Consider the following 57,671-nt stretch of genomic DNA (forward strand, 5'->3'; position numbering starts at 1 on the left):
GCTAACATAGGGAATTTCAGACCACGCAGATCTTCGTGATCTCTTCTCCATGCCAGGTGTACAAATTCAGAGTCAGTAGAAGCACCGATCAGAACGGTATCTCTGTCAGAGAATTCACCATAAGCATTATTGAAAGAGGCAATTTCAGTAGGACACACGAAAGTGAAGTCTTTCGGCCACCAGAACATTACCATCCATTGACCGGATGCGGTGTGAACAGCATTAGAAATAGTTTCGAACTCTTTACCAGGTGCATCAGCGATCAGGGCATTAGCAGAAACGGCGATTTTCTTAAATTCAGGAAATTGGCTACCAACTGAGATTACTTTGTTCATTGTTTAAATACTTTTTATGATTAATTTTTTTCTGGTGCAAATGTCCGACAATATTTAGAATTTGGGATTTAATTTTAATTATTCACATATAGGGAATGTCAATTGGCCGGAAATAACGAATTTTTCTCATTTCTATTCCCAGTGAATAATGTAGTTTTGCACTGCGCTTTGTATGTTTAAAAAAATGTTCCATACATTTCTGGCATTTGTGCTGGGCCTGGTAGTCTGTTTTTACGCCAGCCTTCAGGAGTATGCCCATACGTTTGAGCACCATCACGAAACCATAGACCATATCCATAACGATGGGGACAACTGTGGTCGTGATGCTTCCGGTCTGGCATTTGAGCAGTATCACCATCACTGTGATTACCTGACCCAGATGCTGCCTCATTTCATCAAGGCAGAGACCAGTTACCATTTCGATATATGGGAAATAAAACGTTACGTCTCTTATCTGGAGCGTACTTATAACGTTTGGTTCGATAATGAACACTACTCCTTCCGTCTGAGGGGGCCTCCTGCCCTGGCCTGATTTTCGTGTACAGGCTTAGTATTCTGATCTGTTACAGATTGGAATGACCTGAGGTTATGATACCTCATGAAAGCTTATTTATTCAGACAATTTATTTTACAAGTATATGTTACGCATCAGCAGTAAACATATCAGCTTTGCTGTTATGTTGCTTCCTCTGTGCTTTACACCCAATACGGGTAATGCACAGAAGGTAAAGTGTAGCCTGGCAGTACCATTGGTGCTCCGGGATAAAAATACACAGGAACCCCTAATTGCCGCAGAGGTACGTACAGACAGGCAGGTCATACAATCTGACGAAAGCGGAGTGGCTATCCTGAACGGGATGTGTCCGCAAAGTAACGCACACCTTCACATTACCCTGGAGGGATATAAAGCGATAGACGAGACTATTGTAATCAGCAATGGCGATACCGTATATCTGAACATGTCTCCTGCAGCCAAAGACCTGAAAGAGGTACAGGTTGTAGGGCATAAGATGGAGGTGGCTACGCAGAATGCACAGTCTACCCTGTCTGGCACTGAGCTGCGCCGCCTCAAAGGCAATAATATTGCGGCCATGGCCAGTTCTGTGGCCGGGGTAACGATGTTACAGACAGGTGCATCTATTGCCAAGCCGGTGATAAACGGAATGAGTGGCAATCGTATCCTGATCCTTAATAACGGTGTGCGGCAGGAAGGCCAGCAATGGGGAGCAGAGCATGCTCCGGAAATTGATGGCATGAATGCAGGTAGTATTACCGTTGTCAAAGGTGCGGAAGCGGTACGTTACGGACGTGATGCGATAGGTGGTGTGTTGGTCGTTAACCCGGAACCATTGCCCTATCACTTTCCAGGGATTCATGGTACGGCCAATCTTATCGGTGTAAGTAACGGGCAGAGGGGAACCAGTGGGCTGATGCTTAACGGAGCGCTGGGCAATAGCCAAAACTGGGCCTGGCGTCTGCAATCCAGTGTATCGCAGGGAGGTAACTACAAGACCCCTGATTATTACCTGGATAATACCGGTACGAAGGAGCTGAATTACTCTGCTGCACTAGGCTATAGTGTACATAAATGGAGTATGGAGGGTTATTACAGCCATTACCGCAGCGAAATCGGAATATTCAAAGGTTCGCATATCGGCGATACGACCGATCTGAAAGCACGCATTGCCAATGGCAGGCCATTTGATGATGGCAGCTTTTATTATACCATAGATGCACCAAGACAAATAGTGCAGCATGACCTCGCTAAGCTGAAAGCCCATTACCATCTCAACGAACAATGGAGTATGGATGCACAGTATAGTCTGCAGTATGACCGCCGGCAGGAATATGATATCCGCCGCGGAGGCAGAACGGGCATACCTTCTGTGGACCTGCAATTATATTATCAGGAGCTGAACCTTGATGCGGCGTATACCAATGGTAAAAAGTGGAGGGGAAATGTAGGGCTGAATGGCAGCATGGCGGTGAATAATAATCAGCCAGACCTGTACACCGTGCCGCTGATCCCTAACTATGATACCCGTAACCTGGGTGCTTATGCACTGGCCCGCTACCTGGGCGAATCATTTACCCTGGAGGGAGGTCTGCGATATGACTACCAGTTATTGAATGCAGCCGGGTATGATGCCTCTAATCACCTCTATGGTGGAACCCATAATTATCAGAATATAAGTGCCTCAATAGGTGCCAGCTATATACCCGACAATCGCTGGAGACTGTCTACCAATGCAGCGACAGCCTGGCGTCCGCCTACGGTCAATGAGCTGTACAGTACCGGCCTGCATCATGGTGCAGCGCAATATGAACTGGGCGACAGCAGCCTGCGCGCAGAGCAGAGTGTAAAATGGATGAATACCATTGCCTTCCAGAATACCCGCAAAAACTTTTCTGTGGAGCTGGATGCTTATGTGCACTACTTCGATAATTATATATACCTCAACCCCTCGCTCACTTATTTTCAAAGTCTGAGAGGAGCCTTTCCGGTATTTAATTATAAAAGTACCAATGCACTCTTTACAGGACTGGATCTGACCGCGAAATACGACTTCAGTACACAATGGATTTATAGCCTGAAAGGAAGTACCATAAGAGCCAGGGATATCAGCAATGATCAGTACCTGCCTTTTATACCTTCTGACCGCATTACCCATAGTATTCGTTACGTTATACCGCATATGTCCAAACCTGGACCTGTATATGCAGAGCTGGAACATGTTGCTGTAGCGAGGCAGACGCGTTATGAAGCCAACAGTGATTATGAGGCACCCCCAAAAGGGTATCAGCTGATCAATCTGCGTGCCGGCCTGGAATGGCCTGTAGGCAAGCAAACACTTAGTGTGGATGTCAGTGTAAATAACCTGACCAATCAATTATACAAAGACTATATGAACCGCTTCCGCTACTATGCGCATGATCTGGGCAGAAGTGTGGAGCTGCGTGTGGCATATAAATTTTAAACCAATCATTCAAAAATCAAATTCAAAAATGAAAAATAATATTATAAAAATAGGAACCGCAATCGCTTTACTGGCCGTTATTACCTTCGCATCCTGTAAAAAGAATGATCCGAAACCAAATAACCAGAACGAGGAATATGATGCCATTAAAATCAGCTTTATCAAACTCGATACAAATGGTAGTGAAACCACAGATACAACCACTGTAGGATTCAATGCCAGCGGGGTAGCCAGTCCCTCCAACCTTGATCTGGAAAGCCATCAGCAATACAGAATGCTCATCAATCTTTTTGCAAGTGGAGAGAACATCAACCAGGAAATTATTGATGATGCTGCGGAACATAAATTCTTCTTCTTCGCCAACCCTTCTACCGGTGTCGGAAGCTATGTGTATAATGATGGCATAGGCCTGGATGGTAAGATTGAAATTGATGGCCATACCACATTTAACCTGCAGGTATTGCTGCGTCATGGTCTGGACAAAACACATCCTGATGCACAGGCATACAATAGCCCTAACTACCAGAATGCAGGTGGTAATAATGACCTGAATGTAAACTTCAACATCACTCCCGGTCATTAGTGGAATACGGAACCGGAGCACATAACAAGGGCCGCAATGCAATATTTGCGGTCCTTATTTTTTGAATAGCCTGTTAATTTCATATAATAAATTCATTCTTAGCATGCTAAACTCTATTTTTGCCAGTAAATAATATCTGTTTTATGAGAAAAATTGCATTTCTACTTACATCCCTTATTGCAGCAGCACCTGCCATACATGCACAGGAGGCCCCTTACCAGAGCTCCGGAGACTATGGTATCGATACCAAAAAGGTGCGCTTTGGTGCATATGTTGCCCCTACCATGGCATGGATGCGCGCAACATCAAAATCTGACGATAATAAAAACTACAATATTGCTAATGATGGCTCCAAGGTTGGTTTTACCTATGGCCTGATGGCAGAATACTACTTTGAAGATAACTATGCAATCGTAACCGGTCTGCAGATGACAAATGGTGGTGGTAAAATGTCTATGCAGCGTGTAAGCTCTGTTGCAGAAGCCAATACTATTCAGAAAGCCTCATTCCAGTACAATATGGCCTACATGGAGATTCCGGTGGGTATTAAGCTGAGAACCGATCCGGTGGGTAATATGCGTTTCTTCGGACAGGTAGGGCTGACATTGGGTATAAACGTAGCCAAAAAAGCATCTTACGACCTGGATTATTACGATTCAGACACTAAAATACAGGCTATTTCTAAAGAGAAAGATAAGCTGACCTCTTCTGCTACCTTCAGTACAGCAGTTGCTCCAGCAATGCTGTCTATGAATATCGGTATCGGTGCCGAAATTCCGTTTACCAATAAAGTAGCAGGTTATGTAGGACTCTTTTTCAACAACGGTTTCCTGCCGGACGCAACCAGTCCGCAGAATTATGAACTGTATGATAATGCGAACAATAAGATTAACGTAAACAGTACCTTTAAAGACGGTAACGTACGATTCAACAATTTCGCTTTACGTTTAGGCGTTTTCTTCTAAACAAAACAGACCATAAAAAATTATAAAGGGAGCAGATACGAAAGATCTGCTCCCTTTTCGTTTTAGTTATTAAGAAATATCTGATATATTCTATACCTTACCGGTAATTAATCACACTGTTTTATGAAAAAGGGGCTTATTTATATCTGTATAATGATGCTGTTGCAGCATACAAGCGTCTGGGCTAAAGAGCAGCGCATGGAAAAAATACTGCTTAGTACTGCACTGAAAGAGCAAAAGATAACCCTGAAAGGTATCAGTACTACTGAACCTTATAATGGCAAGGGCCTGCGCATTACCATTGAGAATATTACCCGGGAGAACCTCCTGCTGGTGATAGATTCCGCTATTATTATGCGACCCGAAAATGCAGAAAACCAGAACCTGATTATCGGGGGTACGGAACTGCTGGCCATAAATGCCGGCAAACCCCGCATCCTGGAGTTACAGACCTATTGCGGAGAAAGCGATGATCAGGCACCGGTGGCCGGTCATCCCTACCACTTCGAAAGTACAGGCAGCAGCAACATGGGTAAAGTACTGGCATTTGTAAAGGCCAATGCGGTGAGTAATGATATGGCCCAGCATGCTGTTTGGGTATTGACCAATAAGCACAGCCTGAGCGATGTCTATGATTACAATAATCCTGAATTATCACGTAAGCTGGTAGCGTATATGGGACAGCTGCTTGGCCTCGATGCACCGCAGTACTTTACCGTAAAAGAGATTAACGCCATTCAGGGAGCCGCAGTGCGGCCTGATAAAACATTGAAATTGGTAGCCAATCTCCAATGGACCTTAAGTGCGCCGGAAAAATTATCGTTGAGTATCTACAATGACAAAAACGAACGTGTCGCCTCTTATTTTACCGGAAAGGATTTTGTCAAAGGTCGCTACGACCTGAATGCTTCTTTTGAAACGATCGATTATCCTTCAGGAGATTATACCATACGCCTGCAGACGAATACGCAAGAAGTATTGAAGGAGATTAAAGTGCGATTAGAATAGATTATAAATGGTTGATTGTCAAAATATAATGACAATGCTCGCATGAGGTACGATTGGCTGGTTCATTGATTAATTTTGCAGCTCACCAATTTAAAAATTATAACAATGAACTTCAGATCTTTAGCCATTACGTTGCTTTTAGTGATCACGCAACTCTTTGCTCATGCACATACCATCTGGATAGAAGCATCTAATAAAGGACAGATAGGGAAAGAACAGCAGGTTAAAATATTCTTTGGTGAGTACAGCGATGGAAAACCTACTAAAACAGCAAAATGGTTTTCAGACCTGAAAGACTATAAACTGATGATGACCGCCCCGGATGGCAAAGTTACGGAGCTGAACAAAAATCAGGACTCTGCATTCTATTTTGCAAACTTCACACCGGATCAGGAAGGTGTATATACTTTCTGGCTGGATCATGAGGTGAAAGATGTATTTAAAGACATGAAAATCACCTATACTGCCGGTACCTATGTTTCGGTGAAAGGCAAGCAGCAGACCATTGTTGGAAAAGGCCGCTACCAGGTGATGTTGCCCAATGCTCAGAAAGGTAATGCCCTTATCGTTTTGAAAGATGGAAAGCCACATGCAGGAGCAACCGTAAACCTGGAGCAGGTGGGTAATAAAGACGGTATACAGGTACAAACCGATAAGGACGGTAAGCTGGTATTGCCTAAAGGACTGAAAGGAAACTACCTGCTGGAGCTGTCTACACCTACCAAAGTGGATAATGGTATGCATAACGGTAAAGAGTACAAAACGCATTACCTGAATTATACTTATTTATTGGAACTGTAGGGTAGAAAAATGCCGTTAAAAACCTTTATTTTTACGCAAATTTTATCTTAATGAAAGTTATCGTAGTCGGAACCGGATACGTAGGATTGGTGACTGGAGCCTGTTTGGCAGATGTGGGGGTAGAAGTGTGCTGCATTGATATAGATGTGCAAAAAACAGAAAATCTTAAGAAAGGCATATTGCCTATATATGAACCGGGGCTGGATGTTATTGTAAAAAATAATTTCGAGAGAGGAAGGCTAACCTTCAGTACAGACCTGTCTGCACATATCAAAGGTGCTGATGCGATCTTTATCTGTGTAGGAACCCCTCCGGGAGAGGATGGCAGTGCCGACATGAAATATGTATTGCAGGTAGCCTCAGACATCGGCAGCAGTATCGAAGATTATGTACTGGTAATTACCAAGAGTACCGTACCGGTTGGTTCTTCGCATAAAGTACGCAAAGCCATTTCGGACCAGCTTCAGGCAAGAGGTGCTCAGATCGATTTCGATGTAGCGTCCAATCCTGAATTTCTTAAAGAGGGCGCAGCGATAAAGGACTTTATGAGCCCCGATCGTATTGTGGTAGGTATAGACAGTGATCGTGCCAAAGAAGTGATCGATACGATCTACAAACCGTTCCTGTTAAACGGTTACCGTATCCTGTATATGGATATTCCATCTGCAGAGATGACCAAGTATGCTGCTAATGCTATGCTGGCCACCCGCATTTCTTTTATGAATGATGTGGCCAATCTCTGTGAGCTGGTGGGTGCCAATATTAATCATGTACGTAACGGAATCGGTACTGATCCGCGCATTGGCAAGAAGTTTCTGTATGCCGGTGTAGGTTATGGAGGTTCCTGTTTTCCGAAAGATGTAAAGGCATTGATCCAGATTGGACTGGAACATAATAAACCCATGCGTTTACTGGAATCGGTAGAAGCCATTAATGAAGACCAGAAAACGGTATTGTTTGAAAAAATATCCCGCTATTTTGATCATCAGCTGGCCGGAAGGACAATTGCCGTTTGGGGTTTAGCCTTCAAGCCGAATACTGATGATATGCGTGAAGCACCATCGCTGGTACTGATCGAAGCATTGACCCGGGCCGGAGCCAGGGTAAGGGCATTTGATCCGGTAGCTGTTGCAGAAGCCAAACATTTATTGGGAGACAATGATAAGGTACATTTCTGTGATGATGTGTATGAAACAGTTGAGGAGGCAGATGCTATAGCGCTCGTTACAGAATGGAACGAATTCCGACTGCCTAACTGGGACAAAATCAAAGAAACCCTGAAGACTGCAGTAATCTTCGACGGTCGTAATATCTATGATGATGTGCAGCTGGCTAAGGATGGATTCACCTATTTCGGAATCGGTAACAGGGGCTAGCTTTGGGTGTTTAAGCATATTTACGTAAATTTGTCACCGCATCGTTAAAAACAGTACATATATGTTCAATCTTATTCTCTTTGGTCCTCCCGGAAGCGGAAAAGGCACACAATCTACCAATCTGATCCAAACGTACGGTTTGCAGCACCTGTCTACCGGCGATCTGCTGAGAGACGAAATCAGCCGTGAAACAAACCTGGGTTTAGAGGCAAAGAAATTTATGGATGCAGGGCAGCTCGTTCCGGATGCAGTAGTGATCGGCATGATCGGTTCCAAACTGGACGAACACCCTAATACAAGAGGTTTCATTTTTGACGGATTCCCGCGTACAACTGCACAGGCAGAAGCATTAGATAACCTGCTGGCTCTGAAAAAGACAAATATCTCTGTATTATTGTCTCTGGAAGTACCTGAGGAAGAACTGAAGCAACGCCTGGTACTGAGAGGCGAGGTATCTGGCCGCAGCGACGATAATGAAGAAGTAATTCAGAAACGTATTGCAGAATATAAAGCCAAAACAGAACCGGTAGCGAACTACTATGAGACTCAGGGTAAACTGGAGCGTATCAAAGGTGTGGGTACTATCGAAGAGATCTTCGGTCTGTTACGCAACCAGGTAGAAAAGTTCATTTTACCGCAAGAATAAAGCAAGAATTACGGTAATATAACCGGGAATTAAAAATAATATAGCATCTTTGCAAAAAGAACTCAATAAAGCCTTCTGAGAAAGAAGGCTTTATTGTTGAAATTGGGTGATTATGGAAAAAGCGAATTTTGTTGATTACATCCGGATCTTTTGCCGTTCCGGAAAGGGAGGCGCCGGTAGTATGCACTTTATGCGTACTAAATTTAATGCGAAAGCCGGTCCTGACGGAGGTGACGGCGGTCGTGGTGCGCACATTATTCTGAGAGGGAACAGCCAGCTCTGGACATTGCTGCACCTGCGTTATTATAAAAATGTACTGGCAGAGAACGGTGAGAATGGTAGTGGTAATAACAGTAGCGGAAGACAAGGTAAAGACATTATCATAGAAGTGCCTTTAGGTACCATTGCAAAAGATGCAGAGACTGGTGAGATAGAAGCCGAGATACTGGAGCATGGTCAGGAAGTGATCTGGGTAAGAGGTGGTCGTGGAGGCCTGGGTAACTCTAACTTTAAGTCTGCAACCAACCAGACGCCGGAGTATGCACAACCGGGTGAGATGGGTGTAGAAGGATATAAATACCTTGAGTTGAAAGTACTGGCAGATGTAGGTCTGGTAGGGTTTCCCAATGCAGGGAAGTCTACTTTATTGTCGACAATCTCGGAAGCAAAACCTAAGGTAGCGAACTATGCCTTTACTACACTGACACCTAACCTGGGTATCGTTCCGTACAGAGATCACTTATCTTTCTGTATGGCCGATCTGCCGGGAATTATTGAAGGTGCTGCAGAAGGTAAAGGTCTGGGTCATCGATTCCTGCGCCATATCGAGCGCAACTCCGTATTATTGTTCCTGATACCGGCGGATAGTGACAATCATCGTAAAGAATTTGAAATCCTGTATAACGAACTGGAAAAATATAATCCGGAACTGTTGCACAAGAAGATGATCATCGCCATCAGTAAAAGCGATATGCTGGATGATGAACTGAAAAAAGAGATTGCTAAAGAGCTGCCGGAGCATATACCGCACTTATTCTTCTCTTCTGTAACCCAGCAAGGGGTAATGCAGTTAAAAGATGTGTTGTGGCAGGCCTTAAATGAAGCATAATAGTATAATCAATAATTAAAAATAGCGTACCAGCATGGTACGCTATTTTTAATTATGCTCTACCCAGATCAGGTCTTCGGTCATATAACCAATGCTTCTGGCCAGCTTAAGATATTGCTGTTTGATATTTTCAGGTATGGAAGGGGTGCGGGATAAGATCCAGAGATAATCCAGGTTCTCACCTGCAACCAGTGCATATTGATAGTCCTTGTCTAAGGCTATTACATTATAACCCGAATAGAAAGGGCCGAAGAATGATACTTTCAATGCTGCCGTTGTATCATCTTCACGGAACTTTGCTTTGCCGGTCGAGGACTTGAACTTGCCTGCAGTTGTATCATACCCGCGATTAAATACCCTTATTTTTCCATCATCACGAAGGCTGTACTCTGCAGTGACATTGTTCATGTTTTTTTCGAAACGGTAGTCAAAGCGGGCTATCTCATACCATTTACCCAGGTACTTTTCTTTATTGAAGTTAGTAATCGGTTGGGCTTTTGCAGGTTTTTGAGCCTTTACATTATTATAGAGCAGTAAGCCACCGACTACAGCCCCCAGGCCACCAATAAGCCAGATTTTGCGATTATTCATAACATTGGTTTTGGTCTTTTACGAAAGTAGACCATATTCTTAAATAACATGTTATAGGAAATCTTAAAATTTATGCTCTTCTTGTTCTGAGTCTTTTACGCCGGATAGAAAATTTATAGTTCCTGTTTTCCATTTTGAAGAGGCCCAGCGTATACCAAAATACAGACCCAGTAAGCCAGATAATGTTGCCGCAAAGAGGTTAAAACCCGCTGGTAGCTTGTAATAACAAATGGCCGCAGCAATTGCGCCCATAAGTATGGGAGATAGAGCAATACGGAGCCAGCCTATAACCTCAATGCACCATTCTGTAATACGGATCATAATTGTTTCGATGTAGCAGTAAAGACATAAATCTATATAAAAATAAAAAAGGATCGTCAATTGACGATCCTTTTAATGAGGTATTAACTGTTAAGCTTATTTAGCGATGTTGAATTTGCTAACTGCTTTTGCGTTGTCAGTGATCAGTTCGATAGTGTACATACCGTTGTTCAGGCTGCTCACATCTACTTTTAAAGATTGTTTACCTGCAGCTTGCTTACCGAAAGATTGAGTGTAAACTTGACGGCCAGTAACATCTAATACTCTTACAGATGCTTCAGTAGCAGCTTTGAAAGTATAGTCGAAGTTTACTTCGTTTACAGCAGGGTTAGGATATACGCTGATAACTTCTTTTGCCAATTGAGTTTCTTTGATTGAGTTTGGATTACCAAAAGTGATAGTGTAACCGATTACGTTGTTGCTACCAGTAGTGAATTCACCAGTAGTGTTATCGATACCATCATCATTGAATAAACCATTTTGATCAAATCCGTAGATGCTTACTACAACTGTATCTAAAGAGTTAGTATTCCATTTTACAATAACTTGCTCAGTAGAAGTGCTACCTGCAGCGCTACCTTGGATAACTGGGTAGATTAAAGTATCAGATGCGCCAGAAGCCAGAGTCAGATGCTCTTCAGCACTTAAAGTGTAGCTGTTACCAGTAGATGCGCCTGTGAAACATCCGTTCAGACCTACAACGATAGTGTCAGTTGGAACGATTGCATTAGGACCATTGTTAGTAACGATAGCAGCAATGTAGAAGGTATCACCTGCATTCAGATTTGCATAAGTAGCAGCTGGTTGAGGGAAATAAGGATTAATTTCCAGGTCTGCATTTTTTTGTGCGTTTGCGCCTGTAACGAATGCACCTAATAATGCAAGGCTTGTAAAGATTTTTTTCATGCTTTTTCTGTTTAAATAATTTTTTTGAGCCCCAAATATAGAAGCTTTTTCTGGAGTGGCAAAGGCTTTTATATACCGTGATTGTTAAAGTGCAATGAATAGTATGTTTTATTTATTTAAACAATTCTGCATCTGTGCGACAAGATTATTATCAGGGAAGCCGTAACTTTATGGCCTAAAAAAATCGAATAATGAATACTACTCAATTATTGGTATGCATCGCCGCAGCAGGAGCTGCAGCCGGTTGTAATACTGCTAAAAAGAGCCAGACGGCCGACTATAAAGCTATGAATAATCCGTTTTTTGCAAAGAGCCCATTACAATATCAGGCACCACAGTTTGATAAAATCAAAACAGAACATTTCAAACCTGCATTTGATCTGGGCATGAAGATACAGAATGAAGAAATCGCTAAAATAGCGGCTGATAAAGAAGCGCCAACTTTTAAAAATACGATACTCGCACTGGAATTAAGTGGAGCTGTATACAAGCGCGCGCTGAGTGTATTCTACAACTTTACCAGTGCCAATACCAGTCCTGAAATTCAGGCACTGGAGCAGGAATATGCACCGAAGTTTTCTGCACATAAAGATGGTATCTACCTGAACGAGGCTTTGTTTGCACGCATCAGCAAACTGTACGGCAACCGCTTCTCGCTGGGTCTGGATAATGAAGATAAAAAACTGCTGGAGTATTACTATGAGCAGTTCACTATGGCCGGTGCCAATCTTTCTGCTTCCGCTAAAGAGCAGATGAAAAAACTGAATGAGCAGGAAGCAGGTCTGATCGCCAGTTACACGTCAAAGCTTCTTGCGGCCCGTAAGGCCGGAGGTGTATTTTTTGACCAGGCATCAGAACTGGATGGCCTGAGTGCAGAAGAGCTGGAGGCAGCACATAATGATGCAAAAGCAGCGGGTAAAGAAGGTAAGTACTTATTGGCACTGCAGAACACAACACAGCAACCATTACTGCAAAATCTTAAAAACCGCGCTACCCGCGAAAAGCTTTATAAAGCTTCATGGACCCGTGCAGAGAAAGGTGATGCTAACGATACCCGCAGCCTGATCGAACAGATTGCAAAACTGCGTTTGCAGAAAGCAAAGCTGATGGGTAAACCAAACTATGCTGCCTGGAAACTACAGGATCAGATGGCAAAAACGCCAGAAGCTGCAGAAGAAATGCTGAAACAGATAGCCACTCCTGCAGTAACGAAAGCCCGTAAAGAAGCACAGGCATTGCAGGAACTGATCGATCAGCAGAAAGGCGGATTCAAACTGGAGCCATGGGACTGGAACTTCTATGCAGAACAATTGCGTAAAGCACATTATGACCTGGATGAAAGTGAGATCAAGCCTTACTTTGAAGTGACTACTGTTCTGGAGAAAGGGGTATTCTTTGCGGCTGAAAAATTGTATGGTGTTACCTTCAAGAAACGCTCCGATATTCCGGTATACCATCCTGATGTAGTGGCTTATGAAGTGTTTGACAGAGATGGTAAATCCATTGCGATTTATTACCTGGACTTCTACACCCGCGATAATAAATCCGGTGGCGCATGGATGAGCAATTATGTAGATCAGTCTTATGTGCTGGGGCAGAAACCGGTTATTGTAAATGTATTCAACTATCAGAAGCCGGCTCCCGGCCGTCCTTCTCTGATCAGTTATGATGATGTGACCACTATGTTCCATGAGTTCGGACACTCTATTCACGGACTGTTTGCCAGCCAGAAATATGTATCTCTGTCCGGAACTTCCGTTGCGAGAGACTTTGTAGAGTTCCCTTCTCAGATCAACGAACATTGGGCACTGGAGCCAAGTGTATTGAAAAATTATGCACTCCATTACCAAACCAAACAACCGATTCCGGAAGCCCTGGTTGCTAAAATGAAAAAAGCAGCTACGTTTAACCAGGGATATAATATGACCGAGCTGGCGGCAGCAGCAGCACTGGATCTGGAATGGCACAGCATTACTGATGAAAGCCAGGTAACCAGCGCCAATGACTTTGAACGTAAAGCACTGGAGCATGTAGGCCTGCTGGTGTCTGAAGTGCCTCCGCGCTACCATTCACCATATTTCCTGCATATCTGGGGTAATGGGTATTCTGCAGGTTACTACGCCTATATCTGGTCAGAGATCCTGGATAATGATGCTTACGATTGGTTTAAAGCCAATGGCGGACTAACCCGTGCTAACGGTGACCGCTTCCGTCAGTATATCTTATCTGTAGGTAATACCATAGACCTGAACGATGCCTTTAAAAATTTCACCGGGCATAAAGCAGATATCAAACCATTGTTACGTAACCGTGGATTTATCGATTAAGTCAAGTGATTATGCTTTAATAGTAAAGGGGTGCCTTGCCGGCACCCCTTTACTATTTTTTAAAAAACAGTTCATTAACGAATTATTATATCCGGCTGACTAAACTTGTTAATACAATACACGTCTATGTATCATAATTGATTTGCAAAAACTTGTATAAATACTAAACGATGAGAAACATACTTCAAAAATACAGAACACTGGCTTTAGGCACTGCCCTGGGAATGGCGGCTTTGATCGCAACCGGTACTAAAGCAAGCGCCCAGTATAACGACGACTATAATTATAACAACAATTATAATAACGGATATAATAATAACAATGGGTACAACAATGGTTATAACCAGGGTGGTTACCAGGACGATAATTATAATAACAATGGGTACAATAGTTATAACAATGACTATATGGCCTTCTATAATGACCTTGCCCCTCACGGACAGTGGTTCAGAGATCCGCAGTACGGTATGGTGTGGAGCCCGCGCGTAGGTCGTGATTTCTCCCCATATCAGACTAACGGTTATTGGGCTATGACTCAGTACGGTAATACCTGGATGAGTAATTACTCCTGGGGATGGGCCGCCTTCCACTATGGAAGATGGACGTATGATTCCTATTATGGCTGGATCTGGATTCCTGGGAATGAATGGGGGCCGGCATGGGTAAACTGGCGTAGCGGTGGCGGATATTATGGCTGGGCTCCTTTAGGTCCTGGCGTTTCTATCAGCATGTCATTCGGCTTCAATGCTCCTATGAACTGGTGGACATTCGTTCCGATGTCTAATATTTACTACACAGGAGGCTATAACCGTTATTATAACCGTGGTAATGTCTATAATATCTATAACAACACTACCGTTATCAACAACTATAACAACTACGGTGGCAGAAATTACATTGTAGGACCAAGCCGTGGTGATGTAGAACGTTCTGTACGCAGATCTGTTACAGTATACAACCTGTCTGATCGTAATGGCGGAGGCCGCAGTTATGTAAGAGGTGGAAATATCGAAATGTACCGTCCTAATGTAAATAATATTGTGCGCAGTACCAATGCAAGAAGCATTGACACCCGTAATGTTAAAACCATTAACAGAGGGGACCGAGCCAATCCCGGACAAGGAACACAAAATCCGGTAAGAAACAATAATAATAATGGTGTACGTACACCTGGCAATACAAATAGTTATGACCGAGGTAATCGTCCTGATCCACAGATGAATAATGGTGGCTATCAACGCAGAACAGATGCTCCGGCACCTAACCGTAGTGTAACACCTACTCCTGCACCGGCTCCGAACAGGATGATGGATAACAATAATAATCGTATAGATCGTTCAAGAGAGGTGCGTATGCAGCAACCACAACCGCAGCAGCAGGCGCCAAACAGAATGATGGACAATAATAATAATAACCGTATTGACCGTTCAAGAGAAGTGCGTATGCAACAGCAACAGCCGGCTCCGGCACCTCAGCGTATGAGTCAGCCTGCGCCATCAAGAAGCTATGACCGTGCTCCGCAGTCAATGCCACAACGCCAGCAAGCTGCACCGGCACCGCAACGTCAGGTAAGTCCTGCGCCACAGCGCCAGCAATTTGAATCAAGACCTGCTCCTTCTATGCAACGCTCGGCTCCGGAACGCTCATCCGGCAACAGCGCTCCTTCAAGAGGCGGTGGAAATATGGACAGAGGTTTCAGACGTTAAGAATAAGAGATGAAATAATCATTTGGAAAACACTGAAAAACGATAAATAATTTAGGTTATTTATCGTTTTTTTGTTCCATAATCATTAATATTGTGAGGCGTTGACAGAGCGTCTGTTGGCACAGTTGGGAATTTTAAAAAAAATTTAGAAAATATTAGCAAAGGCTTTGCATTTCTAAAAGAAAGTTATATTATTGTATCGCTTTTCGGTATATTTTTTATCGAAACAATGTAAAATAAACATTAATAACAGATGAAAAGAGCACTATTTGGTATTAGTTTGCTAAGTGTAGGTTTCGCTACAGTATTGACATCATGTTCTTCTAATAAAGGAAGAGGAGTTTCCGAAAAGACGGGCTGGAACTACAATGACTCTCGTTTGGGTGGTTTTTCTGCTGCGCAGAATTACAAGGGTATGCAAACCGGTCCCGGATTAGTATTTATCGAAGGTGGTAGCTTTGTAATGGGACAAACGGATGAAGATCTGTATTATACAAAAAACAACACTCCACGCAGGGTAACTGTTTCTTCTTTCTATATGGATGAAACCGAAGTAGCAAACGTACACTACCGTGAATATATTTACTGGTTACAACGTGCTTATGGTGCCGATTATCCGGATGTGGTAGATGCTGCTAAACCAGACGAAACAGTTTGGCGCTCTTCTTTATCATACAACGAGCCTTACGTTCAATACTACTTCAATCACGCTGCATACGATCAGTATCCTGTAGTAGGCGTTACCTGGGATCAGGCTAACGATTATGCTAAATGGCGTTCTGACAGGGTGAACGAGCAAATCCTGATGAAAAACGGATTGCTGAAGAAAAACCCTAACCAGGTGAATGAAGATGTATTTACTTCTGAAACATACGTAAACGGTCAGTACCTGGGTTCTCAGGGTCGTACCAAGCAAAGAGATCTGGATCCTACAGGTTCCGGTTCAAGACCAACCAACTATGCTGATGGTATGTTACTGCCTAACTACCGTCTGCCAACAGAAGCAGAGTGGGAATTTGCTGCACTGGGTGCAATCGCAAACAACCCTTCTCCTCGCAGCAAACGCAGCCGTGGTGAAGAAGCTTTTACAGATCGTCAATCCAACACATGGGGTGATATCCGTTCAGTAAGATACCAGGAGAAAAATGCTCAGAAAGGTGAAATGCTGGCTAACTTCAAACGCAAAAGCGGAGACTACGGTGGTGTTACCGGTGGTCTGAATGATAACTCTTTCGGTCCTGCTGATGTACATAAATACTTACCGAATGCTAACGGTTTATATAACATGGCGGGTAACGTAAACGAGTGGTGTATGGATGTTTACCGTGCAACTTCTTTACAAGACTTCAGCGATTATCGTCCTGTTGTAGGTGGTGAGAAATTCACTAAAAGAAAAATCGAAAGCGATTACACCATCACTGAAAAAGATAGCTTAGGTCGCGAAGTAAGAGTTGATATCGATTCTACAGACTTAGTTGGTCAATACAACAGAGATTACAAGAAAGCAGATAACAGAGATGTTCTGGAAAATGAAGGCCAATACCGTTACGATTATGGCAGACAAAGCCTGATCAACAATGATAGCCGTGTAATCAAAGGTGGTTCATGGAGCGACAACTACTACTGGTTAAGCCCTGGTACAAGACGTTTCCAACAAGCAAATCAACCAACTGCTACTACAGGTTTCCGTTGTATCATGGACAGATTAGGAAGCACTATCTTAGATGCTCCTTCTGGAAACTCTTTCAAAGCGTCAAAAAAACGTAGATAAGACCAAGATGGCAACATCTTTACCATATAAATACCCCTTCCGTTCAGGAAGGGGTATTCTTTTATATATAAACCCCTATACTCATGAAATGTATGACTTTATCAGCAGCATTCTTAATGGTAGCCCCATTGGTAGTCACAGCACAGGACTCCAGGCAGGAAAGTATACAGAAAGAGGCGCTTAATTGTGCACAGCAGTACAATTATAACACCAACATGCGCGCCTGGCAGGATTGCCTGGATAAGGGCCTTGCACAGGATAGTACGATTGCATATCTATGGCAGCAGAAAGCTATGCCTTATTTCAAATGCCGTAAATATGAGGTAGGTATGGGCTATCTTGATAAAGCAGTACATTATGACCGGGAGCGGTGGCTGCCTTACAGGGGTTTTATCAAGTGCATATTTCAGAAGAATTATGCCGGAGCCATTGCAGACCTGGAAGCCTGTATTGCTGACTATGGAAATGGCTATGTTATGGATCACACATATGCCTTTTATATAGCCATCAGTCAGCTGCAGCTAAATCGTTTTGCAGAGGCAGAAGTGTTGTTGCGTAACTATACGGAAGAGCAGGAAGCCAAGCGCGGTAAGGACCGGGTACACCACCTGGGCCTGTTTTACTGGGGTATTGCACAATTTGAATTGGGTAATATGGATGAGGCACTAAAACATTTTAATGAAGCCCTGCGCTTATATCCTAATTTTCCGGATGCGGCATACTACCGTGCGGTATGTCTTAATAGGCAAGGAGCCCCGGCAGAGGAGGTCGAGAAGCTCTACAACAAGGCGGTAGAAGATGCGAAGAATGGATATACGATAAATGAAGATAATGCTATTTATGAAACCTATCCTTACCAGGTTCGTTGGCCAAAATAAATAAGGGGACTCATATTGAGTCCCCTTATTTATTTTGGCCAGCTTTTTATGCTACTTTGATGGGCAGATTAGCCTTATGGCTTACGATCAGTAAGCCCAGGAAGGTAATCATGCCATTAATAATAATCAGTTCAACACCGATGGCGTAATGGCTATAAGCTGAAACAAGCGCATTGATGATATAAGTGAGCACAGGAGCCAGCAGCGTTACCGTTAGAATAGCATACTTGCGGTCGATCTGCCTTTTGGTAAATATACCGAAAGCAAATAAGCCCAGTAAGGGTCCGTAGGTATAGCCAGCAACCTCCATAATGAGGTATACAATCGACTTATTGTTGATGGCTTTAAAGATCATGATCAGTACAAAGAAGAGTACTGTGAAAATCAGGTGGATACGGATTCTTAGCTTCTTTTTCTGACTTTCTGTTTTAGCAGTATCTTCATTAAGCTTCAGCAGGTCTACACAGTAAGAGCTGGTTACCGCCGTTAAGGCACCATCTGCAGAAGGAAAGAGTGCCGAGATCAGCCCGATGATGAAAATAACCGAAATGATCATAGGGAAGTGCCCTTGCAGGGATAGTGCCGGGAACAGGTCATCTCCCATTACACTGGCGCCGCCGGAGCCCAATACAAATCCTTTGTCGATATAATGTCCGCCTTGCTGCTGCGCATATAAATACAGTAAACCACCCAGGAAGAGAAACGCAAGATTCACGATCAGCAAAATGCCGGCAAAACTGAGCATATTCTTCTTGGCATTACGCAGATTATTAACCGAGATGTTTTTTTGCATCATCTCCTGGTCCAGTCCGGTCATCGTAATGGTAATGAACATACCCCCCAGGATCGTTTTCAGGAAATAGGTTTTGGCGTTCATGTCCAGGTTCAGTACGCGGGTATAAGCCTTTTCCTGCAATTGACCGAAAGCCTCACCGGCAGATAGATCCAGGGAGTGCAGGATATAAATAATACAGGCAATAAGACTGATGATCATGAAAGAAGTCTGCAGGGTATCAGTAATAACAATAGTCTTCACCCCGCCTTCAAAGGTGTATAAAAGCACCATCAAAAGCAATACCAGTGAGGTGACCCAGAATGGCACGCCCAGGGGCTCCAGCAGGAAGATCTGCAGCACATTAACCACAAGGTACAGTCGCGCTGTTGCACCGATGCTACGGGATATAATGAAGAAAATAGAACCGATCTTGTGTGCTTCCACATTAAACCGCTTGCCGAGATAAGTGTAGATCGATGTCAGGTTCATCCGGTAATAAAGCGGGAGCAGTACTGCCGCTACGATAAAGTACCCGATGAAGAAACCGATCACCATCATATAGTACTCAAAACCACCATAGGGATACATGCCCGAAGTCATTTTGCCTACCGTGCCCGGTACCGAAATAAAAGTAACACCACTCAAGCTGGTACCGATCATACCGAAGGCAACCAGCATCCAGTTACTGTTGCGGTTACCGATAAAAAACGATTCATTATTAGAGTTGCGTGCTGTATAAAAGGAAACACCCAACAGCAGCGCAAAATAGGCCAGAATGATCAGCAGAAGTAAAGTTGCATTCATTTGTGTATAAACAAAAAAGTAAATGAAAAGCGTACCATATGTCTGGTACGCTTTTATATAGGTAAAATAAATTAGAAGCCGATACCAAACCCGATAACCGGTTGTATCGATCCGTAGTACGGACTGGCAACAGTACCCTGGTACCATCCGTTGGAAGAAGTTACCGTTTTAATCGTCTGGTTTTGCAGTACATCGTAGTACAATCCTATGTACATACTGATGCGCTCAGATACAGGCAATCTGTATCCGGCACCCACAAGCAGAGAAGGAAGATCATACCTGATGCTAACCTTTTCCTTGCCCGATCCGCCGGCTATCCGTGCAGCATCTGTCCAGCGGGTATTGGAGAAGTGATGCTCATATTGCACCTGCACAAAAAACTGATTAAAAATGTTATATCTGACCCAGGCTCCGGGAGATACCATAGATGACTGTAGTGCAGATATTTCGAAACGGTTGGTTGTGGTGTTGTAATACTCTTTGTACTTTCCGTCTCTGTAATAGAGATAGCCCAGGCTTACACCGGCCAGCAGATTATTGGTCAGTTTATAGCCTACCATAGGGGAAATGCCTGCCATAAAAGTGCTGTTGGCAAAGCCCAGAGATAAACCACCACCGATGACAATACGTTGCGGATCAAAACCCGAAGCATTATTTTTAGGTTTACTGTTATGGCCACCGCTGCTGTAGCGCTCCTGCGCCTGGCTGGCCGAAAGTCCGAGCAATAATCCTGCAAGAACAAATAGTATTTTCTTCATGGTTCTTAATTTATAACAGATCTTCTATACTTATCTAACGCCTTTTTCCTTCATTACCTGATTCAGCCACTTTAATAAAACAAATCCTATGGCTGCAGAGACCAGTAATAGTCCGCAGTTAACAATAAAGAAATTCGCTTTATTATCGTACTGGTACCAGGTATTGGCCAGGATACCGCTTAATTTATTACCGATTGAAGTGGAGAGGAAAAATCCTCCCATCATCAGGGCTGTAAGACGGGATGGGCTCAATTTAGATACCAAAGATAAGCCCATTGGACTTAAAAACAGCTCTCCGACCGTAATAACTCCATAACAGCCAATCAGCCATAATGCAGATACTTTCTCCATACCATTATTGCTGTAGTATACGGCAGCTACCATGACCAGCGCGGACAACGCGGAGATAAACATACCCCAGGCAATTTTGGCCGGCGTGGTCGGTTCCCGCTTCCTGCGGCGCAGCATTGAGAAGAAGGCTACGACAAGCGGCGTCAGCGAAACAACCCAGAACGGATTTATAGACTGGAACAGCTCCGTATTCATCACCGAGATCGGCTGACCATCGGTCGGGATACTTTCCGGACGTGCATTTTTGAAATATACATCATGATCTACTACCTTAATCACTTTGCCCAGCTCATCTTTCTGTGCACGGAACTGGTAATCGTACAGGGTTACCGTATCTTTTACAGAAGGTACTTTTTCTGCCAGGTATAATTTATTGGCCGCATCTTCCACACCGCCGGTTACCTGACGATCGGTATAGTATTTGGCCCAACGGGTCAGTACCGTACCATTTTGTTTAAACACCGCCCAGAACATAATGCTTACCGCAAATATGGCCAGCAGGGCAGCAATAGGTCTCTTATCACTACCGGTAGCGCGTGCATACAGGCTGATGAAGAAAATAATGACAGGGATACAGGCAAAAATGAAGGCATCCGAACTATCACTACCAAAGATATTATTCGGGATCATCCAGCCTAAAGCACCAACCACGATGGCCGGCAGGAATACGTACAGCAATACCTGGCTGATGCCCACGTCACCTTTTTCAGTAGGCTTCAGGATATTGGCATGACGATAATGCTTCAGTCCGATAGTGAATACCAACAGGCCCACAAACATACCTACACCTGCAGTAAGGAAAGCTGCACTCCATCCGTATTTGTTACGCATAAAGGCTGCGATGATATTACATACAAAAGCACCAATGTTGATACCCATGTAGAAAATGTTGAACCCCGCATCCTTCTTGTCTTTATACTGTTCTTCAGAATAAAGATTACCCAATAGTGTAGAGATACTGGGTTTGAAGAATCCGTTACCGATTACAATGAGGGCAATAGAGGTAAAAAATGCGCCCTCCTGGTGAATGCTCAGGCCCATATAACCCAGGCCCATCAGTACGCCACCAATATACACAGAATTAATATAGCCCAGTTTACGATCGGCCAGGAAGCCACCGAGGAATGGGGTCAGGTATGTAAATGCAATAAAAGTGCCGAAGATGTCTTCTGCTTTCACATCAGGGAACTGCCAGCCACCGCTTTTAGTATCGATCATGTACAGCAGGAATATACCCAGCATCAGGTAATATCCGAATCGTTCCCACATCTCTGTAAGGAAGAGGAAAGGTAAGCCCTTTGGGTGATTTTTGCCCTGGGTAGCCGGTCGGCCGCCGGAGGTATCATTTGTAGTCGCCATAGATAAAGTAAATGATTAGCTTGCTAAAATAATAAAATAACGCTAAAAAGCCCGAAATATACGGTCGGTTCAGGTACGATGATCTTTTTGCCAGCTTTTTTACCTAACTTTGTCGCTTGCTTTTTTTTGACCAATTTATATCATGTCCTTACCCGAAATACTGAAACATATTTATCACAATGCAACCGATGAAGTAATCCGAAGAGGAAAGAAAATATTTCATACTTCCGGGGTGCAAATGCTGGAAAACGATCCGTTGACCGAACAGGTGGCGTTTCGTGTGCGGAATGATGTGTATAACAATTTCTACAAGGTAACGATCAGTAACTACCTGCAACCGGGTAAATTATCTATGCGTTGTCAGTGTCCTTATAACATGGGACCTGTATGCCGCCACCAGGCCGCAGCCTTATTCCAGTTGAACGATCTGCTGCAAAGCGGATTTTTCGAACATGCCCATATTGATTATAACCAGGAGCATACTACTGTACGTATGCGCCAGATCACGGCCAACTTTTTAAAACTATTCTCTTCAGAATCCATTACTGCTATTGCAGAAGACTGGTATGCCGAGAATCGTATTAACATCATCGAAGCACAGGACGAAGCCGTAAGAGCAGAGGTGATTGATGATGAGTCCCGTAAATTTACGGTAATCATCAAGCAGAACGAGGAGCGCTATTTTGACACCTCCTGTAGCTGTGCCGAAAAGAACTACCCTTTATGTATCCATAAAGTGTCTGTCTTCCTGGAGATCCTGTATAAACATGGGGCTAATTACTTTAGTTCTCTGCGCAACTGGGATACGCAGAAAAATAAGCTTCTGGCGCTCTACGGATATACGGTTGATGATGACCTGACCGGGAAGTTTGAATTCTCCTATCACGAAGGCAAACCTTTCCTGCGTGTTCTGGATAAAACAATCAAGAAACTGGACTTTAATGCCGCAGGCAAACCTGTAGCGCCGGAGCCGGTTAAGGAAGCAACTTCTTCAATAAGAGAAGAGCGTAAGAAGCTGGGTGTGCTTATCCGCAACATCAGTGATTACTATCCATACACTTCTTTCGACCTGGTAGCCGGTGTGCCTACTGCCGAGGGAGATGCGTATGAGCGAAATATAGAGCCGGTACTGTATAATCAGTACATTGATCCTATCTTCCTTGATGACCGGGAGAAGATCCTCATTACGGCATTGCGTAAGCAAAGCCCCGACGAGCTGGTAAAATGGCTGAAGAAAAACTCGCCTTTCGGAGATTTCCTGGATGGTGTGGACAAAGATCTGCGCAATAATCCGAACAATGATCTGAAGCAACAGGTATGGGACTTTACCATTCCGCGCTATCAGCGACTGTTTGCACAGTATAAAGATTATCCGTTTATCTATTACGCCCGCAAAAAGGACAGCCTGAAACCGGCAGACCTGGTTAAGTGTGCCTTTAGTGAACAAGTGTTTACGGCGCATATTGATGTAAAACCATTTAAAACGGGTGTAAATGTCTCCCTGCAGATCTCTATCGCAGACCAGATATTGAATATAGATGAAGTAGAATTACTGAACGCAGGTCTGGTATTGTATAAAAATACTTTTCATACGATCGGTAATATAGATACTATTGATATCATCGCGAAGTTTGATAAATCCGGCGTGATGTATATTGGTAAAGCAGAATGGAGCAAGTTTCTTGAAGAAACACTGATGCCGCTTTCTGCAAAAACAACTATACACTTCCACGAGAAATTGCAGGAACGTGTGGTAGCCGAAGAGCCTAAATACAAACTGTACCTGAAAGAGTCTGACAAGATGATGGCCTTTAAACCGGCCTTCTCTTATGCCGGTATCGAAAAACACTGGCTGGATACTTCTTCGGCAGTAAGTGCCCGTAATGGTAAAGTAGTGGTGTATGAGCGTAACGAAGCCTCAGAGCAGACCTTCCTCAACCTGCTGCGTTACCTGCACCCTTCTATGCAGGAGAGTCGTAAATCTCAGTCCTTTCTGTTGCTGGCAACAGAAGCACTTAAAGGTAGCTGGTACTTCCATTTTATGGATACCCTTAAGGAGCAAAATGTAGAGATCATCGGTTACGAAAACCTGAAACAAATGCGCATCAATCCGCATAAGCCGATCACCAATCTGAATATGAAGAGCGGTATCGACTGGTTTGATGTAGAGCTGACGGTATCCTTTGGCGACCAGCAGGTGACCGTCAATGAGGTAAAGAAAGCTCTAAGCAAGAAGCAAACATACGTGCAGCTGAAAGATGGCAGTATGGGTTTATTCACCGATGAGTGGATGGACAAATATGCCCTGATGCTGAAGCTGGGACAGGTGAAGGACGGAAGTGTACGCCTGAAAAAATTCCACTTCTCTGCGCTGGAAGGCCTGCAGGAAGAACTGGGACCAAATGAAGAATTGCAGGATCTGTATGAGAAAAAAGAGCGCCTGATCAATTATGAATTTGATGAGACAACACCGGCAGAAATCCCGGATAATGTACATGCTACATTAAGACCATATCAGCAGGCTGCATTCAAATGGATGACCTTCCTGAATGAGACCGGTTGGGGTGGTATCCTGGCAGATGATATGGGTCTGGGTAAAACCCTGCAAACACTGACCTTCATGCAATCATACCAGAACAAACAACCGGATTCCAAATTCCTGGTTATTTGTCCTACGTCCCTGATGCATAACTGGTCCAGTGAGATTAAGAAATTTACCCCTGACCTGAAAAGCATGATGCACCATGGTTCGAAGAGAAACAGCAAAGTGTCTGACTTTGATCCGTTCCATGTAATCATTACCACATACGGTACATTGCGTAGCGATATCAAAATGCTGCAGCAGATCAACTTTGATTATGTGGTGATGGATGAATCGCAAGCGATTAAGAACCCGATATCACTCGTGGCCAAAGCGGCATTGCAACTGCAATCCAAAAACCGTCTGGCATTGAGTGGTACTCCGGTACAGAATAATACATTTGACCTGTATGCACAGATGAACTTCCTGAACCCGGGTATGTTCGGCTCTATCGACTTCTTCCGTAATGAATTTGCGACGCCGATTGATAAGAACCAGGAGGAAGAGGTGAAAGTGCAGCTGCGTAAAATGATCCATCCGTTCCTGTTGCGCCGTACCAAAGAGCAGGTAGCACCTGATCTTCCGGAAAAAGTAGAAACCGTACTCTTCTGTGAAATGGGTACCAAGCAAAGGAAAATATACGATGCATACCGTTCCGAATATCGCTCCAAGATCCTGGGTGAGATTGAGGCAAAAGGTATTGAGCGTGCACAGATGAGTATCCTGCATGGTCTGATGAAATTGCGTCAGATCTGTGACTCACCGGCTATCCTGAATGAAGCAGAGAAATTTGAAAACCACTCTGTGAAAATCGATGAACTGGTGCGTGAGATCAGTGAGAATACAGGTAACCACAAGGCCCTAATCTTCTCTCAGTTCCTGGGTATGCTGGGACTGATCCGTGATCAGCTGGAGAAACTGGGTATCCCTTATGTGTATTTCGATGGTGGTACTTCAATGACCGAAAGAGAGAAAGCCATCAACGAGTTCCAGAACAGTGACGATTGCCGTGTGTTCCTGATCTCCCTTAAAGCAGGTGGTGTGGGGCTGAACCTTACCGCAGCCGATTATGTATACATCGTAGACCCTTGGTGGAACCCTGCAGTAGAGCAGCAAGCCATTGACCGTACGCACCGTATCGGGCAGACCAAGAGCATCTTTGCCTATCGCCTGATCTGTAAGGATACGATCGAGGAAAAAATCATGATGTTACAGGAGCGTAAGCTGAACCTGGTAAAAGACCTGATTGCCGATGATAGTGGCTTCCTGAAAAAATTGACCAAAGAAGATATCTCTTACTTACTGAGTTAATATATTTTGATCTGAACCTTAAGGGAGTGCCGTCGGCACTCCCTTTTTTTACATGTACATTATCCCGGAAATGTTAAACATTGCCGGACAAGAATATAAATTTCAGAAAAGCCGTATTCCAGCCTTCGGTTTTAAGCTTTTCACCCTAAATTTGTACTATGAGCCAAATGCCCACACTTTTTGACGATGAGGAATACTTTATCCCTCAACCACAGAAAGAAGTAAAGAAAAATACACCCAAAAAAGGAAAGAAAGTAACAGAGCCGGAAGCACCTGCTGAACCGGAAGAAGAAGTCGTATCCGAAATTGTAGCTGAGATGGTATCGGAAGCAGAACCGGTTGAGGAAATCCCTGCGGCTACCATTGCGATAGAGACAGAAGCACCTGCGGTAGAGGAAACAACCGTAGCAGAAGAAATCTCTACAGAGGCAGACCCCGTAGCAGAGGAGCCTTCTATCGCGATACAAGAAGAGGAAGAAATAACCATAGAAGAAATCATTGCAATAGAAGAAGAGGTGCCTGCAGAGGAGCCGGAGCCTGTAGCGATCAGTGATGAAGAGTCTGCCCTAATCGAGGAGACAGCAGAGGAGGAATTAATCGCTATTGAAGCAGCTGATGATATGCCTGCCGAGGAAGTAACTGTATCGGAAACTGAGGAAGAAATTGTACCAGAACCGTCAGAACCTTTGACTGAAGAGGCCGCTGATGCAATAGAGGAAGAAGACCTGTCTGCGGAAGCAGAAATGACAGCACCTGATACTTTCGAAATAGAAGAGAAGATTACAGAAACGGAAACAGAAGAAGAAAGCGAAACGGAAGCGATTGGCTTGGAGGAAAAACCTGAGGAAACGGAAGCGATAACCGAACAAATCACTTTCGAAGTTCCGGAAATTGAAGAAGAGACTACACAACAGGAAATCTCTATTGCCCCGATAAAAGAAGAACCGGTCGACAACCTGGATAAACTGATGTTTACCGAGATGATCGCACTGGACTATACCGCTTATGCCGGGCTCAGCTTTGAGCCGGGAGCCGCCCCTGTGGTGGAATCCAAAGAGGCCGAGCAAGAAAGCAAACCGGAGCAGGATGTAACGGAAGAACCGATCATTGCTGAAGAGGACGGGCAGCCATGGAAAGAAAGCCTGGTCGCAACCGAACCGGAAGCAGAGGCGCAAACAACGGCCTTACCGGAATTCGATCTGGAGAATAAATATTACACCATTGGTGAAGTAGCGCAGATGTTTGGGGTTAATGTCTCTCATATCCGATTCTGGACTACAGAGTTCAGCCTGAAAGTACGTACTACGCGCAAAGGCGATCGTCTTTATAATCCGGAGAATATCGGGAAACTACGCCTGATTCATCACCTGGTAAAAGAAAATAAGCATACCATTAAAGGAGCCAAAGAGCAATTAAAAGCCCGTAAACAGGCCATTAATGCACAGGTAGACCTGAAAGATAAATTATCCTCACTGAAAGCACAACTGGAAAGGATTAAGCGAAATTTATAGTATGAAGTATTATAGTGCAGCGCACATTCATGATGGGAGAGACTGGGTCGCAGATCCGGAGCTGGTACTGGCATTTGATGAGGACAACATTTTTACCGGATATGTATCCCGCTCGGGACTGGAACCCGATCAGGTACAAGAGCTCGATGGAATTTTATGCCCGGGTTTTGTCAATGCACATTGCCACCTGGAGTTGTCCCACACCAAAGGTATGATTCCCGAACATACCGGATTGGTTACCTTCCTGGGCAAGGTAGTATTTAACCGTGCGGCTGACGAGCAAAGCAAACTTCATGCCATTGAAATAGCGATGGCGGCGCTGGAAGCATCCGGTTGTATTGCAGTTGGAGACATAGCCAATACGGAGGACCTGCTGCATTTACGCCTGCAGGGCAATATGCACGTGCATACGTTTGTAGAGACTATGGGCTTTATCCCGCAGACCGCAACACAACGTATGGCATTCCCGGAGCAGGTACACCGTAGCTATGCTGCACAGACAAGTCATCCCAAAGGATATGTACTGAGGCAGTCCATTGTACCGCATGCACCCTACTCCGTTTCGGATAAGTTATTTGAGCTCATCGATGATTTTGAACCGGGTAGCCTGCTGTCGATCCATAATGAAGAGACACCTGCGGAGAACCAGTATTTCATAGAGAAAACCGGGGAAATGAAGGAACTGTATAAAACACTGAATATTGACGATACTTACTTTCAGCCTTCAGGAAAAACATCCTTACAAACATATCTCCCATACATTAAGCAGCCACATGATCTGTTGCTGGTGCATAATACCTGTATAACAAACGAAGACCTGGCTTACCTGGATCAGTATAATGGAAATGTATCACTCTGTCTGTGCCCTAATGCCAACTGGTATATAGAGCGTGCCTTACCGGATATACCGGCAATGATGGCTTCGGGGCATAATATCTGTCTCGGAACCGATAGTCTCGCCTCCAATCATGACCTGAATATTTATGGGGAAATACAGAAGATAAAAGAACATTACCCGCAGATCGCACTGTCTGAGCTACTATCCTGGGCCACGATGGGTGGTGCCAGAGCTTTACAGCTGGATCATATTATCGGATCGTTCGAACCGGGTAAAAGACCCGGTCTGGTACAGATCCACGAAGAAGTATCTAAAAGAATTATGTAGCAGAAGACTCGTCTTCTGCTTTTTTGTTTTTGATGGCATCCATCAGTGCATCATGTCGCTCTTTGAGTCGCTCATGTCGTGCCGCCTTTCTTGCCGCACTCTTCTGACTCATGTAAGAGAAGACCCCGTATGCAAAAAGAATAGCCAGTAATATCAGCAGGTTCCAGCCCATAAAGCAGTATTAATGTTGTAATACATCTACCGGAAGACGTTTCGCAATCGCCTTGCCCAGCGTAATTTCATCTGTATACTCCAGTTCACCGCCAAAGGCTATACCACGGGCAATGCCAGAGATGAGTACATTAGTTCCCTTTAGTTGCTTGCCGATATAGTACACCGTAGTATCCCCTTCGATCGTAGGGCTTAAAGCCATAATGATTTCTTTCGGCTGATGTTGCTTTACCCGCTCCACCAGCTGACTGATGTATAGCTGATCGGGACCTATTCCTTCCAGGGGAGATAATAATCCGCCGAGAATATGATATACACCGCTGAACTGGCCCGTATTTTCAATAGTGATCAGGTCGCGGAAGTTCTCTACTACACAGATCAGTTCCTTGCTGCGGGAAGGGTTCTCGCAGATGCTGCATATATCTGTATCGGCAATATTGTTGCATTCTTTGCAGAAACGGATATCATCACGCATACGCTGTATCCGTTCCGTAAACATACTGGTCACCTCTGGTTGTTCTTTCAGCAAATGTAATACCATGCGCAGGGCCGTCTTTTTCCCGATGCCCGGCAGTTTACAAAAAGCTTCTACAGCATCTTCTATCAGTTTAGAGGTAAAAATCATTGGAGGTATCTAAAAATCGTAGTAAATATTCGTTTATATATAAATAGTACTGCAAAAATATTCAATTTAACAAGATCAAATACCAATATTTTCTGTCTGTACTGGATAAATAATGTAATTTGCCAATATTAAATAAATTTGTGATAGTGAATTGGGTTTTGACTCGTTTTAGCAAACCGATACTTTTCTTACTCGTATTTCTGTGTTCCTCCATACCTTATATGTCGGCACAAGATGCCAGACCGGTAAAGGTACTCTTCTTATTAGATGGTTCCAGCAGTATGCTGGATAACTGGCAGCCGAATATACCTCGTTTTACGGCCGCCAGCAGCATTATACTGCGCGTGGTAGACAGCATTCAGAAGGTCAATCCTTCTGTAGAATTTGCCGTAAGGGTATTTGGTCACCAGTATCCTTCTTTGGAAAAAAACTGTTACGATACGCGTTTGGAAGTGCCATTTTCTGCCCGAAATCTGGAGCAGATCAGGGCGAGACTGCGTTATATTTCTGCGCGTGGCGTATCGCCTATTGCCTGGTCATTGGAGCAGGCTGCAGCATCTGATTTTGTAAACAGTGATCGTTATGCATACAGCATTATCCTGGTCACCGATGGTGGCGAAAGTTGCGGCGGTAATGTTTGTGAAACCGTACAGAAGCTACTGAGCGACCGCATCACCTTCAAGCCTTATATCCTGAGCCTTGTTGACTATGCAGCGCTTAAAGGAGAATATGACTGTTTCGGAAAATTCCTGACTGTTGCCAATCCCAACCAGATCGGTCCGGCGGTAAGAACAATCGTCGAGGATAATAAATTAATGTTTGAGCGCAATGACGGTAACCTTGTAAAAACCCGACTGGAAACACCAGAAGATACGACCGGGAGAAATCATGCTCCTACAGAACTCGTAAATCCTGATGCTGCAAAGAGAGCCGCATTGGAGAAAATGCTCATTTATCTGAAAGTGCCTACGGGCTCGAGCCAGATCAGCCCTATTCCGAGCAAGTGGTTCAATAAGATGGCCATACAAAGTAAAGCCATAAAACCACCTGTAGCCAAAGCAAGAGACTATAAACCTACCTGGCCAAAGCTGAACCTGCCGGATGATGCACCTGTTCCGGTTGCAGTGAATCATTCCGTAATGCCGTTGATAGACATGAAGCGATTGAATCTGAAGCGCAGCAACACTAAGCTGGTTAAATCCAAAGCAGTCGCCAGCCGCGTAAAACCATTCTGGACAAAGATCAATTTTGCCGGAGAAGAAGAGCCTTTGCCGAAGGTAGCCCTGATCGGGATCAAGCCTTTGCCTAAAATCAAACGCATACCAAACCTGATCGTATTTCCGGAGGCTAAACCCACCCGCTTGATGGCGAAAATGGTTGCAATCAAATTTGCCCCGGAAGAGCCTCAGCCCGTAGTTGTCGTTCCTAAGCCACAACCGGTGCAGCAACAGCCGGCACCTCAGCCTAAAAAAGCTACACCACCTGCAGTGAAAGAAGATGCCCCCGTTACCGTTGTTAGTCAGAAATCTGAAGAAACAAAAGTACTGGTGTACTTCACCAATGGCAAAGGGAAGTTTTATAAAACAGAACCGAAGATTGACTTCTATGATGTGAATGCAAAGAAAGTGGTACAATCCAGTTTCCGTCTGGTTAATAAAGCGACTGGAGAACCGGAACCGATAAAGATTCAGCCGGGTACCTACCAGATTACCAAGCCTGGTACTTACTTTAAATCTTCTACAGTTAAGATCGAAGCCAATACAACGGACAAAATAATTGTAACCGTGAGCAGCGGCTCTATCAAATTCCAGTATAAAGGCAATAAAGATCGTCCGGTAAAAGAATACACTGCGCTGGTCAGCAACCGCTTTGAAGTAATGCCGGTGGTAAAGCAGTCCTGCGATGAGCTGCTGGAATATGAGCCTGGACGCTATCATGTAGAAATCAATACCCTGCCGATAACCATGGCCTATATACCAGAACTGAATTTTATGCAAATGCATATTATTGAAATTCCGGAGCCGGGCACCATGCAGATTGCCAATTCAGGCTTCAGAGGCAAAGTACAGTTTCATTACCTGCACGGTAATAGTTATGAACCCTTTTATGATATGGAACTTAATGGCAAACCCCAGGATCAGAAAGCAGACTTCCTGCCTGGTCTGTATCGGGTGTACTTCTTCAAAGACGGAGAAGAGCAGATGAAGGAGTTTCAGATTTTTACTAAAAAAACTACAAACATCGAATTATAATATCATATGATCCGGTTTGCGAAATTTATATATGTGTTCATTTTTTTGTACACCGTAGCAGCATTGCTGTTCTGGGGGCATAGCCTCAATGTACAGAGCCAGGTGATCTATGATCACGAGCGGCGTGAGCTGCGCAGTACTATTGATTCTGTGGTAAACCCCGTGCCGTACAAAATGGGCGAGACAGCCATTCTGGAGCGTTTTAATTCCAGGAGCCGTCAGTACCTGGGAGAGGGTATCACCTTCCTCGCTATTATCCTGATCGGCGCCGGAATCGTATATACTGCTTTAAGACGTACGCAGTTACTGTCCAAGCAGCAGCACAACTTTATGCTCTCGATTACCCATGAGCTGAAATCTCCTATTGCCGCTATTAAACTGAATTTGGAAACGATCAATAAGCGAAAACTTTCCGAAGAGCAGTTGCGTACTTTGCTGGGTCGCAGTGTAAAGGAAACCAACCGTTTGAACGATCTGTGTAATAACCTGCTGCTGGCCTCCCAACTGGAGAGCAGCCAGTTCAAATCAGCATCAGACCGCATCAATCTGACCGGCATTGTTAAAGAAGAACTGGAGCAATACATCGATCGCAATACACATTCCTTCCTGCTCGATATCAAACAGGATAGCTTTATTGTCGGTGACCGTATATTATGGAAGCTGGTGGTGAGCAACCTTATTGAGAATGCCTGTAAGTATAGCGAACCCGACTCCCTCATTACCGTACGCCTGAATCGCACCGACGATCAGTGGGTACTGCAGGTGGCAGACAGGGGCGCGGGTATAAAAGATGAAGAGAAAAGCAAGATCTTCCAGAAGTTTTATCGTGTCGGCAGTGAAGAATCACGCATTGCCAAAGGTACCGGACTGGGGCTGTACATCATTGCCCAGATCGTAGACCGTCATAAAGGTAATATTGTGGTGAGAGATAACGAGCCGGTCGGTAGTATATTCGAGATTACCATTAATGCCGCATAGCCCTTTAAAAGAACAACAGATTTGAAAAAAGCATTGATACAAATGCACCTCGCGGTGCTCTTATGGGGATTTACCGGTATTCTCGGACGGCTGATAACCCTTTCTGCACCGGTACTGGTCTGGTATCGTATGGGGCTTACCGCCTTGTTTATAGGTATCATACTCAGCTACCGCAAGCTATGGCAGAAAGTAAGTGCTGTGGATATGCGTAAAATCATCGGTATCGGTTTGCTCTTTGCAGTACACTGGGTCGCTTTTTATGCTTCGATCAAACTGGCCAATGCTTCGATAGCCCTGGTATGCCTTTCTACCGCCAGTGTGTTTACCGCAGTACTGGACCCCTTATTAAACCGTAAAAAAATTAATCCACTGGAGGTAGGCCTCAGCCTGATCGCCATACTGGGCGTATACTTCATTTATGCCATGTACCCGGCAGAGGAAAGCAACCCTGCAGCTGTGCATACTATGGAGAACTTTCCACTGGGCCTGGGTCTGGGCATCCTGGCATCGGTGATCAGTGCGATCTTTACCGTATTCAATAAACCGCTGACCAGTAAATATGAGCCCCGCTTACTTGTGTTTTATGAAATGCTCACCGGCTTTATCTTTCTGACATTGCTTGCTCCTTTGTATTTGTATCAGTATCCCGGAGAGAAGGTGCTTCCGATGGACTGGGATATAGTATGGATATTCTGCCTGGTATATTTCTGTACCGTAGTGGGTCAGTCGCTGGCTATGAGTGCGCTAAAGCATTTGTCTACCTTTACCGTAACCTTCTCCGTAAACCTCGAACCGGTATATGGCATCATTCTCGCCTTTATATTTTTTAAAGAACACGAGCAGCTGTCAGGAGGTTTTTATGTTGGTATGGGATTGATAGCCCTTTCTGTATTGCTGCAGGTAACCCTGCTGATCAGGAACAGCCGGAAACAGAAAATGCTGGCTGCGCAACCGAGGTAAGCGCCTTATATTTAGAAAAATAGTGCTTTCTTTGTGCTAATATTGTAATTGTATATTTTAAGAAAAGAAATAGATGAAAAGGAAACTAATCAGGTTTATGTGGACGATATTCGTTGTGGGTATTGTACTCTTTGCCGCTATCATCTTTGGAATTGAAAAAGGCTATATGGGTGAGATGCCTTCTATGGAAGAGCTGGAGAACCCTTCCGCTGCAACTGCATCGGAAATCTATGCTGATGATAAAAGCCTTATCGGTAAATACTATATCCTGAACCGTTCTAACTCTACCTACGATGAGATCTCTAAAAATGTTACCAATGCACTGATTGCGACGGAAGATTTCCGTTTCGAAGAGCATTCCGGTATCGATGGTGTTTCTGTACTGAGAGCGGTTTTATTATTAGGAAAGAAAGGTGGTGGTAGTACCATTACGCAACAATTAGCCAAGAACCTCTTCCCAAGAGAAAATCCTTCCTTCTTCCAGCTGCCGTTTGTAAAGCTGAAAGAGTGGGTTATGGCCGTAAAGCTTGAGCGTAACCTGACCAAGAAAGAGATCATTACCCTGTACCTGAATACAGTTCCGTTTGGTGATAATACTTATGGAATCAAAAATGCATCCCTCACCTTTTTTAATAAAAACCCGGATAAGCTTTCTGTAGAAGAAGCTGCTGTATTAGTAGGTATGCTGAAAGGCAATACCCTGTATAATCCACGCAGAAACCCGGATATCGCATTGGAGCGCCGCAATATCGTGATAGACCAGATGCAGAAGTATAACTACCTGACCGCGTCTGAAGCACAATCTTATAAAGCCAAACCACTGACACTGGATTATAACAAGCTGGTACAATCAGACGGACTGGCTCCTTATTTCCGCCAGATTGTAGAGCAGGAAGTGAAGAAATGGTGTAAAACCCATACCAAAGAAAACGGAGAGCCTTACAATATCTACAAAGACGGATTAAAGATCTATACAACCATTGATCCTCTGTTACAGCAATACGCAGAAGAAGCAGTCGATGAGCAGATGAAACAACTGCAACGATTATTTGCATCACAGGCACAGATCAGAAGCGGCTCTATCTGGAAACAGGAACAGCCTGCACGGGTACTGAAGCGCCATATGGAATCTTCGGACCGCTACAAAACAATGAAGGATAACGGATTTTCTGAAAAAGAAATCGAGAAAGCATTTAATACCAAAACCCGCATGACCGTGTTCACCTGGTCCAATAAAGACCATGAAAAGGATACGACCATGACCCCGATCGATTCGATCAAATACATGCGTTCATTCATGCAGGCAGGCTTCCTTGTAATGGATCCTATGACCGGAGAGATCAAAGCCTGGGTCGGAGGTATCAGTCATGAATTCTTTAAGTACGACCACGTAAACCTGGCTACAAAACGCCAGGTAGGTTCTACGATTAAGCCATTGCTGTATTGCCTGGCCGTAGACAATGGTTATTCGCCTTGCGATAATGTAAGCACTGCAGCACAGAAGTTTGCAGGGCAGGCTAAATTATACAATGCCGGTGGCAGTAAGAACGGAAGCATGTCTATGCAGTCTGCATTGGCAAAATCTGTCAACAATGCCTCTCTGTATTTGTTGAACCAGACGGGTATCCGTTCGTTTATTGAGTTTTCACAGCGATGCGGTATCAGCAGCACGATGCCGGAATTGCCATCTATCGCACTGGGTGCCTCAGAGATTTCTTTATACGAAATGTTATGGGCATACACCATGTTCCCTACAGGGGGTATCAATACGCAGCCGCGTTTCCTGGTGAAGATCGAAGATCGTAACGGGAATGTACTGGAAAACTTTGCACCGGTGCAGAAAGAGATCATCAACTCCAATACAGCATATAAAATGGTGAAAATGATGGAAGGGGTAGTAGATCATGGTACAGCGCATCGCCTGAAAGGTCGCTTTGGCCTGAGCGGAGATATCGGTGGTAAAACGGGTACAACCAACGGACAAGCCGATGCCTGGTTTATCGGGTATACACCAGAACTGCTGGCCGGAGCCTGGGTAGGTAATGATGACCGCTTCCTGCGCTTCAACAGTACCGCATTGGGTCAGGGTGCCGCAGCGGCATTGCCGGTATGGGGTTATTTCTTCCAGAAAGTATATAACGATCCTAGATCGAAATATAAAAACGGGCTGAAATTCACCGAACCGGAAGGCTTCAATTTCTGTGGAGACTCTTATGGCAGCAGTGCCGGCGGTGGTACCAGTTACTATGAGCAGGAATATGAAGTGCAGCGTACTACAGAAGAAGACGATACCACTGAAGAGGGCGATATCATAGAGATGATGCCTAATACAGATCAGTTCCAGTAGAAAATATATACATTATACAAAGAGGGCCGGCTCAATTGAGCCGGCCCTCTTTGTATAATGTATTCCGTAAATCGGGATTACAGTTTCTCAATAATACCATCTACGATACCATACTCAATCGCAGATTGCGCATCCATCCAGTAGTCTCTTTCCAGGTCCTTAAGTACTTTTTCATAAGGCTGACCACAGTTTTCAGATAAGATTCTGGCACCCAGTTCTTTTGTTTTCTGAATCTGAGTCGCATGGATTTCCAGATCGGCACTTACCCCTCTGAAATAACCACCCAGGCTAGGCTGGTGAATCATTACCTCACCACTAGGAAAGATAAATCTTCTGCCTTTGGTACCGGCACTCAGCAGGATAGAACCCATACTGGCAGCCAATCCCATACAGATCGTGCTTACAGGAGATTGGATCATTTTCATGACATCATGAATAACCATTCCGCTGGTTACTACACCACCAGGGCTGTTGATAAAGAAATTGATCTCTTTGCCTGGTTGATCCGCATCCAGTAATAAAAGGCGGTTTACGATATCTTTAGCGGATTTGTCCTCTACAGGACCCCATAAATAAATATTACGATTTTTGAAAAACAGTTCTTCCTGTTTCTTAGCCCACATGCCGGTAGGGTTTTGATCTACCTGAGGTTTTTCTTCTTCTTCCTCTTCTTCCTCGTCTTCCATGCGGATGCTCCACTGATGCAATTTATGAGCGTTCATGTATCAATAATTTAAAAGGTTTTTAAACAGTTTTTTTGACTTTGCGAGGGTTAGTCATCAGAACCTCATCTACGATTCCATATGCTTTAGCCTCTTCTGCCAGCAACCAATAATCTCTCTGGCAATCCTCTTCGATTTTTTCGTAAGGCTGACCGGAGTGTTCGGATAAAATAGTGTACAGATTTTGTTTTATTCTTTTGATCTCCTTAACGGTGATCTCGATGTCTGTAGCCTGTCCACCGATAGCACTGCTTGGCTGGTGCAGCATAATACGACTGTGGCGTAGCGCAGTACGTTTGCCCTGCGTTCCGGCACACATCAGTACTGCTGCCATACTTGCCGCCATACCGGTACAAATAGTCGCAATATCAGGTCCAATCACCTGCATCGTGTCATAAATACCCAGACCGGCATATACACTACCACCAGGACTGTTGATATACATCTGTACATCACGGGAACGGTCCACGCTCTCCAGGAAAAGCAACTGAGCCGTAACGATATTAGCTACATAATCATTAACCGGTTCTCCCATAAAGATGATCCGGTCCATCATCAGACGGCTGAATACGTCCATAGAGGCCACATTCATAGGGCGCTCCTCTATAATGTACGGAGTAAGAGCAGTAGGGTCAGCACTTACGTGCGCCGCATAACTATCAAAAGTATTACTGCTGATGCCCTGATGTTTTATCGCATATTTTCTAAATTCTTTAGGATCCATATGTAAATACGTTTTTATCTAATCCTTACAAATATCAAACCAAATAACAAGAATGCCAAATTTGCAGTGTTTAGGTATTGTTAGACCTTATGGTAAACCTTTACAGGCAGGAAAATGCATGTCATACCTCATTGGAATGTGCAATTTAAATATGTAATATTGTTGTATTTCATTAAGGCTTCCATCCGGGGCAGGCTTTACACTTTATAAGACACAGTAAATGCCTGATCATGCACAATATACCAAGATATGTAGTACATTTGCACATTAAACATCAGTCGAAACTATGCAGTTTTTGGATTTTGAAAAGCCTATTGAAGATTTAAATCAGCAATTAGAAAAGCTTAAGGCCCTGGCGGAGAAAAATAATGTAGATATGTCTGCATCTATTTCCGAACTGGAGACCACAATTGATAAAACAAGAAAGAACCTTTACGCTAATCTCACTCCATGGCAACGTGTACAGCTGAGTCGTCATCCTGAGCGTCCTTATACCTTATACTATATCAGTCAGATCTGTGATAAGTTTACAGAACTGTTCGGCGACCGTAATGTTGCAGATGATAAAGCTATAGTAGGCGGATTTGCAGAGATCGGTGGAGAGCATGTTATGCTGATCGGTCATCAGAAAGGAACCAATACGAAACAACGCCAGCTGCGTAATTTCGGTATGGCCAATCCTGAAGGATACCGTAAAGCACTGCGCCTGATGAAGATTGCAGAGAAATTTAACCGTCCTATCGTAACCCTGATCGATACTCCGGGAGCCTTTCCTGGTCTGGAAGCAGAGGAGCGCGGACAGGGAGAGGCGATTGCCCGTAACCTGTTTGAAATGATCAACCTGAAAGTTCCGGTGATCTGTATCATTATCGGTGAAGGTGCATCCGGTGGCGCTTTAGGTATCGGTATCGGCGACAAAGTTGTGATGCTGGAAAATACCTGGTACACCGTAATTTCTCCGGAAAACTGCTCTACGATCTTGTGGCACAGCTGGGATTTCAAAGTGAAAGCCGCAGAGCAATTGAAATTAACCTCAAAAGATATGTCTTCTTTCGGTCTGGTAGATGACGTGATTGCAGAACCGGAAGGTGGTGCACACAATCAACCGGAAGCAATGGCAGAATCGTTGAAGAAATATATCCTGGATACTATCAAGACCCTGTCTAAAATCGCTCCGGAAAAACGTATTGAACAAAGAATTGAGAAATTCTCCAATATGGGCTTCTACGAAGAATTATAAGCATATCCGTTTTAAAAAACCATACCCAATTTATTATTAAATGATGTTTAAAGGTACAGGTGTAGCATTAGTCACACCTTTTAAAAAAGACCAATCTGTTGATTTTGACGCATTACGCAAACTGGTAGACTTCACTATCGATGGCGGTGTAGATTTCCTGGTAGCCTTAGGTACTACCGCAGAGACACCTACATTGACCAAGGCAGAGAAGCTGGAAGTATTAGATTGTATCCTGAAACATAATAATAAACGAAAGCCTGTTGTATTAGGCCTGGGTTCCAATAACACACAAGAGCTGCTGGAAAGCCTCAGCCATTACCCGATGCAGGATGTAGACGGTATCCTGAGCGTGGTTCCTTATTATAACAAACCTTCTCAGGAAGGATTGTTCCAGCATTTCAGCGCATTGGCAGAAGCAACTGACAAACCGATCATCCTGTACAATGTACCGGGCAGAACGGTTGCCAATATGTTGCCTGCTACTACTTTGCGTCTGGCCAATAAATACAAACACATCGTTGCGATCAAAGAAGCCAGTGGCAATATGGCGCAATGTATGGAACTGGTGCAAGGTGCGCCCGACCACTTCGCTGTTTTATCTGGCGATGATAACCTGATCGTGCCACAACTGTCTATCGGTTTCCACGGAGTGATCTCCGTAGCGGCAAACAGCTTCCCGGTAGATTTCTGTGCTATGGTGAATGCCGGAATACAAGAAGACTTCGTTACTGCGCGTAAGCTGCACTACAAATTACTGAAGGGTATTGACCTGCTGTTTGCAGAAGGTAATCCGACCGGTGTAAAATATGTTTTACACAAGTCTGGTCTTATGGAAAACGTATTGCGCCTGCCTTTAATTGCAGCCAGCGAAAGCCTGAGTCAGCAACTGGACCAATATCTCAACGCTTAACCCAATCAAGAAGCTTTCTTTAGATGAAGCATTTGCCTAATATCCTTACTTTATGTAACCTGGTTTGCGGCTGTGTCGCCGTTACCTTTATCCTGGGTGCATATCCCGAACTGAAAACAGTAACAGGGGAAACATTCTTCCCGGTTATGGGGGCACACAAACTGGTGTACGGTAGCATATTTATCTTGCTGGCCGCACTGTTTGATGTACTGGACGGACTGGCCGCACGTGCCTTAAATGCCCAGTCTCCGATCGGTAAGGACCTGGATTCACTGGCAGATGTAGTCTCTTTCGGAGTAGCGCCTGCAATGATTGTATACCAGTTATTATGGATGGCCCTGATGTCAGAACCTAAAGCAATGAGCGTAAGTCCGCTGGCTACTCTGCCTGCTTTCCTGCTGCCTTGCTTCGGTGCCCTGAGACTGGCCCGCTTCAATCAAAACAATAAAGCACAGTCTGCATACTTTAGCGGTATGCCTATCCCGGCTGCAGGTATTATGGTCGCTTTACTGCCCCTGATCCTGGCTTATGGAGAAGGCAGCATCATCGGCCTGTTCAGCAATAAATGGATGCTGTATGCACTGGTTGCTCTATTGAGTTTCCTTATGGTGAGCAAAATTAAGTTCTTAAAATGGAAAGCACCGGCACAGGGCATTATCGCCTGGTGGCCGCATATACTCATTGTACTGACCGCCGTGATCGGATACTTCATCGTTGGTTATAGTGCATTGCTCCTGGCATTTGCAGTATATATTATTGCCTCTATGCTGTACAAGTATCCAGAAAACAAACAATTAGCTTAATATTTTTATACATATTTTTATTTTATTATGAAATTCACTGCACAAATTACGGTAATGCCTTTAAAAGAATTATTAGACCCTCAAGGTAAAGCAGTTACTGAGAGCCTGCACAAATTAGGTCTGAGTGGTCTGGATAATGTTAGAGTAGGTAAACACATTACCCTGCAAGTAGAAGCTGCTTCTGAAGCAGAAGCAAAAGCAAACACTGAAGAAGCATGTAAGAAATTACTGGTAAATGCGGTAATGGAATCTTACGAATATACACTGACTGCAATTTAATTCGAACCGGATGAAGTTGTACCTGGTACCCACACCTGTAGGCAATCTCGGCGATATAACCATGAGAGCACTGGAGGTACTGAAAGGAGCCGATGCGATTTTATGTGAGGATACCCGTACCAGTGGTAAACTGATGAAACTTTATGAGATTCAGAAGCCACTATACAGCTATCATCAGCATAATGAGCATAAGGTGACTGAGGGGCTTGTGCAGCAGCTCAAAGCCGGTAAGACCTTTGCGCTGGTCACCGACGCCGGAACACCTGCGATCTCCGATCCGGGCTTCTTCCTCGTCAGAGCTTGTATACAGGAAAATATACCGGTTGAATGCCTGCCCGGAGCAACGGCTTTTGTGCCTGCGCTCGCCGTGTCTGGCCTGCCTACAAACCGTTTCTCTTTTGAAGGGTTTCTGCCTCAGAAAAAGGGCAGAAAAACAATGCTGGAAAAGCTGCAGACGGAAGAGCGCACCATGGTGCTCTACGAATCCCCGCATCGGCTGGTCAAATGCCTTGAAGAACTGAAAGCCCATCTGGGCGCAGATCGTCAGGCATCAGTAAGCCGCGAGCTGAGCAAAATGTTTGAAGATACCCGCAGGGGTACGCTGGAAGAACTGATTGCTTTTTATACACAGCACCCTGCCAAAGGCGAAATCGTAATTGTAGTTGCCGGTAAGCCGGAGAAGGAAAAGAAGGCAAAGTATGCCCACCTCGAAGAGGAAGATGAAGACGATGATGAATAGTGAAACAATAATAAATCTACTATCATGAATAAAATAAAATGGAGTCTTGGTACAGTAGCGATTGCATGCAGCGTATTATTCGCAGCCTGTAACAGAGATCAGAAAAAAGCGGACGCGGCACCAAAAGCCAATACAGAACAAGCTGCAGGAAATAATGCAGGTCTGAAACTGGCTTATGTAAACGGGGATACCCTGAATGCGAATTACATTTTCCTGAAAGAGCAGAAAGCCGCTTACGAAAAAAAGCAGAATGCCTTTGAAAATGAAATGCAGCAGAAAGAGAAAGCCCTGCAGGCAGAAGCAATGGCCTTCCAGAAAAAAATTCAGGCAGGAACAATGAGTCAGGCTGAAGGTGAGGCTACACAAAAGCGCCTTGGTCAGCAGCAGCAGGCTTTAGAGCAGCGCCACCAGACCATTACTGCTCAGCTCATGAAAGAGCAAACAGAAATCCAGGATGAGTTCCAGAAGCGCTTAGACGCCTTCCTGGAAAAATTCAACAAGGAAAAAAAGTATGATTTCATATTTACTTATTCCAAAGCCGGTGGTCAGATACTGTATGCCAACAAAGCATTAGATATCACCAAAGAGGTACTGGATGCCATGAATGCAGAGAGCGGTAGTATACCTGCAGAATCCGCTTCAAATAATCCTTTATTAAAAGCCGGAGCAGATGCTCAAAAATAATTTTCAGATCGCCATCCATAAAGGGTGGCGATTTTTTTATCATTCCTTTTTGAAAATCTATCTTTGCAGCCTAAATAATAATAATGAAGTACTGGAAAAAGCTGAGTCATGAGCAACAGGATGCCCGCATCACCGAAGCACTGGCAGAAAATATTGATTATAGTAAAAGAGTATCGCTCGGTGTACCGGCCTCAAAACTGGACGGACAAGTGTTCTACGATAAAGCCAGCTTCCTTAAAGATGCGCCGCTATTGCGTACAGTAGTACAGAATCCCAATCATATCGGTTGCCATACCCTTACCGATTCAGAACCATTCTTTAACGGTACCCAGGAGATAGAGCGTGAGCTGATCGAAACCCTGGCGGTAGATATGTTTGGCGCTGAAGTAAACAGCTGTGATGGCTATGTAGCCACCGGCGGTACGGAAGCCAATATCCAGGCCATATGGATGTACCGCAACCTGTTCATGCAGGAATATGATGCGCAGCTCTCTGAGATTGCTATTCTGGCCTCCTCTGATACCCACTACTCCGTAGTGAAAGGCTCTAACCTGCTCAGCATTGCTTATTACAGTGTACCGGTAGATGATCAGACCCGTATTGTCGTTCCGGAATTGCTGGACAGCACCATTCAAAAAGCCATTGCAGCAGGAATCAAGTATGTGATTGTGTTGAACAATATGGGCACCACCATGTTCGGCTCTATCGACAATCCCGATGTGTATGCACAATACCTGCAACAATATAATATTCCATTCAAACTGCACCTGGACGGGGCTTTTGGCGGATTTATATACCCGACTTCCGATCCCGATCATAACCTGAATTTTAAGAACCCTCATGTATCCTCCATTACCCTGGATGCACATAAAATGCTACAGGCGCCTTACGGTACCGGTATATTCCTGTCCCGTAAAGACCTGATGAAGTATGTCTTCACCAAAGAGGCCAGCTATGTGCATGGTATGGATATCACCCTATGCGGCAGCCGTTCGGGTGCCAACGCGATTGCAGTATGGATGATCCTGTATAACTATGGTCCTTACGGATGGCTGGAAAAGATCAATACTTTACTATACCGTACCGACTGGTGTTGCCAGCAGCTGGATGCCATGAATGTAACTTACTATCGTCATCCTAAAATGAATATCATTACCATTCGTGCAGCACATGTGCCAGTGGCTATTGCAGAACAGTTCCTGCTGGTGCCGGATAGTCATGGTGATGCCGTAAACTGGTATAAGATTGTGGTGATGGATCACGTACAGATCGAGCACCTGCAGGAATTTATCGATGCCTTAAAAGCAGCTGAAAAAGGATAATATGGAAAATATTAAACACATTATATTCGACCTGGGCGGCGTGCTCATCAATATCGATTATAACCGTACTGCCGAAGCTTTTAAAGCCTTAGGCGTTACTGACTTTGATGATCGCTATTCACAGGCCGCACAGACCGATCTTTTTTCCGATTTTGAAACCGGTAAGATAGATGAGGCCGAATTTGTAAAGGCCTTACAGGAATGGACAGGCACACACATCAGCCACCAGCAGATACTGGATGCCTGGAATGAGATGCTGCTGGACATTCCGCTGCGCAGGCTACAGATATTGCAGCAACTGCAGTTGCATTATGATATAGTATTATTAAGCAATACCAACGAAACGCATGAGCGTGCTTTCAATAAAATATTGAAGGAAGTCTGTGGTTTTGATAACCTCGGCGTATTCTTTGATAAAGTATTTTACAGCCATCGCATTGGTATGCGTAAACCGAATGCAGATATCTTCCAGCATGTTCTGGATTATACCGGCTTCGACCCGGCGCATACTTTATTCCTGGACGACAGCTTCCAGCATATAGAAGGGGCCCGCGCAGCGGGGATCCAGACAATATGGATGGAACCGGGTATGACGATGGAAGAAACCATATTCCGCCCCAAACAATAAGTACTATATTTGTTCTGCATACCAACATCTTGAGACGCGCATTACCCGACATACACGTATTAAAAGAAGGCATACTGGCAGGCGATATCGCCCTGCTCAGCCGTGCTATTACCCTCGTCGAGTCAACTAACCCACAGCACCAGGTGCTGGCGGCACAGCTGATCGATGAGATACTGCCGTATTCCGGAAAATCGCTGCGCATAGGCATCACCGGTGTGCCAGGTGTAGGTAAGAGTACCTTCATCGAATCTTTTGGAATGCATCTGATCGCCGAAGGCCGGAAGCTTGCCGTACTGGCCATCGATCCCAGCAGCAATATAAGCAAAGGAAGTATACTCGGGGATAAGACCCGTATGGAGCAACTCTCGGTGCATCCTCATGCATATATACGCCCTTCATCGGCCAGTGGCAGTCTCGGAGGGGTAACCTATAAAACGCGGGAAACAACACTGCTTTGTGAAGCCGCAGGCTTTGATACCATTATTGTAGAAACAGTAGGGGTAGGCCAGAGCGAGACCGAAGTAAGCCAGATCACCGACTTCTTTCTCCTGCTGATGCTGGCCGGTGCCGGAGATGAATTGCAGGGCATCAAAAGAGGCATCATGGAAATGGCCGATGGAATGGTCATCACTAAAGCAGATGGAGACAATATACATAAGGCCAAAGCCGCCCGCAGTGAGTATGCCAGAGCCTTACACTTTATGCCACCCAATGCCTCGGGTTGGATACCGGAAGTGAAAATCTGCTCCTCGTACGAAAATGCCGGAATTGCGGAAGTGGCAGCCATGATCGATAAATTTCATCATCACCAGGTTTCCAATGGCCATTTTGAACAAAAGCGCAGCAACCAGAACCTGTTTGCCTTTCGTCAGTTACTGAATGAGGGACTGTTTCGCCGCCTGCTGGCACAGCATGGGGTGCAGGACCATATTCATCAACTGGAGGCCCGCGTACTTAATCATACCCTCAGCCCCTATACCGCAGTACACCAGGTATTGCAGCATCTTTCCCTCGGTTAGTCTTTACGATTATTTTATCGCTTGGTCAGCACGATATGTTTTATCTTTGCGCACAAGTTTTAATGAATTATGTCTGTTGCAACCGATTATTTAGCCGTTCAATACCCAGTAATGGAGCACTTCTACACCCTGCAGGGTGAGGGAGCCTATGCGGGGCATGCCGCTTATTTTATTCGCCTTGGAGGATGTGATGTTGGCTGTGTGTGGTGCGACGTAAAAGAAAGCTGGGACGCTGATGTGCATCCTAAAATGAGCGTAGCAGCAATCGTAGCAGCGGCAAGTGCATACCCGGGCCGTATCGCCGTTATTACCGGTGGTGAACCCTCCATGTATGATCTGGCCCCCTTAACTACTGGTCTTAAAGCCGCTGGTTTCAGAACACATATCGAAACCTCTGCCTCATCTCCTTTAAGCGGAGATTTTGACTGGGTTACTTTATCGCCTAAAAAATTCAAAGCACCATTGCCGGAGAATATGTCCTGGGCTCATGAACTGAAAATTGTAGTCTTTAATAAACATGATTTTCAATGGGCAGAAACCTATGCCGCACTGGTACCGGAATCCTGTAAGCTGTACCTGCAAACGGAATGGGATAAAAGAGAGCAAATGACCCCGGAAATCCTGGAATATATTCGCCAGCATCCGCAATGGTCCCTATCTTTACAAACACACAAATACTTAAACATACCTTAGTTTTATGAATTATCTGCAGGCCATTATCCTGGCGATCATCGAAGGACTGACCGAGTTTTTACCGGTATCTTCAACAGGACATATGATCATTGCCAGCTCCATAATGGGATTACAGCCTACGGCATTTACCAAACTGTTCCTGATCGTTATACAGTTGGGTACGATCCTTTCCGTACTGGCCTTATATTACAAGCGTTTCTTCCGTTCGGTATCTTTTTACATCAAGCTGATTGTAGCGGCGATACCAGCCTCTATACTGGGTGTATTGCTGAATGATCAGATAGACCAATGGCTGGAAAGCCCTACCATGGTGGCGGTAATGCTGGTACTGGGCGGTATTATATTGCTGTTTGTAGATAAATGGTTCAATAAACCGGTCATTGAAGATTCAGATAATATCTCTTATAAGCAAGCATTCATCATAGGTGTATACCAGTGTCTGGCCCTGATTCCAGGTACCTCACGTTCTGCCAGCACTATTGTAGGTGCCATGACGCAGAAGCTGACCCGTAAAGCAGCCGCAGAGTTTTCTTTCTTCCTGGCCCTGCCTATGATGTTCGGCGCCTCGCTGATCAAAATGCTGAAATTCTTTAAAGAAGGCAATACCTTCACTCCGGAAGAGATCAAGCTGCTTGTTGTAGGTAATGTAGTCGGATTTGTGGTGGCGATTATTGCCATCAAAGGCTTTATCAGCCTGCTTACCCGTCACGGTTTTAAAGCCTTTGGCTGGTACCGCATCATCCTCGGACTGGCTATCCTGATCCTGATCTTCAGTGGTCATGAATTGAACATTCTTTAAAACGTATAAAAATATTTTCAGAAAAAAGGTTTCCATTCTTTATGGAAATCTTTTTTTATGTACATCTTAGGAGTATAAATCCTATTGTATGATACGCCAACTCCTCTTATGCTGCCTGCTGCTTTGCACCACATTCATTGCGCGCGCCCAGCATCCCACCCTTGCCCTCTCCGATGGGTCGCATGATGTACAGCTCGATAAAGTGTCTGTAGACATCAATATTGTAGGCAATATTGCCACCACGCAAATGACCCTTACCTTCCTGAACAAGAGCGATCGTACGCTGGAAGGAACCCTTACATTTCCTATGCCGCAAGGCGTTACCGTCAGTGGCTTTGCCCTGGATATAAATGGTAAAATGCGCCAGGCAGTACCGGTTTCAAAGGCCAAGGCTACAGAAGTGTTTGAAAGTATTGAGAACCGCAGGGTAGACCCCGGCTTGCTGGAACAGGTAGAGGGAAATAATTTCCGTACCCGCATTTATCCATTCCTGCCACATGCCAGTCGCACTATCATTATTACTTATGAAGAGGTATTGAAGCTGGACAGCCGCTACCAGTTACGATATCACCTGCCTCTGGACTATGCACAACCCGTCGCCAGTTTTGACCTCAAAGCGACTGTGACTGCCAGCACGGCGAAACCAGTATTGGCAGAGCAGCCCGATGGTAGTTTCTCCTTTACCCAGACCGGGCCCTCTTATATAGCACAACTGCATAAAACATCATTTCAGCCACGTCGTGCCCTGACCATTAATCTGCCCAAAGAGATCAATACAGTTGAGGCCTTATATGCACCCAATACAGATAATTCGGCCTACTTTGTCATCAACGATTACAGGAAAGCGCAGTTTAAACAAAAGCAATGGTCTTCAAAGATTGACCTGATCTGGGATGTATCTTTAAGTGGCCTGGAACGGAATCATGAAAAAGAACTACAGGTCCTTGATTTGTTTTTTAAACAGCAGCCCAATGCCATTGTGGACCTTAAGCTGCTGAATCACCGCCTGGTTAATTCCGGCACCTATGCCATTCAAAATGGTAACTGGTCTGCATTGAGAAAGAAATTGCAAGCCCTGGTATACGACGGGGCCACTGATTTCAGCGTACTGAATAAGGCTTATATCCTGGATAAGAATAACAGAGACGTGCTATTGTTTACCGATGGTATGAGTACTTATGGTCCGCAGGCAGGCCGTATTCCTACCAGCTTCTTTACTTTTATTGCAGCGCAGAAAGCCGACTTTGTAGCCATGCAGCAGTTGAGCAGCGGTGGTAAACTCATAAACCTGAACACGGCTACAGTAGCCGATGCCGTGGCACAGATCAACACTATATATTACCGCTTTATGGGCATAGAGCAGGCCAATGTGTCTGAGGTATACCCGGTACGCAATACAGAGGTATCCGGACATATGGTTATTACAGGTTTGCTCCCTGCAAATATGCATGAGGTAACACTCTTGTATGGCTGGGATGGCAAGGTGACCGAGCGCAGAAAAGTAGTGCTGCAACGCAGTAATAATACAGCTCTGAACATACATAAGTTGTGGGCACAGCAAAAGATAGATGCCCTAAATGGAGATTATAAACAAAATGCAGCTACTATAACGGAACTGGCACAGCAGTTCGGAATTGTAACCCGCAATACCAGCCTGATGGTTCTGGAAGAAGTGGCAGACTATGTACGCTATAACATTACCCCGCCGCAGGAATTGATGGAAGAGTATCTGCGTCTGAAAAAAGAATCAGCCGTAGCAGAGGAGGAACGCATGAATGATCTGCTGAACCGCTCTGTAGAGATGACCAGCCAGTTGAAAACCTGGTGGCAGACCATATTTACCGCACAGAAAAGGTATCCTCAACCGGCTGCAAATCCAGAAATGGCAAGGGCTGCAGCGGTAGAAGTGGTAGAAGACCGTATGGTAGATAAGTCCGTTTCATCGGCTCATGATGTGGAGTACCAGCTGGCACCGGCAGCAAGTGCAAGACCGGCTGCAGAGGCGGTAATGAAGAAAGAAGCTGAAGAAAGCAATACTTTGCAATTTACCGATCCGGTTACCCAGGAAAGTAATTTTACGACCAGTGCTGCCACAACGTATAACTGGACTGCAACGGACAGTACTGCGACAGATGGTATTGATATTGCCGCCAGTGATGCTGCTGCAGAAGCCACTATTGCGGATGATGGGTATGGATCGGAAACCGTAGTGCCGGTATCTGACGAACCGTATATGCAGGCGCTGAAAAGCAGTAAACAACCTTATGCAACTTACCTGCGTGAAAGAAAACAATACCAGGATAAAGCAACCTTCTATTATAATGTGGCCCAGTATTTCTATAAAAGAAAATCGGTTGATACGGCTATACAGATCCTGAGTAATATCGCCGAGCTGAATATTGAAGATGCACCCCTGATGAAAATACTGGTGTATAAGCTGAAAGAATGGAAGCAGTATGAAAAAGAATTATGGTGTGCCGGCAAAGTACTGGAATGGCGTCCTATGGACTTACAGAGCCACCGTGACTATGCCCTGGCAATGGAAGACAATGGACGCTACCAGGAAGCTCTGGATGCCTTGTATGGCATATTGCAGGGTAGCTACAGCCCGGAAGCAGCCGATCGTGATGCAGGAGTGGAAGAGATCCTGGTTATGGAAATTAACCGCCTGATCAGCCTGCATAAAGGACAACTAAATACTAAGCATATCCGCAAAGAACTGATCCAGGAACTGCCGGTAGATATACGGGTAGTGATTAACTGGAATCACCTGAATACGGACATTGACCTTTGGGTTACGCAACCTAATGGCGAGCGTTGTATGTATAATACCCCTACAACCTCTGCCGGAGGCCGCATCAGCAACGACTTTACCAATGGTTACGGACCAGAGCAGTTCTTACTGAAAAAAGCCATAAAAGGGAAATATACTATAGAGACCAATTACTTTGGAGAATCCCGTTTTGTATTGAGCGGTGCAACTACTGTAATGGCAGAAGTCTATCTCTATTACGCATCAGGAAAAGAACAACGGAAGGTGATTACGGTACAGATGAGTGAAGCCGGACATACACAGGACGGAGCACTGATCGGGACATTCACCTTCTAAACAATAAAGGCTGCACTGAGTGCAGCCTTTATTGTTTTAATTCGATTTAATCCATAACTGGAATTCCTTCTGATTCAGATCCGGTACATTGAGTTTCTTTACAATCGCAGAATCATTAACCCAGTACATAGCAGGTACAAATAGGCCCGCTATATCGCGGAATGGTTTCTGCTCCAGGAAGCTGTAAGGGATATTTGTCGCTTTAGTATCTTCCAGGAAATCGTTGAGCATAGTATTGCGGGTACTATCCACCTCAGGGTCCATAAACACCAGTTGAATAGGCAGTGTGCTATCTGCTTTTTTCATAGCACTAAGGCTGCGGGCGGCATCACGGCAATGAGAACAGGTCATACTCAGGAAGCCAACAAAATGTTTACCATGTCGTAAATCGGCTTGCGGAATATGTTTCGCCTGTGGTCCGTATAATTTGGATACCGGAATATGCTTCAGTTGTGCAGGGAAGATTACGAATGGCACTGCAATGATTACCGGCACTACGAGCAGGCTGGTAATCTGCTGCCAGGTACTACGCTCCGGTTTGGAAGTATACTTCCACAGCAGACCGAACAAGATCAGCAGTACTATATTTTTCAGTATAGAGGCCAGGGGAGTCATAGGAACCATGCTGCCCATACAGCCACAGTTTACATCATTACCCGCATTGAAATACAGTATAGTCAGGTGAATGGTAAACAGGATCAGCAGCCAGAACGAGGCCCTGATTACCCATTTGCGACTACCATAAATATTTAACAGCAGCAGTAGACCCAGAGCTGCTTCCAGCCCTATAAAAAAGCGGGCCGCATACACCGATACCAGCTGTGGTACATACAGCTGCGAGTGGATCGTGTATTCAAAATGCTGGATCGGCTGGGTTTTGGTAAATGCAGAAAAGATAAAGAAACAGCCTAATAAAGAAGATAGCAGGAAGATCAGGAACTGTTTTACACTATATTTCATAACTCAATAATTAAGGATAGGTACGAAAATAAAACCGATATTCTGTAAATAGAATATCGGTTTGTCTATAAAACGTTAAATATTGTTTATTGAATATCAAATGTACCTTCTGTCAGTACTATTTTGTTAGATGTATTACCCACCTCAGCTACTGCTGTATTGAAGGTTCCTACATAACTACCGGTAGTCGTTACATGATAGTTTGCATTGGTCGTATTGCTGGTATAATTCGTTGCATAACCGTCAACCATGATGGTGTATACAACTTGTACATTACCACCTACCGGATATTTTTTATTACCGTCGTAGTTGCTGATGGTGAATCCTACGCTTCTGAAGTTTTTGTCATCACGTTCAAAACCATATTGAATACCGGTTACTGTCAGGGTTTTTACGCCGTTTACATCTGTCAGTGTTGCAGATTGTTGTTCTGCTATAAACATGTCGCCGTCAATCTTACATTTGAATGTGCCTTTGAAAGGATTGTTTGTAACAGGCTCTTGAACGTCAGGTGTTGCATCATAATCTTTCTGACAAGAAACAAATGAAAAGCATAAAGCCAGTAGCAGCGCTGATAATTTGAAAATTTGTTTCATAATGATTTATAGCGTTTATGTATATGTAAGAGGTAAAGATAATTATTACAAAAGTAATTTCAAAACATTTATGGTTTAAAAAATGGCTGTGCCGCAGCATCGCGGAACTCCTGCCAGATCTGGCTCACAATCTTGCCGGCTGGCATAATATCCTGTATCATGCTACTCACCTGTCCTATCTCCAGCTCTCCTTCTTCCATATCTCCTTCAAACATTCCTTTCTTTGCCCTTGCGCGCCCCAGGATCTGTTCCAGTTGCTCCAGTGTTGCCCCTTCGCCTTCTGCACGGGAAACTTCCTGGTAGAACTTGTTTTTGAGCAATCTTACAGGGGTGTGTTTTTTGAGTGATAATTGTGTGTCTCCTTCCTGTGCAGTGATTACCGCCTGTTTGAAACTTGCATGACTACTGGCCTCTTCACTGCATACAAATCTGCTGCCGATCTGAACGCCTTCTGCGCCCAGTACCATTGCAGCCATCATGCTGCGACCACTACCGATACCCCCTGCTGCGATCAGTGGAATATCAATGGCTTTGCGCACATTAGGGATCAGGCACAGGGTGGTGGTCTCTTCCCTACCGTTATGTCCGCCGGCTTCGAAACCCTCGGCTACAACAGCATCTACACCTGCATCCTGGCTCTTAAGTGCAAACTTGGCACTGGATACCACATGTACTACCGTAATGCCCGCATCTTTCAGCATTGGGGTCCATGTTTTTGGATTACCGGCTGAGGTAAATACGATAGGCACTTTTGCTTCAATAATATGTTTGATATGCTGATCAATATCCGGGTATAATAAAGGCAGGTTAACGCCAAAAGGCTTGTCTGTAGCCGCTTTACACTTGTCCAGATGTTCCTTCAATATTTCGGGGTACATACTTCCTGCACCGATAAGGCCCAGTCCGCCGGCATTACTTACTGCCGAGGCCAGGCGCCAGCCCGATGCCCAGATCATACCGGCTTGTATAATAGGGTATTCAATCTGGAACAATTGGGTAATTCTGTTGTCTGTTAACATAAATCTGCTGCGTAAAAAATGATATGATTATTTGCCGAAATCGATATCTGTATTGTCACCGATATTCAGGCTCTGGCTCATGCCCCTTACAAAGGCATCACTACCAATAATAGAAGATTTGAGTACCACTTCTTCCAGTACAGCAAAGGACCCTATAATAGAGTTGCTGACAATAGAAGAATTGATGGTGGAATGCTCACCGATAGTTGCATTGGGACCAATGATCGAGTTCTCGATCTTACAGCCTTCTGCAATACTAACAGGAGGTAGAATTACGGTATTGGGAAACTGGTAATTGTACGTCAGGCTGCCCTTCTGACCTTTCAGCAAGATCGCATTGGTCTCCAGCAAAGTTTCCTTCTTACCACAGTCAAACCAGTTATTAACCTTAAAAGATTTGAACACTGCACCATCATCGATCATGAGCTGCAAGGCTTCTGTAAGATGGTATTCGCCATCTATAGTACCGATGTTATGCTCTATACAATAGTCAAGTGTTTTGTATAGCGATTGTGATTCTTTGATCTTGAAGACACCTACCAATGCCATATTTGATTTAGGGATCAGCGGTTTCTCCACCAGTCTGAAGACTGTTCTGTCATCCCCGATTTCTGCTACCCCGAACGAACGAGGATCATCTACCCTCCTGACACCGATTTCGGAATGCGGGCTATTGATAATGGCCTTGATATCATAATCACAGATTGTATCTCCGTACACAATAAAGATTTCATCATCATTGACGATGTCTTTGGTAAGCCAAATGGCATGGCCCGTACCTTTACGGTCATTTTGTGTTACGAAATGGCATTTCAGCTCAGGGTATTTCTTGTTGATATAATCCTGGATTTTATCGCCGAGGTACCCGATCACAAAAATAAATTCATGGATTCCGTTTTCCAGTAGCTGTTCAACAATAACACTTAAGATCGTTTTCCCGGCTATAGGGATTAAAGCTTTGGGCTGTGTATATGTGTGCGGGCGTAATTTGGTGCCTGCTCCAGCCAGAGGGATGATCGCTTTCATCGGATGTTAATTGATACTGCAAAATAAGTTAATTGCCCGGCTCAAAAAAGTTATTTTATGATTTCTTAAAAAAGATTAATGCCAAAAAATTATATCTTTAAGATGAATTTAATCACACTTTAAAAACAAAACACTATGAGTAACATTATTTTTTGGATCATTTTCGGAGGTATAGCGGGCGTAATTGCCAAATGGATCATGCCTGGTAAGAACGAGCCCCAGGGGTGTCTTATCACCATCATCCTGGGTATTGTAGGTGCCCTGGTCGGAGGCTTTATCGGAAATTTATTATGGGGGTCTACCGGTGTTACTGGCTTTGGCGTTAAAAGTTTTGCCTTAGCAGTAGGTGGCGCATTGATAGTACTCTGGATATATGGCAGGTTTGCCGGCAAACGCTAGGTATATAAAGTAATAATACAATAATACAGTGTGCAGTGTCATATTTAATGAGCATCAAACCATAGTGGCCTGGCATCATCCCAATCGCCATTATAGTTAATCAGCAATTCCTCATTAGCATTGATGCTGCGCACTGTTCTTATCATGATGATCTGCTGTTCGAAATCCATGTAATACTCACAATTGGAACTATAGCTATGATTGTACATAGAGATGTAGCCCCATGCAGCACAACACAGTTCATTATTTTCACCCCACTCAAATATATAATCATGCAGCGGTGTCTGATCCAGCAGTTTGCGGTCTGCACCACTCATAGCCAGTACAGGAGATATTTCTATAATTACATTTTCGGGTAAGTCTTCAGAGGTATATACACCTCTCCCTTTGGTACTCGTCTGATCTATATACAGGCATTCCGCTATCTGTAATTGCATATATTCTTCTTTTAAGCAACAAAATGCATACCGTTATGATATGCATTTTGCCATGATTTTAAATATTGATTAGCCCGCAGTGCGTAAGACATCCAGCTTACCGCGGTCCAGTTTTTCCTTTGCATATTCCAGCGTAATGGTGAATAATCCATTATGCTCTGCAGATGGTAATTCATACATAGCATCGGTCAGGATCATTTCACAGATCGTTCTTAAACCACGGCCACCCAGTTTGTATGTGTGTGCCTTATCTACCATATACTCCAATGCATCGTCATCTACTTTCAGATCTATGTTCTCATATTCAAACAAACGCTTGTATTGTCTGATGAGTGCATTCTTAGGTTCTGTAAGGATGCGCTTTAAAGCAGGTTTGTCTAATGGATTCAGATAGGTAACTACAGGTAAACGACCCAGTAATTCCGGGATCAGTCCGAATGCCCTCAGATCCTGTGCATTTACATATTGCAGCAGATTGCTTCTGTCCAGTTTATTCTTTTCTTCTGTGCTTTTAAAACCTATAGCGCTGGTTTCGATACGACGTGAAATCATTTTGTCGATACCTTCAAACGCTCCGCCACAGATAAACAGGATATTTTGTGTGTTGATCTTCACCATTTTCTGATCGGGGTGCTTGCGGCCGCCTTGTGGTGGCACCAGTACTTCCGAACCTTCCAGTAATTTCAACAGTGATTGCTGCACGCCCTCACCACTTACATCTCTGGTAATGGATGGATTATCACTTTTACGACCGATCTTATCGATCTCATCAATGTACACAATACCTTTCTCAGCTGCCGTTACATCGTAGTCGCAAGCCTGTAACAGACGGGTCAGGATACTTTCTACGTCCTCTCCCACATAACCTGCTTGTGTAAACACAGTAGCATCGGCGATGGCAAACGGAACCTGTAAAATACGGGCCACTGTTTTGGCCAGCAGGGTCTTACCAGTACCGGTTTCGCCCACCATGATGATATTTGATTTTTCAATCTCCACATCATCAGTAGTTACATGCTTTAATCGCTTGTAGTGATTATACATGGCTACTGCCATTACTTTCTTAGCATCGTCCTGGCCGATAATATACTGGTCCAGGAAATTGGTAATTTCTTTGGGCTTCAGAATTTTATGCTGATTAATGTCGTACTGTGCGGATACACTCTTTTTTGCTTCCGGCTTGTCATTAATCATATTGCTGGCCTGCTGTATACAATCGTCACAGATATTTCCCTGAACACCTGTGATGAGCAGTCCTACTTCCTGTTCACTCCTTCCACAAAAAGAGCAGGACTGGCCATTTTTTTTTGCCATAATTTAATTAGTCAGTTTTATGAATACTTTACTTGGGATTAAAGGTGTGCCAGGATTTTTTCCTGTACCATCTTCAGCTCCTCATTACTTAATTTCAGCTTTTCGTTGGTGAAATTGATGTCGTCTGCATTATTGATCGGCAGCAGGTGCATATGTGCATGCGGTACTTCAATACCGATCACACTCATGCCGCAACGATTGCAGGGAAATGCTTTTTCAATAGCCAACGCAATTGGTTTTGCAAAGTTCAGCCATTTAGACAGAATATCTGCATCTACATCCCATATTTTATCAGTTTCCTTTTTAGGAACCACCAATACATGTCCCTCTTTTAAAGGGAATATATCCAGGAATGCATAAAAATCATTGTCTTCCGCTATTTTAAAGCTTGGGATCTCACCTGCAATAATCTTAGTGAATATGGACATATGCGATTAGAATTTAAAAATTACGCTATCATTACCTGTCCCATTATAGGGTGCAGTCTGTATAGCCTTTTTATAATTATTGATCTGAACCCAGTAAATGATCCAGCAGACAATGGCTGCAATACCGGATAAGAAACCAAGCAAGGGCACAACGGTTGTACACCTGAGTACGCTCATTGCAATACCGGTTCCATTGGACGGGTTGGCCTCTGAAAGCGGGAATAACCTCACCTTTGATTCCTTAAGAATGGATTCAGACAGATTGTTTACTACAATGAATGACCATACCAGGTTGAAAACAGGAATGAGCAGCAGCCAGGTGTTATTAGGTGCCATGGTCATGTTCTGTTCTGAAATGGCTTTGAATGTATTTCTTAATGTAAGAATGTACAGGATATTAACCAATAAGTACACTGCCACAATGCCGATAAGTATCAGCACAATGGTTACATCAAAACTATCCCGGTATATCAGGCCCATTAACAGTATATATTAGATTCCGATTTCTTCGATTCTGAATTGCAGTTTTCCGGCAGGCACATCGATATCAGCGATTTCGCCTACGGCTTTACCCAGTAAGCCTCTTCCGATAGGGGAGGTTACAGAGATCTTGCCGGCTTTAAGGTCGGCTTCTTTTTCTGATACTAAATGATACTCTACCAGTTTTTTGGTTTTCATATTTGTAATCTTAACCTTGCTCAGTACGGATACTTTACTCAGGTCCAGATCTTTTGTATCAATTACTCTGCTATTGGCAATAATACTTTCCAGCTTGGCGATTTTGGCCTCATGAAGGCCCTGAGCCTCTTTGGCCGCATCATATTCAGCATTTTCTTTCAAGTCGCCTTTTTCGCGTGCTTCAGCAATAGCTTGTGCTATTTCTGATCTACCCGCGGTTTTTAATTCGGCAAGCTCTCCTCTCATTAGCTCCAGGCTTTCTTTCGTAACATAGTTTACCGTTGACATAATAATCAATTTTTAGGTTATTACATAAAAATAAAACACACAATGTACCCGATAGTTGCGAGATACATTGCGTGCATTAACTATAGCGAAGTTAAGGCTTTACAATCAATTGATCAAATTATAAATCCTAATTTTTTCTTTAATGTAAGACACATTTTAGTGTTGGCATCATAGGTATAACCGCCTATATGTGCGGTGCCTATAAAGTTGGGCATATGCAGCATTTCCATAGCTATAGCAAACATCTTATCATCCATTTTGCTGATAGGCTCTTTTTCCCATACATCAAGGGCAGCACCAACAATTTTACCACGGAGTAATCCATCATAGACAGCATATTGCTCCGCTACTTCGCCTCTTGATAAATTAAGCAGGGTGAACGGATGTTGCATACGATTACAAAACTCCTGGTTGAAGTAATGATGGGTAGCCTTTGTATACGGAACGTGAAAGCTGATCATAGTAGCCTCCTGGTATATTTGCTCAAGGTCGGTACACCATATAATTCCGGGATTGGGTGGATAATCTTTAGTTTCAATATCGAAGCCCAGTACCTTTACCCCCATTGCGGTCAGCTTTTGTGCAAAGCGGTAACCATTATTGCCCA

54 protein-coding genes (2 of these 54 only partly in view) are annotated in these 57,671 nt (G+C 44.2%); 33 read left to right on the forward strand and 21 right to left on the reverse strand.

Annotated features, from left to right (window positions below):
- A protein-coding gene (locus EMP01_RS05765) for a peroxiredoxin (RefSeq protein ID WP_129020515.1) crosses the window boundary here: on the reverse strand, positions 1 to 335 show its 5' portion. Its footprint begins 247 nt before the window's first position; the window shows 335 of its 582 coding nt (coding positions 1–335); it begins with the start codon at positions 333 to 335; its stop codon lies off the left edge, out of view.
- Positions 336 to 519: 184 nt separating this feature from the next.
- On the opposite strand from EMP01_RS05765, the gene EMP01_RS05770 reads away from it, so the two are divergent.
- The 9 genes from EMP01_RS05770 (at position 520) to obgE (ending at position 9,800) form a co-directional block, all read left to right on the forward strand.
- A complete protein-coding gene (locus tag EMP01_RS05770; protein WP_129020516.1) occupies positions 520 to 867 on the forward strand; it encodes a hypothetical protein in 348 nt (115 codons plus the stop codon).
- A gap of 106 nt (positions 868 to 973) precedes the next feature.
- Entirely contained in the window at positions 974 to 3,313 is a 2,340-nt protein-coding gene (locus tag EMP01_RS05775) for a TonB-dependent receptor (protein ID WP_129020517.1), read from the forward strand.
- A gap of 28 nt (positions 3,314 to 3,341) precedes the next feature.
- Positions 3,342 to 3,896, forward strand: coding sequence for a hypothetical protein (locus tag EMP01_RS05780; protein ID WP_129020518.1), 555 nt, complete (start codon positions 3,342 to 3,344; stop codon positions 3,894 to 3,896).
- A gap of 143 nt (positions 3,897 to 4,039) precedes the next feature.
- The gene (locus EMP01_RS05785; RefSeq protein ID WP_129020519.1) at positions 4,040 to 4,861 is read left to right on the forward strand and encodes a porin family protein; all 822 of its coding nucleotides are present in this window, start codon (positions 4,040 to 4,042) and stop codon (positions 4,859 to 4,861) included.
- Positions 4,862 to 4,984: 123 nt separating this feature from the next.
- On the forward strand, positions 4,985 to 5,869 hold the full coding sequence (locus tag EMP01_RS05790; RefSeq protein WP_129020520.1) for a hypothetical protein: 885 nt from the start codon (positions 4,985 to 4,987) through the stop codon (positions 5,867 to 5,869).
- A gap of 105 nt (positions 5,870 to 5,974) precedes the next feature.
- Positions 5,975 to 6,670 (forward strand): DUF4198 domain-containing protein, encoded by a 696-nt coding sequence (locus EMP01_RS05795; RefSeq protein WP_129020521.1) that lies wholly within the window; start codon positions 5,975 to 5,977, stop codon positions 6,668 to 6,670.
- 50 nt (positions 6,671 to 6,720) lie between these two features.
- Positions 6,721 to 8,046, forward strand: a complete 1,326-nt coding sequence (locus EMP01_RS05800; protein WP_129020522.1) for a UDP-glucose dehydrogenase family protein — start codon at positions 6,721 to 6,723, stop codon at positions 8,044 to 8,046.
- A 61-nt stretch (positions 8,047 to 8,107) separates the two neighbouring features.
- Positions 8,108 to 8,692, forward strand: coding sequence for an adenylate kinase (locus EMP01_RS05805; protein ID WP_129020523.1), 585 nt, complete (start codon positions 8,108 to 8,110; stop codon positions 8,690 to 8,692).
- A 112-nt stretch (positions 8,693 to 8,804) separates the two neighbouring features.
- Positions 8,805 to 9,800, forward strand: a complete 996-nt coding sequence (gene obgE / locus EMP01_RS05810; protein ID WP_129020524.1) for a GTPase ObgE — start codon at positions 8,805 to 8,807, stop codon at positions 9,798 to 9,800.
- Positions 9,801 to 9,848: 48 nt separating this feature from the next.
- Here the strand turns inward: obgE and EMP01_RS05815 are convergent, their stop codons facing one another.
- The 3 genes from EMP01_RS05815 to EMP01_RS05825 form a co-directional block, all read right to left on the reverse strand.
- Entirely contained in the window at positions 9,849 to 10,391 is a 543-nt protein-coding gene (locus EMP01_RS05815; protein ID WP_129020525.1) for a lipocalin family protein, read from the reverse strand.
- Between the two features lie 63 nt (positions 10,392 to 10,454).
- Positions 10,455 to 10,712 (reverse strand): hypothetical protein, encoded by a 258-nt coding sequence (locus EMP01_RS05820; RefSeq protein ID WP_129020526.1) that lies wholly within the window; start codon positions 10,710 to 10,712, stop codon positions 10,455 to 10,457.
- 96 nt (positions 10,713 to 10,808) lie between these two features.
- On the reverse strand, positions 10,809 to 11,618 hold the full coding sequence (locus tag EMP01_RS05825) for a T9SS type A sorting domain-containing protein (RefSeq protein WP_129020527.1): 810 nt from the start codon (positions 11,616 to 11,618) through the stop codon (positions 10,809 to 10,811).
- A 191-nt stretch (positions 11,619 to 11,809) separates the two neighbouring features.
- Between EMP01_RS05825 and EMP01_RS05830 the strand changes: the two genes are divergently transcribed.
- From EMP01_RS05830 to EMP01_RS05845, 4 genes are all read left to right on the forward strand, one after another.
- On the forward strand, positions 11,810 to 13,945 hold the full coding sequence (locus EMP01_RS05830) for a M3 family metallopeptidase (protein WP_129020528.1): 2,136 nt from the start codon (positions 11,810 to 11,812) through the stop codon (positions 13,943 to 13,945).
- A gap of 170 nt (positions 13,946 to 14,115) precedes the next feature.
- Positions 14,116 to 15,651, forward strand: a complete 1,536-nt coding sequence (locus EMP01_RS05835) for a DUF6600 domain-containing protein (RefSeq protein ID WP_129020529.1) — start codon at positions 14,116 to 14,118, stop codon at positions 15,649 to 15,651.
- A gap of 253 nt (positions 15,652 to 15,904) precedes the next feature.
- Complete coding sequence (locus EMP01_RS05840) at positions 15,905 to 17,422, forward strand: SUMF1/EgtB/PvdO family nonheme iron enzyme (RefSeq protein WP_129020530.1); 1,518 nt, start codon at positions 15,905 to 15,907, stop codon at positions 17,420 to 17,422.
- A 92-nt stretch (positions 17,423 to 17,514) separates the two neighbouring features.
- Positions 17,515 to 18,300 (forward strand): tetratricopeptide repeat protein, encoded by a 786-nt coding sequence (locus EMP01_RS05845; protein WP_202615994.1) that lies wholly within the window; start codon positions 17,515 to 17,517, stop codon positions 18,298 to 18,300.
- 46 nt (positions 18,301 to 18,346) lie between these two features.
- Here EMP01_RS05845 and EMP01_RS05850 read toward each other — a convergent pair whose 3' ends face one another.
- The 3 genes from EMP01_RS05850 to EMP01_RS05860 all read right to left on the reverse strand — a co-directional run bounded on the left by EMP01_RS05850 (position 18,347) and on the right by EMP01_RS05860 (position 22,347).
- Positions 18,347 to 19,879 (reverse strand): sodium:solute symporter, encoded by a 1,533-nt coding sequence (locus tag EMP01_RS05850; RefSeq protein ID WP_129020532.1) that lies wholly within the window; start codon positions 19,877 to 19,879, stop codon positions 18,347 to 18,349.
- Positions 19,880 to 19,950: 71 nt separating this feature from the next.
- Positions 19,951 to 20,637 carry a hypothetical protein gene (locus tag EMP01_RS05855; RefSeq protein WP_129020533.1) on the reverse strand — a complete coding sequence of 229 codons (687 nt, stop codon included), beginning with the start codon at positions 20,635 to 20,637 and terminating at the stop codon, positions 19,951 to 19,953.
- A gap of 30 nt (positions 20,638 to 20,667) precedes the next feature.
- Positions 20,668 to 22,347: a peptide MFS transporter gene (locus EMP01_RS05860; RefSeq protein ID WP_129020534.1), complete on the reverse strand. Its 1,680-nt coding sequence runs from the start codon at positions 22,345 to 22,347 to the stop codon at positions 20,668 to 20,670.
- Between the two features lie 142 nt (positions 22,348 to 22,489).
- Here EMP01_RS05860 and EMP01_RS05865 point away from each other — a divergent pair, with 142 nt between their 5' ends.
- The 3 genes from EMP01_RS05865 to EMP01_RS05875 all read left to right on the forward strand — a co-directional run bounded on the left by EMP01_RS05865 (position 22,490) and on the right by EMP01_RS05875 (position 28,915).
- Positions 22,490 to 26,239: an SNF2-related protein gene (locus EMP01_RS05865; protein ID WP_129020535.1), complete on the forward strand. Its 3,750-nt coding sequence runs from the start codon at positions 22,490 to 22,492 to the stop codon at positions 26,237 to 26,239.
- A 158-nt stretch (positions 26,240 to 26,397) separates the two neighbouring features.
- A complete protein-coding gene (locus EMP01_RS15595) occupies positions 26,398 to 27,750 on the forward strand; it encodes a MerR family transcriptional regulator (protein WP_202615995.1) in 1,353 nt (450 codons plus the stop codon).
- Between the two features lies 1 nt (position 27,751).
- On the forward strand, positions 27,752 to 28,915 hold the full coding sequence (locus tag EMP01_RS05875) for an amidohydrolase family protein (protein WP_129020536.1): 1,164 nt from the start codon (positions 27,752 to 27,754) through the stop codon (positions 28,913 to 28,915).
- Here EMP01_RS05875 and EMP01_RS05880 read toward each other — a convergent pair.
- Together EMP01_RS05880 and recR are read right to left on the reverse strand one after the other, a co-directional pair.
- Positions 28,908 to 29,087: a hypothetical protein gene (locus EMP01_RS05880; protein ID WP_129020537.1), complete on the reverse strand. Its 180-nt coding sequence runs from the start codon at positions 29,085 to 29,087 to the stop codon at positions 28,908 to 28,910. The two genes, EMP01_RS05875 and EMP01_RS05880, sit on opposite strands and share 8 nt — an antisense overlap.
- Positions 29,088 to 29,096: 9 nt before the next feature.
- Positions 29,097 to 29,711 carry a recombination mediator RecR gene (gene recR / locus EMP01_RS05885; RefSeq protein ID WP_129020538.1) on the reverse strand — a complete coding sequence of 205 codons (615 nt, stop codon included), beginning with the start codon at positions 29,709 to 29,711 and terminating at the stop codon, positions 29,097 to 29,099.
- Between the two features lie 221 nt (positions 29,712 to 29,932).
- Here recR and EMP01_RS05890 point away from each other — a divergent pair, with 221 nt between their 5' ends.
- The 4 genes from EMP01_RS05890 (at position 29,933) to EMP01_RS05905 (ending at position 36,248) form a co-directional block, all read left to right on the forward strand.
- Positions 29,933 to 31,963 carry a vWA domain-containing protein gene (locus EMP01_RS05890; RefSeq protein WP_129020539.1) on the forward strand — a complete coding sequence of 677 codons (2,031 nt, stop codon included), beginning with the start codon at positions 29,933 to 29,935 and terminating at the stop codon, positions 31,961 to 31,963.
- A gap of 33 nt (positions 31,964 to 31,996) precedes the next feature.
- Entirely contained in the window at positions 31,997 to 32,941 is a 945-nt protein-coding gene (locus EMP01_RS05895) for a sensor histidine kinase (protein WP_161971233.1), read from the forward strand.
- A 21-nt stretch (positions 32,942 to 32,962) separates the two neighbouring features.
- Positions 32,963 to 33,901 (forward strand): DMT family transporter, encoded by a 939-nt coding sequence (locus EMP01_RS05900; RefSeq protein WP_129020541.1) that lies wholly within the window; start codon positions 32,963 to 32,965, stop codon positions 33,899 to 33,901.
- Between the two features lie 73 nt (positions 33,902 to 33,974).
- A complete protein-coding gene (locus tag EMP01_RS05905) occupies positions 33,975 to 36,248 on the forward strand; it encodes a transglycosylase domain-containing protein (RefSeq protein WP_129020542.1) in 2,274 nt (757 codons plus the stop codon).
- 77 nt (positions 36,249 to 36,325) lie between these two features.
- On the opposite strand, the gene EMP01_RS05910 is transcribed toward EMP01_RS05905, so the two are convergent.
- Positions 36,326 to 36,970, reverse strand: coding sequence for a ClpP family protease (locus EMP01_RS05910; protein ID WP_129020543.1), 645 nt, complete (start codon positions 36,968 to 36,970; stop codon positions 36,326 to 36,328).
- 22 nt (positions 36,971 to 36,992) lie between these two features.
- Positions 36,993 to 37,694: an ATP-dependent Clp protease proteolytic subunit gene (locus EMP01_RS05915; RefSeq protein WP_129020544.1), complete on the reverse strand. Its 702-nt coding sequence runs from the start codon at positions 37,692 to 37,694 to the stop codon at positions 36,993 to 36,995.
- 286 nt (positions 37,695 to 37,980) lie between these two features.
- Here EMP01_RS05915 and EMP01_RS05920 point away from each other — a divergent pair, with 286 nt between their 5' ends.
- The 12 genes from EMP01_RS05920 (at position 37,981) to EMP01_RS05975 (ending at position 49,919) form a co-directional block, all read left to right on the forward strand.
- Positions 37,981 to 38,934: an acetyl-CoA carboxylase carboxyltransferase subunit alpha gene (locus EMP01_RS05920; RefSeq protein ID WP_129020545.1), complete on the forward strand. Its 954-nt coding sequence runs from the start codon at positions 37,981 to 37,983 to the stop codon at positions 38,932 to 38,934.
- A 40-nt stretch (positions 38,935 to 38,974) separates the two neighbouring features.
- Complete coding sequence (gene dapA / locus EMP01_RS05925; RefSeq protein WP_202615996.1) at positions 38,975 to 39,844, forward strand: 4-hydroxy-tetrahydrodipicolinate synthase; 870 nt, start codon at positions 38,975 to 38,977, stop codon at positions 39,842 to 39,844.
- A gap of 23 nt (positions 39,845 to 39,867) precedes the next feature.
- Entirely contained in the window at positions 39,868 to 40,647 is a 780-nt protein-coding gene (gene pssA / locus EMP01_RS05930) for a CDP-diacylglycerol--serine O-phosphatidyltransferase (RefSeq protein WP_129020546.1), read from the forward strand.
- Positions 40,648 to 40,674: 27 nt separating this feature from the next.
- A complete protein-coding gene (gene purS, locus EMP01_RS05935; RefSeq protein WP_129020547.1) occupies positions 40,675 to 40,926 on the forward strand; it encodes a phosphoribosylformylglycinamidine synthase subunit PurS in 252 nt (83 codons plus the stop codon).
- Positions 40,927 to 40,936: 10 nt separating this feature from the next.
- Positions 40,937 to 41,665, forward strand: coding sequence for a 16S rRNA (cytidine(1402)-2'-O)-methyltransferase (gene rsmI / locus EMP01_RS05940; protein WP_129020548.1), 729 nt, complete (start codon positions 40,937 to 40,939; stop codon positions 41,663 to 41,665).
- 24 nt (positions 41,666 to 41,689) lie between these two features.
- Positions 41,690 to 42,349 carry an OmpH family outer membrane protein gene (locus EMP01_RS05945; protein ID WP_129020549.1) on the forward strand — a complete coding sequence of 220 codons (660 nt, stop codon included), beginning with the start codon at positions 41,690 to 41,692 and terminating at the stop codon, positions 42,347 to 42,349.
- A gap of 83 nt (positions 42,350 to 42,432) precedes the next feature.
- Positions 42,433 to 43,671, forward strand: a complete 1,239-nt coding sequence (locus EMP01_RS05950) for a pyridoxal phosphate-dependent decarboxylase family protein (RefSeq protein WP_129020550.1) — start codon at positions 42,433 to 42,435, stop codon at positions 43,669 to 43,671.
- Position 43,672: 1 nt separating this feature from the next.
- Positions 43,673 to 44,299: an HAD family hydrolase gene (locus tag EMP01_RS05955; RefSeq protein ID WP_129020551.1), complete on the forward strand. Its 627-nt coding sequence runs from the start codon at positions 43,673 to 43,675 to the stop codon at positions 44,297 to 44,299.
- A gap of 29 nt (positions 44,300 to 44,328) precedes the next feature.
- Entirely contained in the window at positions 44,329 to 45,318 is a 990-nt protein-coding gene (meaB, locus tag EMP01_RS05960) for a methylmalonyl Co-A mutase-associated GTPase MeaB (protein WP_202615997.1), read from the forward strand.
- A gap of 69 nt (positions 45,319 to 45,387) precedes the next feature.
- Positions 45,388 to 46,011 carry a 7-carboxy-7-deazaguanine synthase QueE gene (locus tag EMP01_RS05965; protein WP_237559480.1) on the forward strand — a complete coding sequence of 208 codons (624 nt, stop codon included), beginning with the start codon at positions 45,388 to 45,390 and terminating at the stop codon, positions 46,009 to 46,011.
- Positions 46,012 to 46,015: 4 nt separating this feature from the next.
- Positions 46,016 to 46,810, forward strand: coding sequence for an undecaprenyl-diphosphate phosphatase (locus EMP01_RS05970; RefSeq protein ID WP_129020553.1), 795 nt, complete (start codon positions 46,016 to 46,018; stop codon positions 46,808 to 46,810).
- 88 nt (positions 46,811 to 46,898) lie between these two features.
- Positions 46,899 to 49,919 carry a VIT domain-containing protein gene (locus tag EMP01_RS05975; RefSeq protein WP_129020554.1) on the forward strand — a complete coding sequence of 1,007 codons (3,021 nt, stop codon included), beginning with the start codon at positions 46,899 to 46,901 and terminating at the stop codon, positions 49,917 to 49,919.
- A gap of 36 nt (positions 49,920 to 49,955) precedes the next feature.
- On the opposite strand, the gene EMP01_RS05980 is transcribed toward EMP01_RS05975, so the two are convergent.
- From EMP01_RS05980 to EMP01_RS05995, 4 genes are all read right to left on the reverse strand, one after another.
- Positions 49,956 to 50,879 carry a MauE/DoxX family redox-associated membrane protein gene (locus tag EMP01_RS05980; protein WP_129020555.1) on the reverse strand — a complete coding sequence of 308 codons (924 nt, stop codon included), beginning with the start codon at positions 50,877 to 50,879 and terminating at the stop codon, positions 49,956 to 49,958.
- 86 nt (positions 50,880 to 50,965) lie between these two features.
- The gene (locus tag EMP01_RS05985) at positions 50,966 to 51,475 is read right to left on the reverse strand and encodes a hypothetical protein (protein WP_129020556.1); all 510 of its coding nucleotides are present in this window, start codon (positions 51,473 to 51,475) and stop codon (positions 50,966 to 50,968) included.
- Positions 51,476 to 51,543: 68 nt separating this feature from the next.
- Entirely contained in the window at positions 51,544 to 52,494 is a 951-nt protein-coding gene (locus EMP01_RS05990) for an NAD(P)H-dependent flavin oxidoreductase (RefSeq protein ID WP_129020557.1), read from the reverse strand.
- A 27-nt stretch (positions 52,495 to 52,521) separates the two neighbouring features.
- Positions 52,522 to 53,520 carry a sugar phosphate nucleotidyltransferase gene (locus EMP01_RS05995; protein ID WP_129020558.1) on the reverse strand — a complete coding sequence of 333 codons (999 nt, stop codon included), beginning with the start codon at positions 53,518 to 53,520 and terminating at the stop codon, positions 52,522 to 52,524.
- Between the two features lie 135 nt (positions 53,521 to 53,655).
- Between EMP01_RS05995 and EMP01_RS06000 the strand changes: the two genes are divergently transcribed.
- A complete protein-coding gene (locus EMP01_RS06000; RefSeq protein WP_129020559.1) occupies positions 53,656 to 53,919 on the forward strand; it encodes a GlsB/YeaQ/YmgE family stress response membrane protein in 264 nt (87 codons plus the stop codon).
- A 44-nt stretch (positions 53,920 to 53,963) separates the two neighbouring features.
- Here the strand turns inward: EMP01_RS06000 and EMP01_RS06005 are convergent, their stop codons facing one another.
- The 6 genes from EMP01_RS06005 to EMP01_RS06030 all read right to left on the reverse strand — a co-directional run.
- On the reverse strand, positions 53,964 to 54,356 hold the full coding sequence (locus EMP01_RS06005) for an SET domain-containing protein-lysine N-methyltransferase (protein WP_129020560.1): 393 nt from the start codon (positions 54,354 to 54,356) through the stop codon (positions 53,964 to 53,966).
- Positions 54,357 to 54,425: 69 nt separating this feature from the next.
- Positions 54,426 to 55,670, reverse strand: coding sequence for an ATP-dependent Clp protease ATP-binding subunit ClpX (gene clpX / locus EMP01_RS06010; protein WP_129020561.1), 1,245 nt, complete (start codon positions 55,668 to 55,670; stop codon positions 54,426 to 54,428).
- Positions 55,671 to 55,708: 38 nt separating this feature from the next.
- Entirely contained in the window at positions 55,709 to 56,098 is a 390-nt protein-coding gene (locus tag EMP01_RS06015; RefSeq protein ID WP_129020562.1) for an HIT family protein, read from the reverse strand.
- A 6-nt stretch (positions 56,099 to 56,104) separates the two neighbouring features.
- Positions 56,105 to 56,578, reverse strand: a complete 474-nt coding sequence (locus EMP01_RS06020) for a hypothetical protein (RefSeq protein WP_129020563.1) — start codon at positions 56,576 to 56,578, stop codon at positions 56,105 to 56,107.
- A gap of 12 nt (positions 56,579 to 56,590) precedes the next feature.
- Positions 56,591 to 57,064 (reverse strand): transcription elongation factor GreA, encoded by a 474-nt coding sequence (greA, locus tag EMP01_RS06025; protein WP_129020564.1) that lies wholly within the window; start codon positions 57,062 to 57,064, stop codon positions 56,591 to 56,593.
- A gap of 113 nt (positions 57,065 to 57,177) precedes the next feature.
- Positions 57,178 to 57,671, reverse strand: the 3' portion of a protein-coding gene (locus EMP01_RS06030; RefSeq protein WP_129020565.1) for an NAD(P)-dependent oxidoreductase. The gene runs 448 nt beyond the window's last position; the window shows 494 of its 942 coding nt (coding positions 449–942); its start codon lies off the right edge, out of view; it ends in the stop codon at positions 57,178 to 57,180.

This window comes from Edaphocola flava, from assembly GCF_004118155.1.
Lineage (GTDB): Bacteria > Bacteroidota > Bacteroidia > Chitinophagales > Chitinophagaceae > Edaphocola > Edaphocola flava.

Coding starts and splice junctions, on each gene's coding strand:
- EMP01_RS05840 (WP_129020530.1), top strand. CDS start 15,905: ATGAAAAGAGCACTATTTGGTATTAGTTTGCTAAGTGTAGGTTTCGCT.
- EMP01_RS05905 (WP_129020542.1), top strand. CDS start 33,975: ATGAAAAGGAAACTAATCAGGTTTATGTGGACGATATTCGTTGTGGGT.
- EMP01_RS06000 (WP_129020559.1), top strand. CDS start 53,656: ATGAGTAACATTATTTTTTGGATCATTTTCGGAGGTATAGCGGGCGTA.
- EMP01_RS06015 (WP_129020562.1), bottom strand. CDS start 56,098: ATGTCCATATTCACTAAGATTATTGCAGGTGAGATCCCAAGCTTTAAA.
- EMP01_RS05815 (WP_129020525.1), bottom strand. CDS start 10,391: ATGAATAATCGCAAAATCTGGCTTATTGGTGGCCTGGGGGCTGTAGTC.
- EMP01_RS05780 (WP_129020518.1), top strand. CDS start 3,342: ATGAAAAATAATATTATAAAAATAGGAACCGCAATCGCTTTACTGGCC.
- EMP01_RS05980 (WP_129020555.1), bottom strand. CDS start 50,879: ATGAAATATAGTGTAAAACAGTTCCTGATCTTCCTGCTATCTTCTTTA.
- EMP01_RS05990 (WP_129020557.1), bottom strand. CDS start 52,494: ATGTTAACAGACAACAGAATTACCCAATTGTTCCAGATTGAATACCCT.
- EMP01_RS05915 (WP_129020544.1), bottom strand. CDS start 37,694: ATGGATCCTAAAGAATTTAGAAAATATGCGATAAAACATCAGGGCATC.
- EMP01_RS05945 (WP_129020549.1), top strand. CDS start 41,690: ATGAATAAAATAAAATGGAGTCTTGGTACAGTAGCGATTGCATGCAGC.
- EMP01_RS05850 (WP_129020532.1), bottom strand. CDS start 19,879: ATGAATGCAACTTTACTTCTGCTGATCATTCTGGCCTATTTTGCGCTG.
- greA (WP_129020564.1), bottom strand. CDS start 57,064: ATGTCAACGGTAAACTATGTTACGAAAGAAAGCCTGGAGCTAATGAGA.
- EMP01_RS05875 (WP_129020536.1), top strand. CDS start 27,752: ATGAAGTATTATAGTGCAGCGCACATTCATGATGGGAGAGACTGGGTC.
- EMP01_RS05865 (WP_129020535.1), top strand. CDS start 22,490: ATGTCCTTACCCGAAATACTGAAACATATTTATCACAATGCAACCGAT.
- EMP01_RS06005 (WP_129020560.1), bottom strand. CDS start 54,356: ATGCAATTACAGATAGCGGAATGCCTGTATATAGATCAGACGAGTACC.
- EMP01_RS05845 (WP_202615994.1), top strand. CDS start 17,515: ATGACTTTATCAGCAGCATTCTTAATGGTAGCCCCATTGGTAGTCACA.
- EMP01_RS05965 (WP_237559480.1), top strand. CDS start 45,388: ATGTCTGTTGCAACCGATTATTTAGCCGTTCAATACCCAGTAATGGAG.
- EMP01_RS05830 (WP_129020528.1), top strand. CDS start 11,810: ATGAATACTACTCAATTATTGGTATGCATCGCCGCAGCAGGAGCTGCA.
- EMP01_RS05805 (WP_129020523.1), top strand. CDS start 8,108: ATGTTCAATCTTATTCTCTTTGGTCCTCCCGGAAGCGGAAAAGGCACA.
- EMP01_RS05795 (WP_129020521.1), top strand. CDS start 5,975: ATGAACTTCAGATCTTTAGCCATTACGTTGCTTTTAGTGATCACGCAA.
- EMP01_RS05790 (WP_129020520.1), top strand. CDS start 4,985: ATGAAAAAGGGGCTTATTTATATCTGTATAATGATGCTGTTGCAGCAT.
- EMP01_RS05860 (WP_129020534.1), bottom strand. CDS start 22,347: ATGGCGACTACAAATGATACCTCCGGCGGCCGACCGGCTACCCAGGGC.
- EMP01_RS05920 (WP_129020545.1), top strand. CDS start 37,981: ATGCAGTTTTTGGATTTTGAAAAGCCTATTGAAGATTTAAATCAGCAA.
- EMP01_RS05995 (WP_129020558.1), bottom strand. CDS start 53,520: ATGAAAGCGATCATCCCTCTGGCTGGAGCAGGCACCAAATTACGCCCG.
- EMP01_RS05825 (WP_129020527.1), bottom strand. CDS start 11,618: ATGAAAAAAATCTTTACAAGCCTTGCATTATTAGGTGCATTCGTTACA.
- obgE (WP_129020524.1), top strand. CDS start 8,805: ATGGAAAAAGCGAATTTTGTTGATTACATCCGGATCTTTTGCCGTTCC.
- EMP01_RS05970 (WP_129020553.1), top strand. CDS start 46,016: ATGAATTATCTGCAGGCCATTATCCTGGCGATCATCGAAGGACTGACC.
- EMP01_RS05770 (WP_129020516.1), top strand. CDS start 520: ATGTTCCATACATTTCTGGCATTTGTGCTGGGCCTGGTAGTCTGTTTT.
- EMP01_RS05855 (WP_129020533.1), bottom strand. CDS start 20,637: ATGAAGAAAATACTATTTGTTCTTGCAGGATTATTGCTCGGACTTTCG.
- recR (WP_129020538.1), bottom strand. CDS start 29,711: ATGATTTTTACCTCTAAACTGATAGAAGATGCTGTAGAAGCTTTTTGT.
- purS (WP_129020547.1), top strand. CDS start 40,675: ATGAAATTCACTGCACAAATTACGGTAATGCCTTTAAAAGAATTATTA.
- EMP01_RS05785 (WP_129020519.1), top strand. CDS start 4,040: ATGAGAAAAATTGCATTTCTACTTACATCCCTTATTGCAGCAGCACCT.
- EMP01_RS05950 (WP_129020550.1), top strand. CDS start 42,433: ATGAAGTACTGGAAAAAGCTGAGTCATGAGCAACAGGATGCCCGCATC.
- EMP01_RS05955 (WP_129020551.1), top strand. CDS start 43,673: ATGGAAAATATTAAACACATTATATTCGACCTGGGCGGCGTGCTCATC.
- EMP01_RS05800 (WP_129020522.1), top strand. CDS start 6,721: ATGAAAGTTATCGTAGTCGGAACCGGATACGTAGGATTGGTGACTGGA.
- EMP01_RS06020 (WP_129020563.1), bottom strand. CDS start 56,578: ATGGGCCTGATATACCGGGATAGTTTTGATGTAACCATTGTGCTGATA.
- EMP01_RS05820 (WP_129020526.1), bottom strand. CDS start 10,712: ATGATCCGTATTACAGAATGGTGCATTGAGGTTATAGGCTGGCTCCGT.
- EMP01_RS05890 (WP_129020539.1), top strand. CDS start 29,933: ATGTCGGCACAAGATGCCAGACCGGTAAAGGTACTCTTCTTATTAGAT.
- dapA (WP_202615996.1), top strand. CDS start 38,975: ATGATGTTTAAAGGTACAGGTGTAGCATTAGTCACACCTTTTAAAAAA.
- clpX (WP_129020561.1), bottom strand. CDS start 55,670: ATGGCAAAAAAAAATGGCCAGTCCTGCTCTTTTTGTGGAAGGAGTGAA.
- EMP01_RS05975 (WP_129020554.1), top strand. CDS start 46,899: ATGATACGCCAACTCCTCTTATGCTGCCTGCTGCTTTGCACCACATTC.
- EMP01_RS05835 (WP_129020529.1), top strand. CDS start 14,116: ATGAGAAACATACTTCAAAAATACAGAACACTGGCTTTAGGCACTGCC.
- pssA (WP_129020546.1), top strand. CDS start 39,868: ATGAAGCATTTGCCTAATATCCTTACTTTATGTAACCTGGTTTGCGGC.
- EMP01_RS05775 (WP_129020517.1), top strand. CDS start 974: ATGTTACGCATCAGCAGTAAACATATCAGCTTTGCTGTTATGTTGCTT.
- rsmI (WP_129020548.1), top strand. CDS start 40,937: ATGAAGTTGTACCTGGTACCCACACCTGTAGGCAATCTCGGCGATATA.
- EMP01_RS05880 (WP_129020537.1), bottom strand. CDS start 29,087: ATGGGCTGGAACCTGCTGATATTACTGGCTATTCTTTTTGCATACGGG.
- EMP01_RS15595 (WP_202615995.1), top strand. CDS start 26,398: ATGAGCCAAATGCCCACACTTTTTGACGATGAGGAATACTTTATCCCT.
- EMP01_RS05985 (WP_129020556.1), bottom strand. CDS start 51,475: ATGAAACAAATTTTCAAATTATCAGCGCTGCTACTGGCTTTATGCTTT.
- EMP01_RS05910 (WP_129020543.1), bottom strand. CDS start 36,970: ATGAACGCTCATAAATTGCATCAGTGGAGCATCCGCATGGAAGACGAG.